The 51,665-nt window shown below is 62.4% G+C and carries 49 protein-coding genes and 1 pseudogene; 33 read left to right on the top strand and 17 right to left on the bottom strand.

The window, feature by feature from the left end:
• Positions 1 to 390: 390 nt before the first annotated feature.
• The gene (locus tag F6X42_RS31390) at positions 391 to 774 is read right to left on the bottom strand and encodes a hypothetical protein (RefSeq protein ID WP_187637916.1); all 384 of its coding nucleotides are present in this window, start codon (positions 772 to 774) and stop codon (positions 391 to 393) included.
• A gap of 351 nt (positions 775 to 1,125) precedes the next feature.
• Here F6X42_RS31390 and F6X42_RS31395 point away from each other — a divergent pair, with 351 nt between their 5' ends.
• Positions 1,126 to 1,404, top strand: coding sequence for an HU family DNA-binding protein (locus F6X42_RS31395; protein ID WP_013092091.1), 279 nt, complete (start codon positions 1,126 to 1,128; stop codon positions 1,402 to 1,404).
• Positions 1,405 to 1,566: 162 nt separating this feature from the next.
• On the opposite strand, the gene F6X42_RS31400 is transcribed toward F6X42_RS31395, so the two are convergent.
• From F6X42_RS31400 to F6X42_RS31410, 3 genes are all read right to left on the bottom strand, one after another.
• Positions 1,567 to 2,685 (bottom strand): 3-deoxy-7-phosphoheptulonate synthase, encoded by a 1,119-nt coding sequence (locus F6X42_RS31400; RefSeq protein WP_281394060.1) that lies wholly within the window; start codon positions 2,683 to 2,685, stop codon positions 1,567 to 1,569.
• Between the two features lie 246 nt (positions 2,686 to 2,931).
• Positions 2,932 to 3,855 carry a DUF72 domain-containing protein gene (locus F6X42_RS31405; RefSeq protein WP_187637917.1) on the bottom strand — a complete coding sequence of 308 codons (924 nt, stop codon included), beginning with the start codon at positions 3,853 to 3,855 and terminating at the stop codon, positions 2,932 to 2,934.
• Positions 3,856 to 3,894: 39 nt separating this feature from the next.
• Positions 3,895 to 4,677, bottom strand: coding sequence for a TetR/AcrR family transcriptional regulator (locus F6X42_RS31410; RefSeq protein ID WP_187637918.1), 783 nt, complete (start codon positions 4,675 to 4,677; stop codon positions 3,895 to 3,897).
• Between F6X42_RS31410 and F6X42_RS31415 the strand changes: the two genes are divergently transcribed.
• From F6X42_RS31415 to F6X42_RS31435, 5 genes are all read left to right on the top strand, one after another.
• Positions 4,678 to 4,851 (top strand): hypothetical protein, encoded by a 174-nt coding sequence (locus F6X42_RS31415; protein ID WP_187637919.1) that lies wholly within the window; start codon positions 4,678 to 4,680, stop codon positions 4,849 to 4,851.
• A 75-nt stretch (positions 4,852 to 4,926) separates the two neighbouring features.
• A complete protein-coding gene (locus F6X42_RS31420) occupies positions 4,927 to 6,108 on the top strand; it encodes an isovaleryl-CoA dehydrogenase (protein WP_187637920.1) in 1,182 nt (393 codons plus the stop codon).
• A gap of 28 nt (positions 6,109 to 6,136) precedes the next feature.
• On the top strand, positions 6,137 to 7,744 hold the full coding sequence (locus tag F6X42_RS31425; protein WP_187637921.1) for a carboxyl transferase domain-containing protein: 1,608 nt from the start codon (positions 6,137 to 6,139) through the stop codon (positions 7,742 to 7,744).
• Positions 7,745 to 7,793: 49 nt separating this feature from the next.
• Complete coding sequence (locus tag F6X42_RS31430; protein WP_187637922.1) at positions 7,794 to 8,579, top strand: enoyl-CoA hydratase/isomerase family protein; 786 nt, start codon at positions 7,794 to 7,796, stop codon at positions 8,577 to 8,579.
• A gap of 52 nt (positions 8,580 to 8,631) precedes the next feature.
• Positions 8,632 to 10,701 carry an acetyl/propionyl/methylcrotonyl-CoA carboxylase subunit alpha gene (locus F6X42_RS31435; protein WP_187637923.1) on the top strand — a complete coding sequence of 690 codons (2,070 nt, stop codon included), beginning with the start codon at positions 8,632 to 8,634 and terminating at the stop codon, positions 10,699 to 10,701.
• A gap of 13 nt (positions 10,702 to 10,714) precedes the next feature.
• On the opposite strand, the gene F6X42_RS31440 is transcribed toward F6X42_RS31435, so the two are convergent.
• From F6X42_RS31440 to F6X42_RS31490, 12 genes are all read right to left on the bottom strand, one after another.
• A complete protein-coding gene (locus F6X42_RS31440; RefSeq protein ID WP_187637924.1) occupies positions 10,715 to 11,506 on the bottom strand; it encodes a phosphate/phosphite/phosphonate ABC transporter substrate-binding protein in 792 nt (263 codons plus the stop codon).
• Positions 11,507 to 11,525: 19 nt separating this feature from the next.
• Positions 11,526 to 11,804 (bottom strand): DUF1488 family protein, encoded by a 279-nt coding sequence (locus F6X42_RS31445; protein WP_187637925.1) that lies wholly within the window; start codon positions 11,802 to 11,804, stop codon positions 11,526 to 11,528.
• A gap of 381 nt (positions 11,805 to 12,185) precedes the next feature.
• Positions 12,186 to 13,478 (bottom strand): cation:proton antiporter, encoded by a 1,293-nt coding sequence (locus F6X42_RS31450; protein WP_187637926.1) that lies wholly within the window; start codon positions 13,476 to 13,478, stop codon positions 12,186 to 12,188.
• 818 nt (positions 13,479 to 14,296) lie between these two features.
• Positions 14,297 to 14,722: a type VI secretion system baseplate subunit TssE gene (gene tssE / locus F6X42_RS31455; protein ID WP_187637927.1), complete on the bottom strand. Its 426-nt coding sequence runs from the start codon at positions 14,720 to 14,722 to the stop codon at positions 14,297 to 14,299.
• A 14-nt stretch (positions 14,723 to 14,736) separates the two neighbouring features.
• Positions 14,737 to 17,448 (bottom strand): type VI secretion system ATPase TssH, encoded by a 2,712-nt coding sequence (gene tssH / locus F6X42_RS31460; RefSeq protein WP_187637928.1) that lies wholly within the window; start codon positions 17,446 to 17,448, stop codon positions 14,737 to 14,739.
• Between the two features lie 146 nt (positions 17,449 to 17,594).
• Positions 17,595 to 17,882 carry a type VI secretion system tube protein TssD gene (gene tssD, locus F6X42_RS31465; RefSeq protein ID WP_281394061.1) on the bottom strand — a complete coding sequence of 96 codons (288 nt, stop codon included), beginning with the start codon at positions 17,880 to 17,882 and terminating at the stop codon, positions 17,595 to 17,597.
• Between the two features lie 520 nt (positions 17,883 to 18,402).
• On the bottom strand, positions 18,403 to 18,813 hold the full coding sequence (locus F6X42_RS43515; protein ID WP_222945789.1) for a restriction endonuclease: 411 nt from the start codon (positions 18,811 to 18,813) through the stop codon (positions 18,403 to 18,405).
• Between the two features lie 53 nt (positions 18,814 to 18,866).
• Positions 18,867 to 19,604 carry a hypothetical protein gene (locus F6X42_RS43520; RefSeq protein WP_222945790.1) on the bottom strand — a complete coding sequence of 246 codons (738 nt, stop codon included), beginning with the start codon at positions 19,602 to 19,604 and terminating at the stop codon, positions 18,867 to 18,869.
• A gap of 249 nt (positions 19,605 to 19,853) precedes the next feature.
• On the bottom strand, positions 19,854 to 22,100 hold the full coding sequence (locus F6X42_RS31475) for an AAA family ATPase (RefSeq protein ID WP_187637929.1): 2,247 nt from the start codon (positions 22,098 to 22,100) through the stop codon (positions 19,854 to 19,856).
• A 496-nt stretch (positions 22,101 to 22,596) separates the two neighbouring features.
• Positions 22,597 to 24,075, bottom strand: coding sequence for a tyrosine-type recombinase/integrase (locus F6X42_RS31480; protein ID WP_187637930.1), 1,479 nt, complete (start codon positions 24,073 to 24,075; stop codon positions 22,597 to 22,599).
• Positions 24,072 to 25,025 carry a DNA-binding protein gene (locus tag F6X42_RS31485; protein ID WP_187637931.1) on the bottom strand — a complete coding sequence of 318 codons (954 nt, stop codon included), beginning with the start codon at positions 25,023 to 25,025 and terminating at the stop codon, positions 24,072 to 24,074. Before F6X42_RS31485 ends, F6X42_RS31480 begins: the two co-directional genes overlap by 4 nt.
• A gap of 286 nt (positions 25,026 to 25,311) precedes the next feature.
• On the bottom strand, positions 25,312 to 25,695 hold the full coding sequence (locus F6X42_RS31490) for a helix-turn-helix transcriptional regulator (RefSeq protein ID WP_187637932.1): 384 nt from the start codon (positions 25,693 to 25,695) through the stop codon (positions 25,312 to 25,314).
• Positions 25,696 to 26,051: 356 nt separating this feature from the next.
• On the opposite strand from F6X42_RS31490, the gene F6X42_RS31495 reads away from it, so the two are divergent.
• From F6X42_RS31495 to F6X42_RS31615, 25 genes are all read left to right on the top strand, one after another.
• Positions 26,052 to 26,492, top strand: a complete 441-nt coding sequence (locus tag F6X42_RS31495; protein WP_187637933.1) for a hypothetical protein — start codon at positions 26,052 to 26,054, stop codon at positions 26,490 to 26,492.
• A gap of 4 nt (positions 26,493 to 26,496) precedes the next feature.
• Positions 26,497 to 27,282: a metallophosphoesterase gene (locus tag F6X42_RS31500; protein WP_187637934.1), complete on the top strand. Its 786-nt coding sequence runs from the start codon at positions 26,497 to 26,499 to the stop codon at positions 27,280 to 27,282.
• 241 nt (positions 27,283 to 27,523) lie between these two features.
• Positions 27,524 to 27,919, top strand: coding sequence for a hypothetical protein (locus F6X42_RS31505; protein WP_187637935.1), 396 nt, complete (start codon positions 27,524 to 27,526; stop codon positions 27,917 to 27,919).
• 160 nt (positions 27,920 to 28,079) lie between these two features.
• The gene (locus F6X42_RS31510) at positions 28,080 to 28,466 is read left to right on the top strand and encodes a hypothetical protein (protein ID WP_246530309.1); all 387 of its coding nucleotides are present in this window, start codon (positions 28,080 to 28,082) and stop codon (positions 28,464 to 28,466) included.
• A 3-nt stretch (positions 28,467 to 28,469) separates the two neighbouring features.
• Positions 28,470 to 29,018 (top strand): MbcA/ParS/Xre antitoxin family protein, encoded by a 549-nt coding sequence (locus F6X42_RS31515; protein ID WP_187637936.1) that lies wholly within the window; start codon positions 28,470 to 28,472, stop codon positions 29,016 to 29,018.
• Positions 29,019 to 29,669: 651 nt separating this feature from the next.
• Complete coding sequence (locus tag F6X42_RS31520) at positions 29,670 to 30,146, top strand: lecithin retinol acyltransferase family protein (protein WP_246530311.1); 477 nt, start codon at positions 29,670 to 29,672, stop codon at positions 30,144 to 30,146.
• Between the two features lie 351 nt (positions 30,147 to 30,497).
• On the top strand, positions 30,498 to 32,213 hold the full coding sequence (locus tag F6X42_RS31525) for a sigma-54-dependent Fis family transcriptional regulator (RefSeq protein ID WP_187637937.1): 1,716 nt from the start codon (positions 30,498 to 30,500) through the stop codon (positions 32,211 to 32,213).
• 418 nt (positions 32,214 to 32,631) lie between these two features.
• Positions 32,632 to 32,868 (top strand): phenol hydroxylase subunit, encoded by a 237-nt coding sequence (locus F6X42_RS31530; RefSeq protein ID WP_187637938.1) that lies wholly within the window; start codon positions 32,632 to 32,634, stop codon positions 32,866 to 32,868.
• A 53-nt stretch (positions 32,869 to 32,921) separates the two neighbouring features.
• Entirely contained in the window at positions 32,922 to 33,935 is a 1,014-nt protein-coding gene (locus F6X42_RS31535) for an aromatic/alkene monooxygenase hydroxylase subunit beta (RefSeq protein ID WP_187637939.1), read from the top strand.
• 7 nt (positions 33,936 to 33,942) lie between these two features.
• Entirely contained in the window at positions 33,943 to 34,212 is a 270-nt protein-coding gene (locus tag F6X42_RS31540) for an MmoB/DmpM family protein (RefSeq protein ID WP_187637940.1), read from the top strand.
• A 19-nt stretch (positions 34,213 to 34,231) separates the two neighbouring features.
• Complete coding sequence (locus F6X42_RS31545) at positions 34,232 to 35,755, top strand: aromatic/alkene/methane monooxygenase hydroxylase/oxygenase subunit alpha (protein ID WP_187637941.1); 1,524 nt, start codon at positions 34,232 to 34,234, stop codon at positions 35,753 to 35,755.
• Between the two features lie 41 nt (positions 35,756 to 35,796).
• Positions 35,797 to 36,156 carry a phenol hydroxylase subunit P4 gene (locus F6X42_RS31550; RefSeq protein WP_187637942.1) on the top strand — a complete coding sequence of 120 codons (360 nt, stop codon included), beginning with the start codon at positions 35,797 to 35,799 and terminating at the stop codon, positions 36,154 to 36,156.
• Between the two features lie 14 nt (positions 36,157 to 36,170).
• Positions 36,171 to 37,244 carry an NADH:ubiquinone reductase (Na(+)-transporting) subunit F gene (locus F6X42_RS31555; protein ID WP_187637943.1) on the top strand — a complete coding sequence of 358 codons (1,074 nt, stop codon included), beginning with the start codon at positions 36,171 to 36,173 and terminating at the stop codon, positions 37,242 to 37,244.
• Between the two features lie 33 nt (positions 37,245 to 37,277).
• Positions 37,278 to 37,649, top strand: coding sequence for a 2Fe-2S iron-sulfur cluster-binding protein (locus F6X42_RS31560; RefSeq protein ID WP_187637944.1), 372 nt, complete (start codon positions 37,278 to 37,280; stop codon positions 37,647 to 37,649).
• A 25-nt stretch (positions 37,650 to 37,674) separates the two neighbouring features.
• Positions 37,675 to 38,604 carry a catechol 2,3-dioxygenase gene (locus F6X42_RS31565; RefSeq protein WP_187637945.1) on the top strand — a complete coding sequence of 310 codons (930 nt, stop codon included), beginning with the start codon at positions 37,675 to 37,677 and terminating at the stop codon, positions 38,602 to 38,604.
• 38 nt (positions 38,605 to 38,642) lie between these two features.
• On the top strand, positions 38,643 to 40,097 hold the full coding sequence (locus tag F6X42_RS31570) for a 2-hydroxymuconic semialdehyde dehydrogenase (RefSeq protein ID WP_187637946.1): 1,455 nt from the start codon (positions 38,643 to 38,645) through the stop codon (positions 40,095 to 40,097).
• Between the two features lie 8 nt (positions 40,098 to 40,105).
• Positions 40,106 to 40,930, top strand: a complete 825-nt coding sequence (gene dmpE / locus F6X42_RS31575) for a 2-oxopent-4-enoate hydratase (protein ID WP_187637947.1) — start codon at positions 40,106 to 40,108, stop codon at positions 40,928 to 40,930.
• A complete protein-coding gene (gene dmpH / locus F6X42_RS31580; RefSeq protein WP_187637948.1) occupies positions 40,927 to 41,715 on the top strand; it encodes a 2-oxo-3-hexenedioate decarboxylase in 789 nt (262 codons plus the stop codon). The genes dmpE and dmpH overlap by 4 nt, the downstream gene beginning before the upstream one ends.
• A gap of 31 nt (positions 41,716 to 41,746) precedes the next feature.
• Positions 41,747 to 41,938, top strand: a complete 192-nt coding sequence (gene thmT, locus F6X42_RS31585; RefSeq protein WP_187637949.1) for a 2-hydroxymuconate tautomerase — start codon at positions 41,747 to 41,749, stop codon at positions 41,936 to 41,938.
• Between the two features lie 28 nt (positions 41,939 to 41,966).
• Positions 41,967 to 42,926 carry an acetaldehyde dehydrogenase (acetylating) gene (locus tag F6X42_RS31590; RefSeq protein ID WP_187637950.1) on the top strand — a complete coding sequence of 320 codons (960 nt, stop codon included), beginning with the start codon at positions 41,967 to 41,969 and terminating at the stop codon, positions 42,924 to 42,926.
• A gap of 20 nt (positions 42,927 to 42,946) precedes the next feature.
• Positions 42,947 to 43,954: a 4-hydroxy-2-oxovalerate aldolase gene (gene dmpG, locus F6X42_RS31595; protein WP_187637951.1), complete on the top strand. Its 1,008-nt coding sequence runs from the start codon at positions 42,947 to 42,949 to the stop codon at positions 43,952 to 43,954.
• Between the two features lie 71 nt (positions 43,955 to 44,025).
• The gene (locus F6X42_RS31600) at positions 44,026 to 44,928 is read left to right on the top strand and encodes a SphA family protein (protein WP_187637952.1); all 903 of its coding nucleotides are present in this window, start codon (positions 44,026 to 44,028) and stop codon (positions 44,926 to 44,928) included.
• A 48-nt stretch (positions 44,929 to 44,976) separates the two neighbouring features.
• The gene (locus F6X42_RS31605; protein WP_187637953.1) at positions 44,977 to 45,804 is read left to right on the top strand and encodes an alpha/beta fold hydrolase; all 828 of its coding nucleotides are present in this window, start codon (positions 44,977 to 44,979) and stop codon (positions 45,802 to 45,804) included.
• Between the two features lie 878 nt (positions 45,805 to 46,682).
• Complete coding sequence (locus F6X42_RS31610; RefSeq protein WP_187637954.1) at positions 46,683 to 47,369, top strand: hypothetical protein; 687 nt, start codon at positions 46,683 to 46,685, stop codon at positions 47,367 to 47,369.
• A 266-nt stretch (positions 47,370 to 47,635) separates the two neighbouring features.
• A complete protein-coding gene (locus F6X42_RS31615) occupies positions 47,636 to 48,058 on the top strand; it encodes a hypothetical protein (RefSeq protein WP_187637955.1) in 423 nt (140 codons plus the stop codon).
• Positions 48,059 to 48,082: 24 nt separating this feature from the next.
• Here F6X42_RS31615 and F6X42_RS44370 read toward each other — a convergent pair.
• A pseudogene (locus tag F6X42_RS44370) lies at positions 48,083 to 48,269 on the bottom strand (IS6 family transposase); the annotation flags it as partial.
• A gap of 79 nt (positions 48,270 to 48,348) precedes the next feature.
• On the opposite strand from F6X42_RS44370, the gene F6X42_RS31620 reads away from it, so the two are divergent.
• Together F6X42_RS31620 and leuA are read left to right on the top strand one after the other, a co-directional pair.
• Positions 48,349 to 49,500: an IS110 family RNA-guided transposase gene (locus F6X42_RS31620; protein ID WP_187637956.1), complete on the top strand. Its 1,152-nt coding sequence runs from the start codon at positions 48,349 to 48,351 to the stop codon at positions 49,498 to 49,500.
• A gap of 374 nt (positions 49,501 to 49,874) precedes the next feature.
• On the top strand, positions 49,875 to 51,596 hold the full coding sequence (leuA, locus tag F6X42_RS31625) for a 2-isopropylmalate synthase (protein ID WP_312892952.1): 1,722 nt from the start codon (positions 49,875 to 49,877) through the stop codon (positions 51,594 to 51,596).
• The last annotated feature ends 69 nt before the right edge of the window (positions 51,597 to 51,665 follow it).

The following is a 51,665-nucleotide window of genomic DNA, read 5'->3' on the forward strand; positions in this document are numbered from 1 at the left end:
CTGCAATTTCCGCTTCCGCGAAGCCAATCTGCCTCTTCATCATCGTGAGTCTGTTCCGTGAGCTGTCTTCTATAACGTCCTCAGCTACGCCGGCGATGACCGCCGAGCCGAATAAATCAGCGTTTCCCTAGCGAAACCATTGCCATCCCTTTAACGTTTGCGCGCTAAACGCAGCTATTTATAACGGCGTGATGCCGATTAACTTGAGCGCTCTGATGGGGCGAGGGAGCATCGAAGATAAAGGTTTGCGAATCGGTTTGCGAATCCGACCGCGCTGACCGATCAGAGGCGGTAAGTACTAGCTGGTGGCGTGCGTTCGAAGCGCCGGAACCCGGCGTGTGGTCGGATGCCGATGCGCAGACGCCGGCGAACAGCAGCGCTGGCACCCGCTCAAAGCACGGGGCACGACAGCACCCGCTGCGGCCGCATGACGGTGCCGGGCTGGCCGGCCGGCGCGGGCGTGCCCCGCGGCGCGGACGCGACGAGCCGCACCGCGTCGGCGCCCGCATTCGCGAGCACGTATTTTTCCGCGCTGTTGTCCGGCTGCCAGTACGCTCGAAACACGTCGCCGTCGGTGAACACGAGCAGCTTGCCGTGCACCGTTTTTTCGCCGCCGACGAAGTCGACCGGTTCGCCGTCGCGAAACGAAAAGCTCCGCGCGGCGCTGGAGTTCACCGCGCCGACGAGGGTCGCACATGCGTTGTCGTCGGCCGCGGCGGCCGCCGACGAGAGCGCGGCAAGCAGCGCGCATGTTGCAAAGTGGCGAATTCTCACTCTTTTATGTCTTGCCGAAAGTTAACTTGTGAGGTGCGATGCAAATACCGCGTCCATGCTTCGCGAAAAGGGCTATCGTCATTGGCAAGGCGGCGCGGGCTGGCGGCCCTGCGCGCTAAAGCACTGAAATTGCAACGGATTGTGATGCCCGGCGAACCCTCGCCAAGCGGCGCGCGCGCATAAGCCCGCGTTTCTTATGGCAGTTTGGGGCGGAAAAACGTCAGATCGGCGCCCCTGCCTTGATACAAGCCTTACACCGGGGGTTTGCGCGAAGGTGCGCCTATGCGTTAGTGTGTCGGTCCCGGCGCCACAGAGTGGCGCCGGTTCCATGATTACCATACGGGAAGTGCTATGAACAAACAGGAACTGATTGATGCAGTCGCCGCAGCGACGGGCGAAAGCAAAGCGGCAACCGGCCAGACCATCGACGCGATCGTCGAGGCAGTGACCAAGGCCGTGGTGAGCGGCGATACGGTGCAACTGGTCGGTTTCGGTTCGTTCTCGACCGGCGCGCGCGCCGCACGCGTGGGCCGCAATCCGTCGACGGGCGAAGAGATCCAGATCGCCGCGGCCAAGACGGTGAAGTTCACCGCGGGCAAGGCATTCAAGGAAGCCGTCAACGCGTCGTAAGCAACGCGCTTCACGCCGGAGCATTCGCGGTGCGCTCCGCAGCCCTGCTGTGAGGCGCGCGCGTGAGTGATGCGTCGGGCGTGAGGATCACGCGCTGCCCAACCCGGCCAGGCGGTTCGCCCGGCGGCTGGCGTGGCGCGTGTGCTTGGCTCTTTGGCGCTGTCAGCCCGCGCGACGCTTGCGGGTTGCCTCGGCGAGCGTGGCGAGCACCGGTTCGGTCTGCGCCCAGCTCACGCAGGCATCGGTGATCGACACGCCGTAACGCAACGGCACCCCGGCCTTCAGATCCTGACGGCCTTCCTCCAGGTGACTTTCCAGCATCACGCCGATGATGCGGCGCTCGCGCTCCGACAGTTGCCTCGCGATATCCTCCGCGACCTCGATTTGCCGCAAGTGCGACTTGTTCGAGTTCGCATGCGAGCAGTCGATCATCACCTGCTCGCGCAGACCCGCTGAACTCAGCGCTTCACAGGTCGCCTGCACCGACGCGCTGTCGTAGTTCGGCCCTTTCTTGCCGCCGCGCAGGATCACGTGCGCGTCGTCATTGCCGCGCGTCTCGAAGATTGCGGCCATACCCATCTTGGTCATGCCCATGAACGCGTGGCTCGCGCCCGCCGCGACGATCGCGTCGGCGGCGATCTGCACGCCGCCGTCGGTGCCGTTCTTGAAACCGATCGGGCAGCTCAGTCCGGACGCGAGCTGACGATGACTCTGGCTCTCGGTCGTGCGCGCGCCGATCGCACCCCACGCGATCAGATCGGCGATGTATTGCGGGCTCAGCAGGTCGAGAAACTCGGTCGCGGTGGGCAGGCCCAGACCGTTGATGTCGATCAGCAACTGCCGCGCGAGACGCAGCCCCTCGTTGATGCGGAAGCTGCCGTCCAGACGCGGATCGTTGATATAGCCTTTCCAGCCCACCGTCGTGCGCGGCTTCTCAAAGTACACGCGCATCACGATCAGCAGATCGTCCCGGTAGTGATCGGCGGCGGCCTTCAGCTTGCGCGCATATTCGATCGCCTGGTCGTGGTCGTGAATCGAACAGGGCCCGACGATCAGCACGAGCCGGTCGTCGCGGCCGTGCAGAATGTCGGCGATTTCGACGCGGGTCTTCTCGACCAGCGCCTGCACCGCGGGCGGCACCGGCAGTTGGTCCTGCAGCAGCGCGGGCGAAATCAGCGGACGGACCGCGCCGATGCGCACGTCGTCGATGCGCGTGGTGTCCTGGGTGGCGTCGGCCGAGCCGACTTCCTGATCGTGCAACGGGTTGTCGAGGGCGCTCAAGATGTTTCTCCGCAATCGGTGATGAGGCGGTCTTGCCGCCTGATTATGCGAGCGCCGCCGCGAAGTGGGCGTGCGGGCGCTGCGTGGGTTTGACGTGGACCGTGCGGTTTGGGTTGCTTCGGGCCTCGGGCGAGGCTTGACGCAAGGTCTTGCGTGGGTTCGATGCGAGGCCGACGCGACCGCGCACGGATGCGCTGGCGCGATTATGACACCGGCGCCGGCCTGCCGGCAGGCAGCGCGGGGTATTCAGAGCTTCTGGATCAACGCCATCGCGGCGGCCGGGTTGCGCTCCTTGAAGCCGCTGATTACATACAGATAGACGTCGCGCGTGGCGGCTTTCACGGGCGGCTCCGCGCAGGTCTCGAGATCGTCCGGCGTGATGCCCGCGGCGAGCTGGCGCGCGCGTTGCGCCCACGCGTCGAGCGCTTTCGTCGAGTAGCCCTTCGCTTGCCTGTCGCTCGTGCCCATGATGCGCGCGTAGACGAACGGCGCGGTGAGGTCGGCGATCTGCGGATACTCGCTGTCGGCCGCCAGCACGACGGCCACCTTGTACTTGCGCGCGAGCGCGATGAATTCCGCTGTCCTGAACGAGTCGTGACGAACCTCGACCGCATGCCGCAGCGTCTGTCCTTCGATGCTCGCGGGCAGCAGCTTCAGAAAGGCCTCGAAATCGTCGGCGTCGAATTTTTTGGTCGGCGCGAACTGCCAGTTGATGGGCCCGAGCTTCTGCTTGAGTAGCAGCACGCCGCTTGCGAAGAAGCGCTCAATCGTGTCGCCCGCTTCGGCTAGCACCTTGCGGTTGGTCGCGTAACGCGGCGCTTTCAGCGAGAACACGAAATCGTCGGGCGTTTCCTGATACCACTTCTGGTAACTGGCCGGCTTCTGCGAACCATAGAACGTGCCGTTGATTTCAATCGACGTCAGATGCCGGCTCGCATATTCGAGTTCGCGGCTTTGCGTGAGGTTGTCTGGATAAAACGGCCCGCGCCACGGCGCGTAGGTCCAGCCGCCGATACCGATGCGAATGCGTGCGGCGGACGTGGATTGAGACGGGGGCCTGGCTGAGGTCTTGGTCGGCGCTTTCTTCGCGGTTTCCGGTTTGTCGCCGAGTTCCTCGCCTGACTTCGCGGTTCGTTGGTCGCTTTGCTTCGCGCTTTTCGCTGCGGGCACTTGGGCTCTCCTTCGGGCTGCGGCGGGAAAGCTCGTAGATTAGCCGCTTTTGTCGCGGCGCGCGGTGCTTGCCGGGCCGGTGGCCTCGGCGTTGGCTTCGCTGGCCGCGGCGCTGGCCTCATCGTAACGACGGCTTGCCTCCGCGACTTCCACGCGAAAGCGCTGCAACGCGCCGAGCGCGATGCCGGCCGGCGTCAGCGCGGCCCATAGCACATCGATCAGCTGATCGGCGGTGGCTTCGATATCGATCTGCCGGTTCGCCAGCGTCGCGTCCCACAGCACGTGTTCCATCGGTCCGAACACCATCGAGCGCAACAGGCGCAGCGGCATGTCGGCGCGAATCGCGCCGCTTTGCTGGCCTTGCGCAAGCACGCGCATCAACGGTGCGGTGTAGCGGCGCTGCAGTTCGGTCAGCGCTTCACTCAGTTCGTGATGCCGCGCGCGGCCTTCGGACAGCACGAGCGCGCACAGGTCGGTGCCGTTCACGAGCATCAGCCGTAGATGCATGCGCACGATGAACGCGAACTGCTGGCGTACGTTGCCGTCGCGCGGCAGGCCCGCTTCGATCGCGTCGATGATCTCGTCGTACCAATCGCCGATGACACGAGCGCACAACTCGCGCTTGCCGCGAAAGTAGCTGAACACCGTCGCCTCGGAAACGCCCAGGCGCTGCGCGATTTCCGCGGTCGTCGCGCGTTCGTAGCCCTTTTCGGAGAACACGTCGCGGCCCGCCTGAAGGATCTCCTTCACGCGCTGCTGCGACTTGGGCCCGGCCGGCTGGCGACGCGAGACAGGTAATCCGGCCTTCTCGGCAGCCGTCATATGAGTCAGATTCAGATTTTGATGCGGATTGAGGTTAAGCCGGCGTTCGAACACGCCACCTGCGTGCCCGATAAACGCGATCGTAGCACCGAATCCGGCCGGCTGGCGCGCGCTCGCGAGATTTCTGAGTATAGCTCAAAAATATCTATTGACGCATACGTCAATCTGGCGTGAAATGCGCGTTGACATGTTTTCGCGCGCCGCTTCGCGTTCCATGAGCGGCCGCCCACGAACTCAGGAGACACCGCAATGCCCAATCTGCCCGGTTTGCAATTCCCGCTCGGCGAAGAGATCGAGATGCTGCGCGACACCATTGCGTCGTTCGCCGCCAAAGAAATCGCGCCGCGCGCGGGAGAAATCGATCGCACCGATCAGTTTCCGATGGACCTGTGGCGTAAGTTCGGCGATCTCGGCGTGCTCGGCATGACGGTCTCCGAGGAATACGGCGGCGCGGACATGGGCTATACCGCGCACATGGTCGCGATGGAGGAAATCTCGCGCGCGTCGGCATCGGTTGGCCTGTCGTATGGCGCGCATTCGAACCTGTGCGTGAACCAGATTCATCGCAACGGCACCGATGCGCAGAAGCGCAAATATCTGCCCACGCTGGTGTCGGGCGAGCACGTCGGCGCGCTGGCGATGAGCGAGCCGAACGCGGGCTCGGACGTGGTCAGCATGAAGCTGCGCGCCGTCAGAAAGGGCGATCGCTACGTGCTGAACGGCACCAAGATGTGGATCACCAACGGCCCCGATTGCGACACGCTGGTCGTCTATGCGAAGACCGATCCCGAAGCGAATTCGCGCGGCATTACCGCGTTCATCGTCGAGAAAGGCATGAAGGGATTCTCGGTCGCGCAGAAGCTCGACAAGCTCGGCATGCGCGGCTCGCACACCGGCGAACTCGTGTTCCAGGACGTCGAAGTGCCGGAGGAAAATATCCTTGGGGCATTGAACGGCGGCGTCAACGTGCTGATGAGCGGTCTCGACTACGAGCGCGCGGTGCTCGCGGGCGGCCCGACCGGCATCATGGTCGCGGTGATGGACGCGGTCGTGCCGTACATCCACGACCGCAAGCAGTTCGGCCAGTCGATCGGCGAATTCCAGCTGATTCAGGGCAAGGTCGCCGATCTGTACACGACGTTGCAGGCGTGCCGCGCGTATCTGTACGCGGTGGGCCGTCAGCTCGACACGCTCGGTAGCGACCACGTTCGCCAGGTCCGCAAGGACTGCGCGGGCGTGATTCTGTACACGGCCGAAAAGGCGACCTGGATGGCCGGCGAGGCGATCCAGATTCTCGGCGGCAATGGCTATATCAACGAGTATCCGGTCGGGCGCCTATGGCGCGATGCGAAGCTCTATGAAATCGGCGCGGGCACGAGCGAGATTCGTCGCATGCTGATCGGCCGGGAGCTGTTTGCCGAAACGCTGTGATCGCGAGCAAGGATGAGGAGACACAGCGATGCCGATCATCGAATCAAAACTGAACCCGCGCTCGGATGACTTTCGCGCGAACGCGGCGGCGCTCGAAGCGCTCGTCGCCGATCTGCGCGCGAAGATCGAGCAGCTCGCGCAGGGCGGCGGCCAGACCGCGCGCGACAAGCACACGAGCCGCGGCAAATTGCTGCCGCGCGAGCGCATCGCGCAACTGCTCGATCCGGGCACGCCGTTTCTCGAACTGTCGCAACTCGCCGCGTACGGCATGTATAACGACGACGCGCCGGGCGCCGGCGTGATTACGGGCATCGGCCGCATCGCGGGACAGGAGTGCGTGATCGTCTGCAACGACGCGACCGTGAAGGGTGGCACCTACTATCCGGTCACCGTGAAGAAGCACGTGCGCGCGCAGGAAATCGCCAGCGAAAACCGTTTGCCGTGTGTGTACCTCGTCGACTCGGGCGGCGCGAATCTGCCGAATCAGGACGACGTGTTTCCCGATCGCGATCACTTCGGCCGCATCTTCTACAACCAGGCGAATCTGTCGGCCGCGGACATTCCGCAGATCGCGGTCGTGATGGGGTCGTGCACCGCGGGCGGCGCGTATGTGCCGGCGATGAGCGACGAGTCGATCATCGTCAAGAACCAGGGGACGATTTTTCTCGGCGGCCCGCCCCTCGTCAAAGCCGCGACCGGTGAAGTGGTCAGCGCCGAAGATCTCGGCGGCGGCGACGTGCATACGCGTCTGTCGGGCGTCGTCGACCATCTCGCGCAGAACGATGCGCATGCGCTCGGGATCGCGCGCAGCATCGTCGGTCATCTGAATCGCGTGAAGCCCACGCCGCTCGTATTGCAGGAGCCGAAGCCGCCGCGCTACGACACCCAGAGCATCTACGGCGTGATTCCGGTCGACACGCGCAAGCCGTTCGATATCCGCGAGGTGATCGCGCGCATCGTCGACGATTCCGCGTTCGACGAATTCAAGGCGCGCTACGGCACCACGCTCGTGACCGGTTTCGCGCATATCTGGGGGCATCCGGTCGGCGTCGTCGCGAACAACGGCATTCTGTTTTCGGAGTCGGCGCTGAAGGGTACGCACTTCATCGAGCTGTGCTGCCAGCGCAAGATCCCGCTCGTGTTTCTGCAGAACATCACCGGCTTCATGGTCGGCCGCAAGTACGAGAATGAAGGCATCGCGAGGAACGGCGCGAAGATGGTCACCGCGGTCGCGACCGCGAAGGTGCCGAAGTTCACGGTGATCATCGGCGGCTCGTTCGGCGCGGGCAACTATGGCATGTGCGGCCGCGCGTATTCGCCGCGCTTCCTGTGGATGTGGCCGAACGCGCGCATCTCGGTGATGGGTGGCGAGCAGGCCGCGTCGGTGCTCGCCACCGTCAAGCGCGACGGCATCGAAGCGAAGGGCGGCAGTTGGAGCGTGGAGCAAGAAGAGGCGTTCAAACAGCCGATTCGCGAGCAATACGAGCATCAGGGCCATCCGTACTACGCGAGCGCGCGACTGTGGGACGACGGCGTGATCGACCCCGCGCAAACCCGCGACGTGCTCGGGCTCGGCCTGTCGGCGGCGATGAACGCGCCGATCGAAGACACGCGCTTCGGCGTGTTCAGAATGTGATGGCCCACGGCGCCGCGAGGCGACCGCGTATGGAAAGGGAGTGCTACGCATGCAATACGAAACGCTGAAGGTCGAGTTTGCCGGCCAGATCGCGACGGTCACGCTCAATCGTCCGGATGTGCGCAACGCGTTCAACGAAACGATGATTGCCGAACTGACCGCCGCGTTCACCGCGCTCGATACGCGCGACGACGTGCGCGCGGTCGTGCTTGCCGCGAACGGCAAGGTGTTCTGCGCGGGCGCCGACCTGAACTGGATGAAAAAAATGGCCGGCTACTCGGACGACGAGAACCGCGCCGATGCGATGCGGCTCGCTGGCATGCTGTCGGCGGTGTATCGCTGCAACAAGCCGGTGATCGCGCGCGTGAACGGCGACGCATACGCGGGCGGCATGGGCCTGATTGCGGCATGCGACATCGTCGTCGCGGTCGACAGCGCGCACTTCTGCCTGTCCGAAGCGCGGCTCGGGCTGATCCCCGCAACGATCGCGCCGTACGTGATTCGCGCGCTCGGCGAGCAGGCGTCGCGGCGCTACTTCGTCACCGCCGAGGCGTTCGACTGCGCGAGCGCGTCGCGGCTGGGACTGGTCAGCGAAGCGGTGAGCGCGGAGCAGCTCGATGCGACGGTCGCGCAGCTCGCGCAGACGCTGTGCGCGAACGGCCCGCAAGCGGTGCGCGCTTGCAAGCGGCTCGTGCAGGACATCGCGGGCCGCGAGTTGAGCGACGCGCTGATCGAGGACACGGCCGCACGCATTGCGAAAACGCGGGCCGGCGCCGAGGGCCGCGAAGGCGTCGCGTCGTTCCTCGAAAAACGCCCGCCGGGCTGGCGCAACTGAGATGCCCCGCTGACAACCATCGCCCCGCACCGCCTATTTCATCGAGACACTCATGTTCAACAAGATCCTGATCGCCAACCGGGGTGAGATTGCGTGCCGCGTCGCGGCGACCTGCAAGCGGCTCGGCATCGCGAGCGTGGCCGTCTATTCCGACGCCGACGCCAACGCGAAACACGTCTCCGCCTGCGACGAAGCGGTGCATATCGGCGGCTCGACGGCGGCGCAAAGCTATCTGCGCATCGAGCGCATCATCGAAGCCGCGCGCGCGGCCGGCGCGCAGGCCGTGCATCCGGGCTACGGCTTTCTTTCGGAAAACGAAGACTTCGCGCATGCGTGCGACGCAGCCGGCATCGTTTTTATCGGACCGCCGGTCGAAGCGATTGCCGCGATGGGTTCCAAGGCCGCCGCGAAAGCGCTGATGCACGCGGCCGCGGTGCCGCTCGTGCCCGGCTATCACGGCGACGACCAGGACCCGCCGCTGTTGCAGCGCGAAGCGGACGCGATCGGTTATCCGGTGCTGCTGAAGGCGAGCGCGGGCGGCGGCGGCAAGGGCATGCGGGTGGTCGAGCGCAGCTCGGACTTCGCGGCCGCGCTGCTGTCGTGCAAGCGCGAGGCGGCGAGCAGCTTCGGCAACGATCGCGTGCTGATCGAGAAGTATCTGACGCGGCCGCGTCACGTCGAAGTCCAGGTGTTCGCCGATCGGCACGGCGGCGCGGTCTATCTGTTCGATCGCGACTGCTCGGTGCAGCGGCGTCATCAGAAAGTGCTGGAGGAAGCGCCGGCGCCGGGGCTTTCGGCCGAGGTCAAGCGCGCGATGGGTGAAGCGGCCGTGGCGGCCGCGCGCGCCGTCAACTATGTCGGCGCGGGTACGGTCGAGTTCATCATGACGCCGGCCGGCGAGTTCTATTTCATGGAGATGAACACGCGGCTGCAGGTCGAGCATCCGGTCACCGAGATGGTGACGGGGCAGGACCTCGTCGAATGGCAACTGCGCGTTGCCGCGGGCGACGCGCTGCCGCTCACGCAGCAGCAGTTGAAGCTCGACGGCCATGCGATCGAGGCGCGCATCTACGCCGAGCATCCGGCGCGCGGCTTCCTGCCGTCCACCGGCACGCTCAAGCATCTGCGCATGCCGGAAGGCGTCGAGTTCGCGATTGACGCGGCCGGACTCGGCGAGCCGGGACGCAAGGCGCCGGTGCGTATCGACAGCGGCGTGCGCGAAGGCGACACGATCACGCCGTTCTACGATCCGATGATCGCCAAGCTGATCGTGCACGGCGCGACGCGCGACGAGGCGTTGGCGCGCCTCGCGCGTGCGCTGCATGCCTGCGAGGTCGTCGGGCCGCATACGAACGTCGAGTTTCTGCGGCGCATCGTCGCGAGCGAACCGTTCGCGAGCGGCGATCTCGACACGGGTTTGATCGAACGCCATCACGACGCGCTGTTCGCGCCGGCACGCAAGCCGTTCAAGGAAGCGCTCGCGCTCGCATGCGCCGCATTGCTGACGCGCGAGGGCGGCACCGCGCACGGCGCGTCGCCGTGGGACGCGCTGTCGCACTGGCGGCTCAATAGCGGTTACACGCAAACGCTCGGCTGGCGCGTGATCGACGACGGCGCGAACGACGATCGAGACGACGCGTTCACGGTCGTCTTCGCGCGAAACGGTGCCGCGCACGCGCTCGTTCAAACGCTTGAACACGACGGCGTGCGCGAGGACTTCACATGGTCGCTCGGCGCGGGCGCGCACGAATTCGGCGCGACGATCGGCGACGCGCGGGTGACGGGGCGAGTGTTCGTCGACGGCGACAGGTTCCACGTGTTCTGCCACGGCGAGACGCTTGCATTCGAATGGCAGAACCTGCTCGCGCATGCCGCGGATGCCGAGCATGGCGAAGGCCGTCTGACCGCGCCGATGCCGGGCAAGGTGGTCGCGGTGCTGGTCGAGCCGGGCGCGGTGGTCGACAAAGGCGCGCCGCTGATCGTGATGGAAGCGATGAAGATGGAGCATACGATCGGCGCGCCGGCGGCCGGCACGGTCGCCGAAGTGCTGTATGCGGTCGGCGATCAGGTCGCCGACGGCGCGCAGCTGCTGGTGCTGGACGTGCAGCAGGCGGGTGAATAAGCGCGGCAGCCGATCAGCCGAGCCGCGCGTAGCCGGCCGCGCGCGCTTCGCTTTCGAGTTCGCCGATGCGCGCGTAGTCGGTCAGCGGCAGCGTCGAAAAACCCGTCAAACGCAGGCGTTTCGCCCGTTCGGGGCGGACGGTCAGCGTCTCGTTCAGCGCGTCGCGCAACGCGGCGATCGTGGCTGGCGGCACATTGGCCGCGGCGATCAGCGGCAAGCCCGGTGAGGCGGCGGTCATGCCGATCGCGCGCACGCGCCGCGCCAGTTCCGGCAGCACGTCGCAAACGAAGGCGAAGGTCACGCAGTCGATCGCGGCGACGTCCGCGCGATTGTCGGCGACCGCGTGCAGCGAGCCCAGATGCGAGCCCGTGCGCAGCACCGTGGCGAAGAACATGCCGGCGCGCGCGAGCGGCGCGACCGCGTGGCGAAACGCGTTCATGCCGCTGTTCGAATCGTCCTGGTTGTAGGCGGCGCGCGCGCCGCGGCACGACGCGAGTGAGTCGAAGCGCGCGTCGGCGCGCGTGATCAGGATGCTCGAGTAATGCGCGCCGTCGCAGCCGGGCGCATCGAAGCAGGGAGTCGCGATCAATTGCACCTGTGCGTGCAGCCCGTGCATCAGCGGATAACCGCAGGTCTGCGAGATCAACAGGTTCGGGCGCCGCCAGAAGCCGTGCAGTTCCTCGTCCGGATCGACGATGCGGCACGCGGGCCTGATCCGGCGCAGCACGTCGTCGAGCCACTCGCGCCATTCGAGGTCGAGCGCGGGCGTCACGTTGTACATCGGCAGGGCGGCGATCCAACTCATGAAGGCGTTTCTCGCACGCCTAATGTCTGACCAATTTGAAGTCGTCGAGACCAAGCCGCACCGGCTCGCTCGGCGTGAACTGCCATCGCTGCGCCGCTACAGAGAGGATCTCGTCCAGCGCATCCTCGAACGCGACCAGCAGGTCCTGCTTGCGACGGCTCACAGCGCCGCAGAACTCGACCAGCGCGTCGGCGCTGACTTCAAAAATCTGCGCGCGATCGTCGCAGCACACGCGGAACGCGACCGTCCCGCATTCCGTCACACAGGGCCGGAACCCTTCATCGACATAGACCGACATGGCGAACTCCTTCGGACGCCTGAATCGACAGGATGACAAACCGCGCCTGCCAGGTATGTGGGAGAACCGGCATTGACGGCCAAATGCCCGGCGCCGCGGCAGTCGCGACGATCCGGAAACCGGCGGAAAGTAAGCCAGAAACTGGCGACGGACTCTCAGGCCCGAGCCAGGACCGCGGCGCGAACCGTGGCCGGCACTGCTCAGAAAACGCTTAAATCGGGCGCTCCAATCCGGCGTCGAAATCGACGCGCGAACTGCTCGCGCCCGTCTCGGACTATCTTTACGATTTTCCACCAACCTCGCGGCCGATGCATGGCCCCATGCTCGGTCAGTTTGCGTTCTCGATACAACTGCCGAGCGGCGCAGGTATCCACTTTACGATTAGCGCGCGTTTCTTGCAGACGATGAATCCGGCGACGCAGGCGGGGTTGCGTGAGCATTCGAGAAATTGAGCCGGCGGATCAGTGGACCCAAGGTCGTCGCCTGAATCAGCAGGCTGAACACGACGACCAGATACGTGACGCCGATGAACGTGTCACGTCCGTGAAACTCCGGTAGCGACAGCGCGAGCGCGATCGAAATGCCGCCGCGCAGCCCGCCCCATGTCAGCACGACGGCCGAATGCGGATTGAGACGCCGGAACTTCTGCAGCGTGAGCAATGGAATCGCGACGCTGACGCCGCGCGCGAGCAGCACGACCGGAATCGCGGCGAGCCCGAGCCACACGATCTCGACCCGCAGCGACAGCGCAATGATCTCGAGCCCGATCAGCCCGAACAGCACCAGATTGAGCAACTCGTCGAGCAGGTCCCAGAAGTTGAACAGATGCTCACGCGTCTTCTCCGACATCGACGTCGACGCGCCGTGGTTGCCGATAACGAGCCCCATGATCACGACCGCGAGAGGCGCCGACACGTGCAGCGCTTCGGCGAGACTATAGCCGCCGGTCGCGAGCGCGAGTGTGATCAGAATCTCGACCGGATAGCTGTCGATGCCTCGCAGCAGCAGCGACGCGCCGAAGCCGAGCGCCGCGCCGAGCACGAGCGCGCCGGCGACTTCGCGCAGCAGATCGAATGCGATCGCGCCCGCGGAAAACTCGTGCGCGCCCGTCGCGAGCCCGATTAGCGCGACGAACGCGACGACGGCCGTGCCGTCGTTGAACAGCGACTCGCCGGTGATCTTGGTTTCGAGGCTTTCGGGCGCCGCCGCGCGCTTGAGCACGCTCAGCACCGCGATCGGATCGGTCGGCGAGATCAGCGCGCCGAACACGAGACACCACAGCAGGCTGACCGGCTGGCCGAGCCAGAGTGCCGCGTAGTAAAACCCGAAGCCGACCACCGCGATGGAAATCAACACGCCGATCGTCGCGAGCATCAGCACTGCGCGCCGCTGCGTGCGCATCTTCGACAGATCGACATGCAGCGCGCCGGCGAACAGCAGCAGGCTTAGCAGGCCGTGAAACACGATGTCGGCAAAATCGATCTGCACGACGATCTTGCGCGCGGCGATCGCCATCGCCGGGTAGTAGAAGCCGAGCGCCGAAATACCGACACTGACGACGAGTCCGACCGCGGTGATGCCGAGCGTGTCGGGCAATCTGATGAACCGATAATTGATGATGCCGAATAGCGCGACGATGGCGAACAGCGCGCCGGCAATCTGGAAGACGCTCATCGTGCACGCTCCCCCGCTTCGGGGCCGCGCGAACGCGTCATCACGGTAGCACCGGGGTAACTCGCGCGACAAGGCATAAAACAGGCAGGCAGAGAAAGCCGCCGCGATTGCGACATTGAACCAGCGAGATATTTCACCAGCAATTCCTTATTCAAGCTCTTTCAATCTGACAAGCGATCTGCATTCTGTAAAGACACGATCGTTGCCACTGGCGATAGAGCGACGTACCGGTACGGACGCTTCATTCAAACGCGACAGACGATGCGATCAGACGCAGCGCACTTTTTATCGGACCATGAGCGGATGACAGCGAACCAGGTGGGACTCGGCTCGCCAGACGTTCGCCACGATGGGCAATGGCAGTGCTCGGACTAATGAAGCACCCGACGAGTTCCGGTCTTTATTTCGAGACATAGGTTTTTTTATTTCAAGATATGAGTTGCTCGATTTAATCCGAATTAGCGCTTATGAATTCGTCATCCGTCTTGCATTGCGATGACTGTGCATCGCATAAAGCCTGACGCGTAATTGTCCTCAAATTGCTTCTTTGCGCATGACGCTGGGGATTGATGTACAAAAGCGTGACCTGGGCCCTGACCTGGGCCCATCTTTTTTTAGATTTGACCGCCGGCTAACGGGGCAGCAAAGAAAGAAGCCTCGAACGCGGGGCGCGATCGAGGCTGCTGAAGGACAGACTCAATGTCTGTCTGGGAAGGTCGATCGGACCCGTAATCGACCGTCTCCACTATAGCGAGTTATCCACCGAGCAAGTGTGAACAAATGTCGCATCATATTGACGCGCACGCGCGTTGCGCTGATTACCCGCGCCCCTGCATCCGGCGTCTTAGATGCAGTCGCCCCGGCGGCTCGAAATACGTGCCGAAGCGCACGAGCCCGGCCTTCTTCAAATGACACGTCATTTCGAAGCTGACCAGCACGCCGGGGTCGTCGTCCTCGAAGATGTCGATGTCGATCGCGCGAATCCGGGGTTCATATTTCAGCAGCGTCGCCTCCATCTGCTGCTTCAGCGCGTGCGCCGACGAAGGCAATGCCTTGTAGATGTTCGTCATGTCCGGCAGGCCATAGTCGGGCAGGTGCTTCAATGCGCCCGCGCGCGCGTTCAGAATGCGCTGCACGTTCCGCTGCACGCTCAGGCATTCGAGCGTGCGGTCGTCATAGGCGTCGAGCGGCTCACCGCCAATCTGGCCGAGCAGCATGTCGTAGAGGGACGGTCCTGCCGGCATCGTGTGGCGCTCCGTCAGGCGATCGCCGCGTGTTCAGCGACGGCTGCTTCGCGATCGATGAAATCGATCGTCAGATTGCCTTCTGGCGAACTGCTCAGCAGGATTTTTGCGGGCGCGATTCCGCTCGCCATGCGCGCGAGCAGTTCGCGCGACACCGTCGGCAGAATGCGCTGATTGAGAAACGCATCGACGTTGCGCGCGCCCGATTCGCGCGCGAGACATAACTCGGCCATCGCAGCGATCAGCGATTCATCGCAGCTCAGTTCGACGCGATGCTGGCGGTGCAGACGCTGCGCGACTTTGGCGAGCTTCAGGCGCACGATCGAACCCAGCGCGCTTGCATCGAGCGGGCGGTACACGAGCGTCTGAAAGCGCGCGAGCAGCGCCGGTTGAAAGTGGCCGACGAGCTGCGGACGAATCGCCTCGAACAGTTCGTTCTGCGAGACGCCCGGATTTTCCGCGGTCGTTTCGTCGATCTGCGCGCTGCCGAGATTGGACGTCATCAGGATCACGCAGTTGCGAAAGTCGATCTCGCGCCCCTCGCCGTCGCGCATCATGCCGCGATCGAACACCTGATAGAACATGTCCAGCACGTCGCGATGCGCCTTTTCGACTTCGTCGAGCAGCACGACGCTGTACGGACGCTGCCGCACCGCTTCGGTCAGAATGCCGCCGCGTCCATAGCCGATGTAGCCGGGCGGCGAGCCCTTCAACTGCGAGACCGTGTGCGATTCCTGGTACTCGGACATATTGATCGTCGTGAGCGCGGCCTCGCCGCCGAACAGCAGGTCGGCGAGCGCGAGCGCCGTTTCGGTTTTGCCGACACCCGACGGACCGGCGAGCAGAAACACGCCAAGCGGCGCATCTTCATTCTTCAGCCCCGCCTTTGCGGTGCGCAGGCTCTCGGACAAGGCGGCGAGCGCGTCATCCTGAGCGACGACGCGCGCCGCGAGCTGCGTTTCCAGTGTCAGCAGGCTCTGCAGTTCGTTTTCGACGAGGCTGCCGACCGGCACGCCGGTCCACTCGGCAACGACGCGTGCGATCGCCTGGGCGTCGACGTCGGCGAAGATCAGCGGGGCCTTGCCCTGTGCAATCGCGAGCGCGTCACGTGCGTGAGCGAATGCGCTGGCGTCGCGCGAGGCGGTGTCGCTGTCGCGTCGGCGGTGCAGCGTTTGGACGAGCTCGAGTTCCTGTTCGTAACGTGTTTGCAACTGCGCGAGTTCGGTCGTCGCGTTCGCGAGCGCCGCGTCCAGCGCGTCGCCGCGTGCTTCGCTATTGTCGATGCCGGCGCGTTGGTCGTCTGCGAGCGTTGCGTGTTCGAGCGCGAGCGCGGCGAGCGCGGCACGCGCGCGTTGGAGTTCGGCCGGCGGTGCTTCGAGGCCCATGCGCACCCGCGCGGCGGCCGTGTCGATCAGATCGACCGCCTTGTCCGGCAACTGCCGCGCCGGGATATAGCGACGCGACAGCCTGACCGCGGCGACCAGCGCTTCGTCGCGAATGTGCACCCGATGGTATCCGGCGTAGCGGCTCTTCAGCCCACGCAGCATCAAACAGGCCGTGTCGTCGTCGGGTTCGTCGACCTTGATCATCTGGAAGCGGCGTTCCAGTGCGGCGTCACGCTCGAAGAATTCCTTGTACTCGGACCACGTGGTCGCCGCGATCGTGCGCAATTCGCCGCGCGCGAGCGCGGGCTTCAGCAGGTTCGCGGCGTCGGCGCCGCCCGCCGCGTTGCCGGCGCCGATCAGCGTGTGCGCTTCGTCGATGAAGAGCAGGATCGGCACGGGCGAAGCCTGCACATCGTCGATCACGTTCTTCAGGCGTTGCTCGAATTCGCCTTTGACGCCCGCGCCGGCTTGCAGCAGGCCGAGATCGAGCGTGAGGATGCGCACGTCGCGGATCACGTTCGGCACGCTGCCTTCGGCGACGCGCAGCGCGAGCCCTTCGACGAGCGCGGTCTTGCCGACCCCCGGTTCGCCGACGAGGATCGGATTGTTCTTGCGGCGGCGCGCGAGCACGTCGACCATCTGCTGGATCTCGCGATCGCGCCCGAACACCGGATCGATGTCGCCGCGGCGCGCCTTGTCGGTCAGGTCGATCGCGAAGCGGGCGAGGGCGTCGGCGCTGGCAGGCATGATCTCTTTTGCGCGAGAAACGCCGTTCGCGCCGATTGCGCTTATGGAACGTTGCGGCGCTTCGGATTCTGGTTCCTCGGTTTCGCTTTCGATTTCACTTTCGCACGACCGATGCGCAATTCGCGGCAGCAGACGCTCGATCTGTGCGCTGCTGACGGCAAGCAGCGGCCACGCGTTCTGCGCGCGCAGCACATGCGGCGCATCGACGATGGCCTGCAGCAGATTGCCGGAGCGGATTCGCGCATCGTCGCGCTCCGACGACACGTGAAGCCAGGCATCGCCAAGCATCGCCGCCAACTGCGGCGACAGCGCGGGCTTGCCCCGCAGGTTGCGCGGCAGGTGATCGATTGCGTGGAGCAGCGCATCCCATACCGCGTCGATATCGATCGTGTAATGCCGCAGGATTGCGGGGATGTCGCCGCCGCCTGCTTCGATCAGCTTCAGTAACCAGTGCTCGACCGTGATCTCGTCGGCCAGCCGCGTCTGGCAAAGACTCGCGGCCGCTTCGAGCGCCTGCGCGGAGTGCGGGTTGAGTCGGCGCAGCAGATGAGTGGTGTCCCACAGGGCGTTCCTTCGGTCGTCGCGCAAAGTCATGTCGGCAGTTCGGTCACGGAGGGAAGCGGCAAGCGCGCTGTGCACTCGCCGATGAAAAAGGACCAGCCCGCCACGCAGACTGGTAAAGACGCGTCAACGCACGTCACGAGACCGGCGCTGCGCCGGTCCCACTTATCACATGCCGATCAGGAACGCTCGTTCCAGGTGTCCTTGTGGATGATGTTGCCGTCCTTGTACGACCACGTGATCGTCTCGTAGCGCAGTTCGACGTCTTCCATGTGGTTGTGCTTCTCGTAGTCGGGGTTCTTGATGTCGAACATTTTCGGCTTGACCGCGACGATCTTCACGTTGTCCAGCTTCGTGTTGAAGTACTCCTTTTCCTTGCCGGCGTCGTCGATCTTGTACCACTTGATCTCGACCGACCCTTGATTGCCTAAAGTTACGGATTTTTTTGTCCGCTGAGAGGCGCGCAGCGCAAGGGGAGTGATTTAGATGACAAAAAAATATCAGTAATGGATATTTTTGACTAAAATTTCGTGTCGTTTTTCACTGAATCATTGCTGGCAGCCTTCGTGTGATGTTCGCGCGCGATGTTTGGCGCTCAGCGGGAAGGCCAATGTCGAACGATCTTAGATCTGAACAGGTCAGGGTTCGCAGCTTACGGTCCATAGCGTGGTGTCAAGGTCGCGGACGAGACGTCGAAAGCACAATCAGGCGGGTTGTCGGCCATTGCTGTCATTGAGGCGGCTTGGGTGCTACGTCAGCAATGTGGCTGACTGCTGACGATGGCGGCATCAAGCAACCGGACGGCAGCTTCCTTCATGTGCGGAACTCACACCCTCGACCCAATGCAGCCGTTCGGCCGACCACTCCCAAGTGACCGCTCCGCAGGCAAGGGTTACTGCCGTCTACGGCAGTAACTATACCGAAGACATTTCAGCCGCTCAGGTCTGCAACGTTCAAACGTAGTTACCCGCCAGCGACAGATCCAGATCAGCTCGCGGATGAGGCGCTTTCCTTAGTTGGCGCATCTACCCCATCGGAGGCGCGAAAGCGCTCAATAATTTGTTGGTTGTAGTCATCAAGATAGGCTTGCAACTCCCGCCGACTAACTAGACGCACTCCCGCAGTATTGGCTAATTCAAGCGCAGACCTCGTGAAATACGAATTTGTAACGACCATAGCCTCATCACAGCTATAGAAACTTTTTGCGGCAATCGCTTCCTGCACCGCAGCATTACCAACGTTTCCGGAATAATTTTTTGCCTGAATGACGATCTTTTTACCAAGCCGCGTCACGAAAAGATCCGCACCCTGGTCACCGCTCAATTTGGTGCCCTCGACTTCGAACCCAGCAGTCTGGAACAGCTCGGCAAGAAATTTTTCAAAGCCATAGCCATCCATAGCGTCGACGTGATACATCGTGACAAAGAGGTTAGGATCAAAATGCTCCAGCTTTACTGCAAGTCTCTCGACCAAAATGTCGAAGTGTATTTGCTCGCAAGTATGCAGCCAAGCTTGAATCGTATCCCATGACAGCAGCGGAGTTCCAAAGCTTGTCGAAGCCTGCTGAGTGAACGGAACTTGCGGGATCTGAATGTGCGGTCCCACATAAAATAAAAAAATAGAGTTAAATCATCTCTGAAACTTGTACCAGCTTCATGGATCCATGATTTGAGAATATCAAATACTGAACCATCGATATGTCTAGTAATTTCCGTTGAGAAGCCTAAATAGGCCGCATTAAAGCCCGTTGTCAGTAAAAGCTTGTCTAATAGATGAGGCATCTCTTCAAGTTCTGCAAATCCTTTTCGAATCAAAACCTCTCGAAATAGTTCTCTATTCGAGTACGATCCGTTAACGCGAGCGCCGGGGGTTTCGGCATCTTGTGTTTGAGCTTCCCCAGCTCTGACTGTATAAATGTAATTGGCAAAATATGGTTGTTTTAACGCGGCATATTTGTTCAATACATTGCGAAGCAAATCGTTGAGTTGTGCCTGTTCCTTCTTTTTACCAAGAAAGTCTTTTATAAAGCCTTTAGATTGATATTGAAAATCAGGGTAAAACGAAGGATCAAGAGGCACCTGCAACCCCGTCGGCTGAACTTGTCCTACGCCTTGCGTTGAGACCCTCGCGCACCATGGGCACTGCGTTTCAAATGAAGTCTTCCTGCAAACGCTGCAACGATAAATCACTTATTTTCTCCAAGTTTCATTTTTTGGAACACTCTGCAAACCGCTGCATCTCACAAGTTTCTGCGTCGGCGAACGGTTATATCGGTGTCGACACACCGCTGAGTTGTGCGCCCAGCTCGTCCATCGAGTTCTGATACAGACCGGTCGTTCAACATGACCTTTTCTGACCCTTGTAGGCTCGCGCGTGAGCGGCGTGCTTCGCGACAGCTCGAGAGGCCGCTCTTAGATCAAGCGCGTGCCAACCATCGATCACGTGAGGGAGGCCTTCAAGGCATCGTAGTGCAATGGATCCTTTTCGAGCAACTCGAAAAGATCAGCGACGACATGCTCGATGTCACAAATCAGGTCTGTGTTCTTCGACAAGCGCTCGATGTCGTTGAGATGGCTGAAATAATGCAAAACTTTGAGAATTCGTTTCGACTTCTCCTTTCCAAACAAGGTGTCGACGCGCTGATCGACGGTTCCGTCGACGAAATGCGGGATGCGAGCGTAGCTATAAAGCTCCACAAATCGCCGCACTGCGTTCGGCACAGAGAGCAATGTTTCCAACTCGCCTTTGTCCTTGCTATTATGGAAGCTGTGAACCACGCTAAAAAGATAGTGATATTCCGAAGAATATTTGAGGATCGAGGCTGGAAGATTCGTGAACGTTGAAACAGTCGGCGACAGTTTCTTCGTTTGGAAGTAGCGTCTTTTGCTCTTCGCTGGCAATTCGCGAAGAAGCGAGAAAAATTCAAAATTGTGCGTGGAAATGAAAAGCTGCGCGCAGGCGATTTTCCATTCTCCTTTGGGCTCGTTTTGCTTAAAGAAGGTTTCTCGAATGATCGAATTGACTTGGAAAATGTGATTACTGTCCAGGCTGGAAATAGGGTCGTCTATGTAGACCAACGATTTTGAGAAGTCTTCTAGCTCGTCTAGCTTCGTCAAGAAAAACGCGAAGGCGATGGCTGTTTTTTCGCCTTCGCTAAGGTTTTTAGCGATCGCGTCTCGGCGAGCGAGCCGGAACCGGTCCGACTCCCCTTCCTTGACCACCTCGATGTGGAGCTCGTCGCTCCCGAGTAGATTCGAAATTCGGGCGTTTATCTTCTCTCGGCCTTTTTGCGCGAAGCTGATTTGAGCTTCCAGCTCCAGATTTTCGGCTTTTAACGCTTTTCCGATTTTTTCCATCTTTTCGCGATGCGAGACATGCAGAGCGAGACGCTTCGCCACGCCCGAGTCGCGTTCTGCGGCGAAAAACTCGGCGGCGAAATGCAGCTTCGCTTTTTTTACTGCGTTGGCTTTCTGCTTGCCAAAGTTCTCGCCGATCGCGTTGTTCGCCGCCACGATTTCATTGAACGCTGCCGCTCGTCGGGCCACGTTTCTCTCAGGTTCGTCCGACAACTCCGGAAGCTCCATTCCCTCGAAACTCGACGCCAGCTTGCGAGCCATTGATGCGGCGAGTTTGAGAACTTGGTCGTTGAAGGCGCCGACCGCGCCCAGCAACTTTTGATGTGCTGCGCCTGCTTGCTCGCGAAAGTCTGGATAGAAACTCGATTTCTGCAGAGGGGCTAGCTCCAACTGCAGTGAGTCGACGGACTTTTTGGCGACGCTCAGTTCGCTCTTGAAATTGAGAAGATCTTTGGAGAAGTGAGCCCGAAGCGCGCCCATGCGCTCGCTGGTCAGTTCCCCGCCGCAAAATTCGCAAGCTTTCGCGTCGGTGTGCAGCGTCAGCCCGTGCTCGACCCAATTGGCGACGGCGGGGTTCTCCCTAAGGTATTCAATTGTGCTCGACAATTGCGGTACTCTTTGAAGCAGCGGCGTGCATTTCGCGATCGCCCCAGAAAGCGTCGGTTGAAGACGCACAAAAGTCATCGGTTCAAGCTTGTCTTTGTCCGAAGCGAGGGCTTGTTTCAGGCACGCCGCCAAGTCCTCTTCGCTGAGTCGCGCCGCGGCCGCTTTTCCTACATCCAGGCTGGCTAGCAGGCCGTTGAGGTGCGAAGCGGTGAACGCTTCGACCAGCGAAAGGCGAATCTTGATCTGTTTGGCTCCAGCGGTCCGATCTTGGCTCATCCGCTGTTCTGTTTCATCGGTCAACCTTCGGTGTTTCGCATATGCCATCCGGCACCGTTCAATGAGCTTCACATTCGCCGCGATTTTGTTTTGCGCCTCAATAGTGTCTTCGCCCAACAACAAGATGGGGTGAAACGTCGCTCCGTTCCAACTCAAATTTTTCTCGACAAAATCCGAGTTGAACACCCGGGCGACGCCGCCGTAAGCGCCTACGTTGGATTGATTGATCGATGAGCCGTCGTCGTCAACCAACGCGAATTGCGCTCCGGGATAATCCCGGTGAGTCGCCTTAGTTTCTAGGCACTGGAAGAGCCTCGACAGCGTCGTCTTGCCCGAATAATTCCATCCGTAGATGATGTTGACCGCGCCAAATTCGTTTAGGCTTGCTGGTTTCGCGTAGTCGTCGAAAACACCAAATTTTTTGATTCGCGACAAACTGTCGATCATGATATTCCACTCTCAGTGTATTTCTTTATTGAACGAGGAAGTGAAAATCTCGTCGCCTTCTTTTCTTCGATCCTAGCAAAATCGTCGACAGTCTTGGTGATTTTATCGAAGACGTGGCAGGCGAGGCGGCGACAAGGACCAAATTGATCGTAATTACACGCGTTGGACGAGGAGCGGTCGCTCAAGGTGAGTGACTGCCGACGGTCAAAACATCAAAATGGTCTTAGCTTGCGCTGTGATCTTTACTTTGAACCCATTGAGATCGCCATAGTCATCGACGCTTCAACTGCATCGGTGCACTCCGCGGTTTCCTCCCTTCAGGTTTATTCAGCGCCTGCCCGCACATGCCGGCACCAGCCCCACGAGCCCACGGACATGGGCAGACGTCGAACAAAGCTCAAGAAGAACGGTCACGAGCGGAAGTAGGGAAGTCGATCAGCGATGAGTCTTGGTCGAGCTGGCAATCAAGATGTATTTCCGTTATTTCCGCGACGGGTTAATCGTTGTCTGGAAAACTCCCCTCGACAAACCCCCTGAGTTGGGTCAGATCGGTCCTCGCATAGGCCGCGGTCGTCTGCACCGAGGCGTGCCCTAGCAGCGCCTGGGCCACCGGCAGCGGCACGCGGTGATCGACCACCAGCGTGCGCGCATAACCGTGCCGCAGCCAGTGCGTGGAAGCCCTTTCGAGCGCCGCGCGCATGGCGCTTTCCTGGGGCGGCAGCCGCGCCGCCGCCAGTGCAAACACCGCTCGCACCTCGTCGTAGAGGCCGCTCGCACCGAGCGTGCGGCCGCGTTCGCTGTGGATGAGCGGTAACTGTTCGCCGTTCGGGGGATCGTCGGGCAGTCCGCGCACCCGCCGGTAGGCACGCAGCGACGGCAGGCAGGACGAGGGCAGGGGAACCGCACGCAACTTGTTCCCCTTGCCGGTGACGTGCAGGGTCCACTGCCTGCCTTCATCGACCTCGATACGCGGCAGCGCCCGTTCCTCGTACCACACCAGTTCTGCGAGACGCACGCCGGCGAAGCGGTACAGCGTCCAGATCGCCCGGCGTCGGGCCCAGACCGTGGACGGTACGTCCGTCGGCGCGTCGCCGGCGGCGACCGCGTCGCAGTGGGCGAGCGCGGTGGCGGGCAGGAACCGCACCGGGGTCCAGGTCATGCGTGCGCGGCGTCCGGCGGCCAGTCCTTCGGCTGGATTGACGGTGAGGTAGCCCGTGCGGTGCCACCAGGCGAACATGCTCGAGACCGCGGCGAGCGCCCGGGACACGCTCGCCGGCGACGCGCGCCGGACCTTGCCTGCGTCGTCGGTACCCGGCGCCTGCAGCGCGTCGCGGTACGCGATCAGGTCGCGGCGCGTCAGATCAGAAAACGGTCCCAGGCGTTCGCGTGTGCACCAGGCCGCGAGCCGCCGCAACTCCGTCACGTAGGCACGCAGCGTATGAGGCGAGTGCGAAGCCCGCTCGCGCAGAAAAAGCCGCACCGCCTGCGTATCATCGGCGACCCCGAGGGTGTTGGTTAGCGCCACCGGATTGGCAAAGCGGCCCGCGCGGGCGACCCACGTCGCCCCGACGCCGGCAGGCAGCAGCGCCGCGTCCGGCGTGATGACGGTGGAACCCCGCGCGCTGTCTGCCGCCGCGTCAGTCGCGGCCTGACGGAAGCGCCGCCGGTGCTGCCGCAGGACGCGTTCGAGCACGGTAGTCGCGGAGGGCGCCGCGGCTTCAGGAACGACGCGCAGGCGCCCGCGCTCCCAGTACTCGATCGCGGTGTCGTGCTCGAGCAGCAGCGCGAACACGGCGGGGTGCTCGCGCTTCGCGTCGGCCAGCGACGGGCAGCCCCGCTTGAGTGCGGTGAGGGTCCAGCGGAGGTATAGCAGGTGGCCGAGTGCGTGCGCGAGGTACTCGAGCGCGGCCTCGACGGAACCGGGCAGACGCTGTGGGGGACGGCAGCCCGTATCGTGCCAGTCGGAGGGATTCATCGCGCTCTCCTTGACGACGTGCTGGCGGCCGCCGGTGTCGTTCGGGTCGCGCCGCGCGCTGGCCGCCGGCCGCCGGCAGCTTGCTTCTTTGCCGTCGCCGTGCCGACGAGCGCCAGCGTCTGCCGCTGCTGCTCCACCACGGTGGCGAGTGCGGCCGCCTCCGCCGCGGCGTGCTGCCGCGAATTTCGCTCCTCCGCCAGTTCGTTGAGCAGCCGGTCGCGCAGCGACTCGAAGGCCGCGAGGCGCTCCGCCGCGCGAGCGAGTTCCGTTTCGAGGCGCACGCGTTCGGTCTGGAAGGTTTCGCGCTGGTGCGCCGTTTCCCGCAGCAACTGCTTCGAGAGGCCGTCATAGCGTGCCCGTTCGGCCGCCAGTCCGCTGGCATGCCGACGGGCGGACTCGGCCGTCGCTGTCTCAGCGTTCTTCAGCTGCGTCTGCAGCTGTCCCAGGGTGTTCTCGACAACAGCGGCACGTTTCTCGGCCGCCTCGAACGCGGCGCGGGCGACGGCCAGTTCCGCGTCGCGCGCACTGAGCTGGCTGCGCACGTCAGTGAGTTCGACCCGCAGCAGTTCGACCTTCAGCCCGGCGTTGCGCTGCGCCTCGGTGGCGGTTTCCACCATCGCTTCGGTCTCGCGGCGCAGCTGGACAATGCCCTCGAGTTGCGTCGCGACTGCGGCTTCCCACAGGGCACGCATCTGCGCAGCGATCGCCGGCGGCACGTCCGGCACGGCGAAGCCGGCGAGGCCTGCGTGGACGAGTTCGGCCTCGATGGCGTTCAGGTGCCGCGAAAGCGTGGCGGGGTCACCGGCGCCCAGGCGCGCGCGCAGCTTGCGGACCGACACGATCCGGCGGAAGCGGGCGTCGGACGCGGGGGCGGTGTCGCCCGCCTCGGCGAGCATCGCGAGCACGGTGGTACGGATCGCATCGGGGGTGACGGCGGCGTGGCGGGACATGGGATCTCCGCAGCGGAGTCCAGCGCGAGGCGGGAAGGTCGGAAAAAGCCGGCCGCGCGAAGCGCAGGGCGGGATTTCCACATTAGATTACGCACAGGTCTGACGCAAGAAAACCCCTTTTCTCGCGGTTAAAAAAGCCGTTGCCATGATAAACGCCCTTATCGCGGGAAAACGATGCAAGGCGCCAGCGGACTTTCATGTGCGGCTCTGGCGTGACAGGTGCTGCCCAGCGGCACCAGAACGCTGAGGAAAGCCGCGACCTCCCTCGGCGAGTGGTCGTTGGGGTTCAACCGCGTGCTTTGCTGCGGCGCGTTGCCCGCGCCGGTGTGCGGGCGAGTCGCCCGCATAACTGCTTGAGCCAGCGCCTGACCCAGACGCGATCGGTAGGGCTGAGCGACGCCAGCATTTCCGCAATGTCGCCGGCCACCTGCCTGGACTTGCTGGACGGGGAAATGAAGAGACTGTTCACTTCGACCCCGTAAAGCGAGGACAGTGCAACAAGTCGCGCTGGCGATGGCCAGGACTTGCCAGTTTCAATCCGGCTGATCGTCTGTTTGTCGAGATCGAGAAGTTCCGCGACTTCTTCCTGCGTCCTGCCAGCTTCAAGACGCGCATTGGCCAGCGCCTGTCCTACCTGAACCGCAAATTCTTCTTCTGCGCGCGAAGCCACCGGGTGAACACCTTTGGTTGTTGATCGACGTGGAATCGTCGCTGCGTTCGCCTAATCTGGTAACATCACAAAACGCCTACCATGTAGGCAAAATATGCATATATCGAATTGGCGTTTCGAACCGCGGCCAGTGTGCGCGCGCCGAAGCTGCCTAACGATGCCTTGGCCAGCCCATGTATGGCAACGCTGGCAGCCTGCGCATGCACGGTCGACGCGCTACACGTCGTGGCCGGACGGCATCCCATTTCATGTGTTCCAACGCATCGCATGTCGCGCTGGTTTTGCAGTCCCGTTGTTGAAAGAGTGATCGTATGTTTTTGATTTCTGAGCAGAACCTTCTGCCGGCATGGCCCGGAGTGACGCTGTCGGCCGTTGCCGAGATGGCGGGTTGTGGGGACGTGCTCATCCTGCAATTTGCCGCTGGAAAACGTGACCTGCCGCGGGTTGCCATGGTGGAATTCGCGTCGGGTGCCGCGAAGACGCTGCTGCAACTGACGGCAGACGGCCAGATCGTGCGGGGCGCGGCAGTGCTGAGCGCGAAGCCGCACAAGGACTCGGCACAATGGAGTCTGCAGCCGCTGAGCGAAATTCACATCGGCGCAACCGCAGCCTATGACGAGGACCATCCGCTGGTCTCGTTTGCGCGATTCACGACAGCAGCGGGTGAGGAATTCTCGATGCCTGTCGGTATCGCGGAGAAACACTCCCCCGGAAAGCGCATTTACCCGTCCACGCCGGCGCGTTCGTCGAAGGCTGGCCGCCGGAAAACGACGGTTGATGTCGCAGGTATGAGCTGACGGCATGCGTATCCAGATCGCCTCGGATCTGCATCTGGAGATCGTGCACCAGAGTTTTCCGGGTCACAACCCCGTCAGGCTGACGAATGCGGACGTGCTGGTGCTCGCGGGTGACATCGCGAAAGGGACCGATGCGGTTGAGCCGTTTGCGCGCTGGCCGGTGCCCGTCATCTACGTGCATGGCAACCATGAAGCGTATGGCACGGAGTACGACACGCTTGCCAACTCCATCCGTATGCGCGCGGCCGGTACTGCGGTTCATTACCTTGAGCGCGACACGTTTGTCATGGGTGATGTGCGGTTTCTCGGTTGTTGCCTCTGGACAGACTATGCGCTCAGTGGCGTGCGCGACCGGAGTATGGCGCTGGCCGGGCGGATGCTGCATGACCATCGTGTGATCCGCGTCGGCGACGGCACACGTTTTCGGCCGGAGCACGCGCTGGCCGAGCACGAAAAAGCACTGGCGTGGCTGCGGACCGAGCTGGCAAAGCCGTTCGACGGGCGCACGGTCGTCGTGACCCATCACGGCGTTGCTCCGCCGTCGGTGCATCCGCGCTATGCGAACGACCCGGTCAACGCTGCATTCGTGAGTGACCTGCGACCTGTGCTCGAGCTGGCCGACGTGTGGATTCACGGTCACGTGCATGACTCGTTCGATTATCGCGTTGGCCAGTCGCGGGTGATTGCCAACCCGCGCGGCTATGCGACGAACCGTCTGATGGCGGGGGCGCCGACCGACCTGAAATGGGAAAACCCGGCGTTTGATCCGGCGCTGGTGATAGAGGTGTGAGCAGCTGTGCCGTGGCGCGCTGAGGCGGCGCAAACGTTCTGGCGATGCGCATGGGCGCTGCCGCGAGGAGATCGCCTGAAAAAAATGGTTGACCCCCGGAGCATCCCGACATGGAGCGCGCTTGACCAGGGCGAACCGGCGAAAAAGACGGCGACAGTCATTGCCGCCTGACGGGAGCAGCGCACAGTTACGGGCGCGCCTGAAGGCCTTTGCGCTCGCCACGCGTAAAACAGGAACAGCGATGCCTACAGCCCTGCACAGTCTTCAGGTTCAGCGAGAAGACACGATCCTGAAAATACTGGCCGAGGGCGAGTGGATCGGGGCAGACACCGTTCCCGCGGACGTAGCCGGATGGCAGCAACGCGGCTGGATCTTTGGCGTGGAAGCTGAAGGTCAGCGGTACTTTGCCCGATACCAGTTCGATGATCGTGATCAGCCGCTGCCGGTCATCCGGGAGATTCTGGCGGAGCTCGGACCCGCCACGGACCCGTGGACAATTGCCGCCTGGTTTCACTTTCCCAACGGCTGGATTGTGGAGGAGGGTGGTACCGCCCCGATCGCGCCCAAGGATGCGCTTGATCACCACGTTGCGGTCGTTGATGCCGCACGCCGGTTCCGCGGAACATTCGGAGCATAACCATGGACGAATTTCCCGACCTGACAGGTCCTTTTCGACCGGAAACTGTCCGGTTCGGGCATTCCCGATCAAGGTTGCGCTTACGCGCAAGACTGGTTCGACTTTCTCAACGGTCATCGCTGATGCCAGGATGCAAGTGTCAGCTCGATCTGATGGGCACATGTCCGAACGCGCGACCGCCGCGTGGCAGAAAAAGGCTTATGTCATTGACGACGCGGATTGCGTCCAGTATCTGAAGCGACTGCCCGTGACACGTGGCGCGTCGGCTAAACGCTCGCAAAAGGAACAGCGATTTATGAGCAGCAAGGACCACATCCGGTGTCAGGCGAAAGAGGGCGGTCAGCCCGGCTGGGAACTTTACGCCGAGATTTTTGAGCCAGAGGACGTCGTGTATCTGGAACTTGACGGTGTAGCCGCTGAAGTCACGATGCTCGGGAACCTGGAGCGCGGGCCGGGCACGGTGCTGTTGCGCCTGCCGGTCGCCACCGCGAAGCAGCTCGGTCTCGTGCCTCCTGGCTGGAAAAAGTCGGGCTGGGAAAGGGAGTAGGTCATGCGCGAATACCGTGACAGGATGGTGCAGGAGATCGCCGCCTGCACATGCGACCGCTGCAGCCAGCGCATGTCGCCCGATGATGACCAGGGGGAGTGGTATGAAAAAGTGTCGCTCGACTGGCGCGGCGGCTTTGGCTCGGTTTTTGGCGACGGTGCCCATCTGAGCATTGACCTTTGTCAGCAGTGTCTCCGCGATACGCTCGGGTCATGGCTGCGGGTCGATCCGCCGTCCGCAACGGATAACGTGATTGAAGCATTGAAGGGCGTCGTTTCCCGACCCGACGTGCGGGTAACTGTGGACCAGATGAATCCACTGCTGTTCGGCGAGCAAGACGAGTCCCGTGGCACGTTACTCCTTGCGACACGTCTCGCGAAAATAGTCGCACAGGCGATAGCCGTCTTCCGGGAGCAGGATAAGGCGATCCGGTGGCTGGTCATGCCGCACAAGCAGTTTGCGGGCCGAACTGCGCTCGAAATGGCGAAGACCGAGGATGACGCACGGCTGGTCGAGGAAGCGCTGGTGCGGATTGACGAATTGTACGGATAGCAAAAGGCCGGACTTTGGGGGCGCGACTGAAGAACTTGTTGCCCGATTGCGCATCCGCACGTCGCCTAAAGCCGACGATCATCCGATGCGATAACTTGTATGTTGTCGCTGGACATCCCCTTGGAGCAAGCCTTTTCGCCGCGCAGTTTCGGACGCAACCGGAAAAACGGTCTTTAGCCCCGACATCCGGCTGACCGGTGCGCTCGGGTTGCGCTCACTGAGCTATCAAGCCACGAAGCGGCCGGTGGCATCGTGCGAGCCCGCGAATGGCTGATCAAGGTTCCGTTGCTGAACGCGTACAGTCGGCCAATTTCTGCCGCTCGCCCCGACACAAGTGCGGTCATGGCAGCACATCGACAGAGGCCGGATTTACCCTGATGCAGGATTGATCAAATGGTCAAGCGGGCGGTTTGCAGTATCGGTTTTGGTGAAGTGCTGTTTGCGTCACCAGCGGCGATTTGCGCCGTTTCATTTAAAGGCTGCGCGTGCGCCGTTATCAATTGGTGAAGCGCGGCCGCAGCATTCGCAGGCTGACCCGGTTTGCATTTACCGTCGGCACGTCCGCCGGGCGCGGCGCGGCACCGCTCGCCTGGAGTCTCGGCACGTCCTATGCCTAGGTCACCGCAGGACCAGCAGAACGCGGTGATCGACATGTCGAAATCAGCAAACGAAATAGGCCAGCATGGAAATGCCTCCTTGGTCATAGGGGGGCATCTGGTCACGCGCCGCGTCGGCTACACGCATCACGGCATCTACGTCGGCGATGGCAAGGTGTTGCATTACGCCGGATGGTGCTGTTCGCTGCGTCGCGCCCCGGTGCAGGAGACTTCCTTGAGTGAGTTTGCCGACGGCCACGAGATCCGCGTCGAGCGCACGCCCGGCAGAAGATACTCGCGTGAGGAAGTGGTCCGGCGTGCGTACTCGCGTCTCGGCGAAGACTGCTACCGGGTGACCACGAACAACTGCGAGCATTTCTGCGCGTGGTGTCTGTGCGGTGAAAGCCGAAGCGATCAGATCGATGCCCTGGTCGCCTTGCCGCACCGCTGCCTGCACGCGCTGGTCAACATGCTCTCGCAATTCGTGCGCGCGAAACCAATTCATGTTTCCACAGATAGGCTCGCGTGCTGACGAAGCCATCCACTGTGCGTTTACACCAAATGAACAAGCACGCGTATGGGAGGCGATTTCGCCGGCGCAGTTGCGAGCGCTAGCGGGTATATGAAAGAAGCTTCACCAAATGGACAGTCCATTCCGGGTCGTTTTGATGATTTGATCAATCGGTCCCTGGGGTAAGTACCGACCTCGTCATGACGATTGGCCCGCGCAGGCGGTGGCGCCCAGACAGCCAACCCCGAAAGCCGATGGCAGATCAGCCCCTCATAATCGCGGCCCTGGGCCATGACGATCAGCCGACCTCTCCGGCATGGACTTTGCCTAGAATAGAGACGGAGATACCTCATACACATAAAAGGAGGCGCTGTGACAGACAGCACCGCGCGGTTTTCGGCGAGCATGCGGGAGGGGATCGAGAACCTTTCGCGCCGCCTGAAATTTGTCAGGCAGGAGGGACACATCTGGCTCGGCGAGAATCGCATGATTCTCCTTCACACAGCCACAGTGGGCGCGTTGCGCAAGGAACTCGTCGATACGCTTGGCCTTGAGCGTACGCGGGGCCTGTTCACGCGAATGGGCTTTCAATCCGGCACGCGCGACGCAGAACTCGCCCGCACTTTACGCCCCACCGCGAGCGATTTCGGCCTGCTCGAACTCGGGCCGTGCCTGCACGTGCTCGAAGGCAACGTGCGAGTGACGCCGATCGAAGTGGACATCGATATCGCCAACGGCAAGTACTACGGCGACCACCTGTGGGAAGACTCGTTCGAAGCCGAAGTGCACCAGAAAATCTTCGGCCTCAGCAACGATCCGGTCTGCTGGATGCAGGTCGGCTACGCGAGTGGCTATACGTCCGCGTTGATGGGCCGCACCATCCTCTACAAGGAGACGCTGTGTTCGGGCTGTGGCGATCCGCATTGCCGCATCGTGGGCAAGCGTGTCGAAGAGTGGCCCGACGGCGACGAGATGCTGAAGCTCTACACGCCCGATCCGGTCATCGAAACGCTGTTGCAATTGCAAAGTGAAGTGCAAAACCTGCGCTCGCTACAGCAGGAAGTGGCGCAGCCGGAAGAACTGGTCGGCGCGTCCACGGGTTTTCTCGCAGCGTGGGGGCTCGCGCAGCGCGCGGCGTCGAGCGACGTGACCGTGCTGTTGCTCGGCGAAACGGGTGTCGGCAAGGAGCGCTTCGCGCGCGCGTTGCACGGCGTGAGCCGGAGGCGCGACATGCCCTTTGTCGCCATCAACTGTGCCGCCATGCCGGAGGAGTTGCTCGAGGCCGAGCTTTTCGGCGTTGAGCGAGGGGCGTTCACCGGCGCGCATCAGACGCGGATCGGCCGTTTCGAGCGGGCGGATACTGGTACGCTCTTCCTCGACGAAGTGGGCGAGCTCTCGGCGTCGGCGCAGGCCAAGCTGCTGCGCGTGCTCCAGGAAGGCGAGTTCGAGCGCGTCGGCGACGACCGCGTGCGCAAGGTCGATGTGCGGGTTGTCGCCGCGACCAACGTCGAGTTGACGGAAGCGGTGCGGCGCGGCGCGTTTCGCAAGGATCTGCTGTACCGTCTCAATGTCTATCCGGTCACGATCCCGCCGCTGCGCGAGCGGGCCGACGATATCCCCCGCCTCGTCGAGCGATTCATCGCGAAGTACAGCGTGCGGCACAGCAAGCGCGTGCTGGGCCTTACCGATCGTGCAATAGCGACACTGCGCGCCTACGCGTGGCCCGGCAATGTGCGTGAACTCGAAAACGCGGTGGAACGCGGCGTGATCCTCGCGCGCGCAGGCGGTCAGATCACGGAGCGCGATCTGTTCACGGCCCTGCCGGAGTCCGCAGACGACAGCGCGGCGTCGCTCGACGAGCGCGGCCATCCGCTGCGGGAAAACGCGGACGTCGCCGACGCGTTGTTTGATCACATGATGCGCGAAGGCATACCGCTCGACCGCGTGGAGAACATGCTTATCGAGGCGGCCGTTGAACGTGCGGACGGCAATCTGAGTCAGGCGGCGAGAATGCTCGGTATCACGCGCCCGCAGCTTGCTTATCGCTGGCGCAATCGCGACAGGGCCGCCCAGACCGCAGACAAATAATCACGCTGTTATGGCCGAACACACGGGCTGCCCATCGGGCGGCCCGTTTCTTTTTGGCGGGCGGTGCGCGGATCCCGACGCTTGATCATTTGATGAACGTCACGGCAGAGCATCGGCACCGCCGGTGCCCCGCGTGACGCACGCACCGCCTTGCCGCTCGCGGTTCGTCAACGCCAGACAACGCGCAGCCGACCGGCCGCAGCAACCTCGCACGCAAACAACGGCCTTCGCTGACGGCGTGTCTGCGCGCGCTTCATCAAATGGTCAAGCAGCCCGCCATCGCTTGATGCTTTGATCATCGCGGCGCGCCGCGATTGCGGCTTATTGGCTGATTTTCTTCGGGCAAACCCTCGCATTTTTCACCGAAAGAGCACATGGCACAGGTCGTGCAATAAGGAAGAAAAGCTAGGAGGCAACGATGCAAGATCCGAGACCGCTGTTCGATCGAACTGAACGATTCGTTCGGATAACTGCGCAACGCAAAGACGGCTATGTCGAATTCGACTTCTCGGTGGGAGACGCCGATCTCGCCGTCGAACTGATCATGAGCCGGACCATGTTCGACCGCTTCTGCCAGGTCAACGCGGTGCGCACGCTCACGCAAACCGATGAACAGATCGACCTCACGCGAGAACGCTGGCGATTCGATGGCTAGCGCAAGCGACGCGGTATTTCAGAAGAGTAGTGGACAAACACGGAGACAGTCTCATGCAAATCGAAATCAAGACGCTCAAGGCCCAGCCGCTGCGTCAAACCTATGGGCACGTCGCGCGCCGTTTCGGCGACAAGCCGGCCTCGCGATATCAGGAGGCGACCTACGATATTCAGCCCACCATCAACTTTCACTATCGGCCGACGTGGGCGCCGGAATTCGAGTTGTTCGACGCTAGCCGCACCCAAATCCACATGAAGGACTGGTACGCGCTGAAGGATCCGCGCCAGTACTACTACGGCGCCTATGTGACGGCACGTGCGCGGCAACAGGAGGCGGCCGAAGGCGCGTTCGATCTGGTGGAGCGTCGCGGACTGCTGGCCGGTCTGTCGCACGAATGGCAGGCGCGACTGATCGCGGGGCTGCTGCCGCTGCGCCATGTCGAATGGGGCGCCAATATGAATAACACGCTGTGCGCCGACTATGGCTACGGTACCGCGATCACGCAGGCCTGCACGTTCTGCGCGATGGATCGACTCGGCATCGCCCAGTATCTGTCACGTATCGGTCTCGCGCTCGACGGCAACACCGGCGTCGCGCTGGAACGCGCGAAGACGGCGTGGCTGGAAGCAGAGGCATGGCAACCCATGCGGCGTCTCGTCGAAGACATTTTCGTGGTCGAAGACTGGTTCGAGACTTTCGTCGCGCAGAACCTCGTGCTCGACGGCCTGCTGTATCCGCTCGTGTATCAGCACTTCGACGCGTTCGCGGCGCAGCACCTGGGCGCGAGTCTCGCGATGCTCACCGAGTTCACGCAGCAATGGCAGTCCGATCACGCGAAGTGGGTCGACGCGGTGATCCGAGCGGTGAGCGCTGAATCGACCGAGAATCAGCAACGAATTGCCGGCTGGGTCGAGCACTACCGCGCCCGCACGCTCGACGCGCTTCTCCCCGTTGCCGGCACGCTGCTCGACGGCGCGGGCGCCGCCGCACTCGACGAAACCGGCGCGCAATTCGCCGCGCGTCTGACGAAGCTCGGCGCATTGCCGGTCGCAACAGTCCAACCCTGAGGCCGTCATGCAGAACGTCTACATCGCATTGCAGAACACCGACGAAACGCGAGCGATCGTCGCCGCGATTACCGCTGTGAATCCCGAGGCTACGGTCAACGAGTATCCGGCGATGGTGAAGATCGACGCCCCCGGCAAGCTCGTGATTTCGCGCACCCTCGTATCGGAAGAGCTGGGCCGCGACTGGAACATCCAGGAGCTGCAACTGAACCTGGTGTCGCTGTCGGGAAACATCGATGAAACCGACGATGCCTTCACGCTGCAATGGCACGCCTGACCTAACCCGGAGACGAATGATGGACGCACGCAAGAAGCTGAACCTGAAAGACAGGTACGCGCTGATGACGCGCGATCTCGGCTGGGAAACCAGTTATCAGCCGATGGACAAGGTGTTCCCGTTCGATCAGTACGAGGGCATCAAGATTCACGACTGGGACAAGTGGGAAGACCCGTTCCGCATGACGATGGACGCGTACTGGAAGTATCAGGCGGAGAAGGAACGCAAGCTCTACGCGATCATCGATTCGTTCGCGCAGAACAACGGGCACATGAATGTCTCCGACGCACGCTATATCAACACGCTCAAGCTGTTCCTGACCGGCGTGACGCCGCTCGAATACGCGGCGCATCGCGGTTATGCGCATCTGGGTCGCCATTTTCGCGGGGTTGGTGCGCGCGTCGCTTGCCAGATGCAGTCGATCGACGAATTGCGTCACTGTCAGACGCAGGTTCACACGCTGTCGCTCTACAACAAGTATTTCAACGGCTTTGCGGAATGGCCGCATATGTACGATCGCGTCTGGTATCTGTCGGTGCCGAAGTCGTACTTCGACGATGCGATGAGTGCTGGTCCGTTCGAATTCATCACGGCCATTTCGTTTTCGTTCGAATACGTGCTGACGAATCTGCTGTTCATGCCGTTCATGTCGGGCGCTGCATACAACGGCGATATGGCGACCGTCACCTTCGGTTTCTCCGCGCAGTCCGACGAGTCGCGTCACATGACGCTTGGTCTTGAAGTCGTGAAGTTCCTCTGCGAGCAGGACCCCGGCAATGTGCCGATCGTGCAGAAGTGGCTCGACAAATGGTTCTGGCGCGGTTTCCGGCTGCTGACGCTGGTCGGCATGATGATGGACTACATGCTGCCCAAGCGCGTGATGTCGTGGTCCGAGGCGTGGAAGATCTATTTCGAAGACGCGGGCGGCGCGCTCTTCAAAGACCTCGAACGCTATGGCCTGCGGATGCCGAGGTATCACGAGATCGCGACGCAGACCAAGGATCGCGTCACGCACGAAGCATGGGCCACGTTCTACAACTATGGCGCCGCCGCTGACTTCCACACCTGGGTGCCCTCCGACGAAGAACTCGACTGGCTTTCCGCCAAGTACCCGGAGACCTTCGACAGCGTCTACCGGCCGCGTTTCGAATACTGGCGCGAACAGCAGCAGGCGGGCAAGCGCTTCTACAACACTAGTCTGCCGATGCTCTGCCAGACCTGCCAGGTGCCGATGTTCTTCAGCGAGCCGGACGACCCGACCAAAATCGCCTACCGCGAATCGACGTATCACGGCATGAAGTTCCACTTCTGCTCGGACGGCTGCAAGGACATCTTCGAAGGCGAGCCCGAGAAGTATGTGCAGGCGTGGCTGCCAGTGCACCAGATCTATCAGGGCAACTGTGGCGGCGCGTCGCTCGACGACGTTCTCAAGTACTACAACCTCAAGCACGGTCACGACAACCTCGACTTCGCGGGCTCGCCCGACGAACGCAACTGGAATGCGTGGAAAGACGCATCCGGCGCCCACGCTTCAGGCGAATGAGCGCGACGCGACACGAGAACAGATAGACGAAGGAGACAGGCATGAGCATCACCGCGATCAAACCCTACGCGTTCGAACCGGCCGACCGCGAGTCGCAGTTTCATGGCAACCGGCTTCTCTACATCGGCTGGGAGGACCACTTGATGTTCGCCGCGCCGATCTGCGTGCCGGTGCCGGCTGACATGACGTTTGGCGCGTTAGTGTCGGACGTGCTACCGGGTCTGTATGACGCGCATCCTGATTTTGCCGCGATCGACTGGCACACGGCGCAGTGGTTCAGATCCGGCGAGCCGTGGCGGCCGGACAGCGAGCGCTCGCTCGCCGACAACGGTCTCGTTCACAAGGACGTGATCCGTCTGCGGACGCCGGGCCTGACTGGCATCGGCGGTTCGTGCAGCTAACGCGGGAGACAGTGATGGACTACACCGTACGTATTGAACCGCTCGGCCAGACCATCGGCATCGAAGCGGGGCAGACGCTGCTCGATGCCTGTTTGCGCCAGGGCGTGTGGCTTCCGCATGCTTGCTGTCACGGGCTGTGTGCGACCTGCAAGGTGCAGGTCGTCGACGGCGAGATCGTTCAGGGCGACGCGTCGGACTTCGCGCTGATGGACTTCGAGCGCGAAGAGGGCAAGTGCCTGGCGTGCTGCGCGACGCCGATGTCCGATCTCGTGATCGAAGCCGACATCGACGAAGACCCCGACGCGCAAAATCTGCCGCTGCAGGATTACACGGGCACGGTCGTCGCGATCGAAGACGCCACGCCGACTATCCGCGTGATCCGGCTCGCGGTGGAGGGCGCCGGGCGTGTCGCGTTTCAGGCAGGCCAGTACCTGAATCTGCATGTACCGGGCTGCGGCCAGCCGCGCGCATTCTCGCTTGCCAATGCGCCGCATGACGGCGAGATCGAGATGCACATTCGCCGTGTGCCGGACGGGGTCGCGACCGGCTGGCTGCACGACGAACTGCGACCGGGCGCGCAACTGGCGTTCGCCGCGCCGTTCGGCCGCTTCTTCGTGCGCAAACAGGCGCAGGCGCCGACGATCTTCCTCGCCGGCGGCTCGGGCCTGTCGAGCCCGAAGTCGATGATCCTCGATCTGCTGAACGAGGGCTCGACGTTGCCGATCACGCTGATCCACGGCGCCCGCACACGTGATGAACTCTATTTCGAAGCCTTCTTCAAAGACTTGGCCGAGCGCCACCCGAATTTCCGCTACTTGCCCGCACTGTCGAGCGAGCCGGACGACAGCGGCTGGCCGGGCCCGCGCGGTTTCGTCCACGAGGTCCTGAAAGCGCAGTTCACCGACGCTGCGGGCATTACCGATTATCGCGGCCACAAGGCGTATCTGTGCGGGCCGCCGCCGATGGTCGAGGCGTGCATCAAGACTTTGATGCAGGGCCGGCTGTTCGAACGCGACATCTACACGGAGCAGTTCCTGTCGGCGGCGGATGCGAGCGCGGCGGCCAAAAGCCCGCTGTTCCGCATCTGACGCGCTCCGTCGGCTCACTCAAGGAGAGAGGTGATGACCTGGCGGATCGAAGTTGAAAACACCGGCGACACGTTCGGCTGCCCAGAAAACGCCACCGTGCTTCATGCGATGGCGGCGACAGGCGGGCGAGGCATTCCGCTCGGCTGTCGCGGCGGCGGCTGCGGTGTGTGCAAGGTGCAGGTGCTGAGCGGCCGCTATCACGCCTGCAAGATGAGCCGCGCGTGTGTGAGCGCCGACGAGGAAGCGCGCGGCACGGTGCTCGCATGCCGCGTCAGTCCGCTCACAGATCTGTCGGTGCGCGTAATCGGCAGGATGGCGCGCTGCATCGACAAGGCGCGCGCCAGAACGGTGGCGGACGAACACCACGAATCCATCCAGCAGCAACAGGCGCCGGGCGGCGTCTGAACCAGAACGAACAAGGAGACACATCATGGCATTGCAAGGCGTACTGCGACCCGGCCATATTGCGCTGCGGGTCCTCGAAATCGGTCCGGCGTCGAAGCACTACATCGACGTGCTCGGCCTGCATGAAACCGGCCGCGACGCGCAAGGGCGCGTGTATCTGAAGGCATGGGACGAACACGATCACCACAGCGTCGTGCTGCGCGAAGCGGACGAGCCGGGCATGGATTACCTCGGCTTTCGCGTCGACAGCGAAGCGACGCTCGACCGGCTCGCGAACGCGCTGAAGGAATCAGGCTACGCGAAAGACTTCATCTGGATGGAAGCCGGCGAGCACCTGCACACGGGGCGGCGTTTCCGCTTCACCGTGCCGACGGGCCATTCGATCGAACTGTTCGCGACGAAGGACAAGGTCGGCAGCGCGACCGGCGACGTGAACCCCGATCCCTGGCCCGACGGTCTGCGCGGCATGTCGCCGAGCCGCTTCGATCATTGCCTGCTCTATGGTGACGAACTCGACGATACCGTGAAGCTTTTTCGCGACGTGCTCGGTTTTTCGCTGGCCGAGCAGGTCGTCACGCCAGAGGGCATGCAGATCGCCGCTTTCCTGACGTGCTCGAACAAGGCGCATGACATCGCGTTTATCCGCCACGCCGAGAAGAACAAGTTTCACCACGCGTCATTCCAGCTCGATAGCTGGGGCGATGTGCTCAAGGCCGCGGATCTGATCTCCAAGCACGACGTTGCACTCGACATCGGACCGACGCGTCACGGCATCACGCGCGGCGCGACGATCTATTTCTTCGATCCGTCCGGCAACCGCAACGAGGTCTTCGCTGGCGGCTACATCCACTACCCGGACAAGCCGACTATCACGTGGCACGACAAGGATCTGGGGCGCGCGATTTTCTATCACGACCGCAAGCTCAACGAGGCCTTCCTGAGCGTGTTGACCTGAGCCGCACGACTGGCGCAACGAAACGATCGAGACTATCCATGACTGAATTCAAGAATTTCATTGGCGGCGAGTGGGTCGGCACGGATCGCACGTTCGAAGACCGCAACCCGGTCGACAACAGTGTGATCGGGCTCGTGCACGAGGCCGGCCGCGCCGAGGTCGACGCCGCGGTGCAGGCCGCGCGCGCGGCCCTGCACGGACCCTGGGCGCGCATGACGCTGCCGCAGCGCGTCGAACTGCTGTACGCGGTGGCCGACGGCATCACCCGGCGCTTCGACGACTTTCTCGCCGCCGAAATTGCCGACACCGGCAAGCCACATGCGCTGGCGAGTCACATCGACATTCCGCGCGGCGCGGCGAACTTCAAGGTGTTCGCTGACATGATTCGCAACGTCCCCACCGAAAGCTTCGCCATGGCGACGCCGGACGGCGGCGAAGCCCTCAACTACGGCGTGCGTACGCCGCGCGGTGTGATCGCGGTCGTGTGTCCGTGGAACCTGCCGCTGTTGCTGATGACGTGGAAGGTCGCGCCGGCGCTCGCATGCGGCAACACGGTGTTGGTGAAGCCGTCCGAGGAAACGCCGGCTACCGCAACGCTGCTTGGCGAAGTGATGAACGAAGTGGGCGTGCCAAAGGGCGTCTACAACGTCGTGCACGGTTTCGGTCCCGACTCCGCGGGTGCGTTCCTGACTGAGCATCCCGGCGTGAACGCGATCACTTTTACCGGCGAAACGCGCACTGGCGAAGCCATCATGAAGGCTGCGGCGAACGGCGTGCGGCCGGTGTCGTTCGAACTCGGCGGCAAGAACGCGGGCATCGTCTTTGCCGACTGCGATTTCGATGCGGCCGTGGTAGGTATCGCGCGTTCCGCTTTTGAAAACACGGGGCAGGTGTGTCTCGGTACGGAGCGCGTCTACGTGCAACGGCCGATTTACGAGCGCTTTGTCGATGCGCTTGCGGCACGAGCGAAGGCGTTGCGTCCGGGGCGCCCCGGCGCCGAAGGCACCACCTTCGGTCCGTTGATCTCGCAGACGCATCGCAGCAAGGTGCTGTCGTACTACGAGCAGGCGCGCGCCGACGGTGCGGTGGTCGTAACTGGCGGAGGCGTACCCGATATGGCGGCCGGGTTGAAGGACGGCGCGTGGATCGAGCCGACGATCTGGACTGGCCTGCCGGACGGCTCGCGCGTGATCCGCGAGGAAATCTTCGGCCCGTGCTGTCACGTCGCGCCGTTTGACGACGAAGCTGAAGTGATCGCGAAAGCCAACGACACGCCCTACGGTCTCGCTGCCACCGTGTGGACGCGCGATGCCGGCACCGCGCATCGCATGGCGCGCGCGCTCGACGTGGGCATCTGCTGGATCAATTCGTGGTTTCTGCGCGATCTGCGCACCGCGTTCGGTGGCGCGAAACAGTCGGGGATCGGCCGCGAAGGCGGTATCCATTCGCTCGAGTTCTATACCGAGCTGCGCAACGTATGCGTCAAGCTGTGAGGGCTGAGATGAATCCCTTGAAAACAGAAGGGCTCACGCCCGAAGCGATCGAGCGCTACGGCGACGAACTCTTTCGCGCGTTGCGTCATGCCGAGCCGGTTGCGCCGCTGAGCGCACGCGAACCCGGCATCACGATCGACGACGCCTACCGCATCCAGTTGCGGATGATTGAACGCCGCATCGCGCTCGACGGCGAACGAGTGATCGGCAAGAAGATCGGCGTGACGAGCGAAGCGGTGATGAACATGCTCGACGTGCGCCAGCCGGACTTCGGGCATCTCACCTCGGCGATGGTGTTCGCGGACGGCGCCGCTATCGACATGTCGCAATTGATCGCGCCGAAAGCCGAGGGCGAAATCGCGTTCGTGCTGAAACACGACCTTGCAGGCCCAGGCGTGACGAATGCGGACGTATTGCGCGCCACCGAGGCTGTGCTGCCGTGCTTCGAGATCGTCGATTCGCGCATTCGCGACTGGAAGATCCGCATCCAGGACACGGTGGCCGACAACGCATCCTCGGGCGTATTCGTGCTCGGCGATCAGGCGGTCGACCCGCGCCAACTCGATCTCGCGCTGGTCGGCATGACGCTCGAAAAGAACGGCGAGATCGCGGCAACCGGCGCGGGCGCGGCGGCGCTCGGGCATCCGGCCAACGCGGTGGCGTGGCTCGCGAACACCCTCGGCCGGCTCGGCATGACGCTCCACGCGGGCGAGGTGATCCTGTCCGGCTCGCTTGCGGCGATGGTGCCGGTAACGGTGGGCGACTCGCTGCGGATCAGTCTCGGCGGCATCGGCAGCGCGTCGGTGCGTTTCATTCAGGGAGAAAGACCATGACGCTCGATCAAACGACGATCGACGCCCTCGCGCAGCGGCTGGACGAGGCCGAACTGCAGCGCGAGGCGATCACGAAGATCACCGACGCGTATCCGCAGATCGACTGGGCCGACGCATATGCGATCCAGGACGCGCTGCGTGCGCGCAAGGAAGCGCGCGGCATGAAGGTCGCGGGCCTGAAGATGGGTCTCACGTCGCACGCGAAGATGCGCCAGATGAACGTGACGGACCCGGTCTACGGTTTCCTGACCGACTACGGCTCGTGCATGGACGGCGCGGCGATCGACACCTCGTCGCTGATCCATCCCAAGGTGGAAGCAGAAATCGCGTTCGTGACGAAGCAGCCGCTTTCCGGTCCCGGCTGCCACATCGGCACGGTACTGGCCGCAGCCGACTTCGTGCTGCCCGCGGTGGAAGTGATCGACTCGCGCTACGAAAACTTCCGCTTCGACCTGAAGAGCGTGATTGCCGACAACACGTCGTCAGCGCGCTTCGTGACGGGCGGCCGGCATCGCAGCGCCGAAGGGCTCGACCTGAAGAATCTCGGCGTTGTGCTGGAGAAGAACGGCGAAATCGTCGCGACGGCGTCAGGGGCGGCTGTGCTGGGTCATCCGGCGGCGAGCGTCGCGATGCTCGCCAACATGCTCGGCGCGCGCGGCAAGGCCATACCCGCAGGCACGTTGATCCTGACCGGCGGCGTGACCGAGGCGATTGCGGTCGCTGCGGGTGATTCGGTCACGGCGCGCTTCCAGCATCTAGGCAGCGTGTCGATGCGCTTCGTCTGAACGACGCGTGCCGGAATAAACGGAGACATTCATGCCCATCATCCACGTTCATCTGATGGAAGGCCGCACCGACGAACAGAAGGCGCGCCTGATCGGCGCACTGACTGACGCCGCCATCGAATCCATCGGCGCGCCGCGCGAATCGGTGCGCGTGCTGCTGATCGAAATCCCGAAGACGCAGTTCGGGATCGGCGGCAAGACCGCATTCGAACTCGGGCGCTAGCGCGCCACGCATCAAAGGGAACCTGACCATGACAAACGTACATGGCGCATCGGCGCCGCAAAAAGTCGCCATCATCGGCTCCGGCAACATCGGTACCGACCTGATGATCAAGATCCTGCGTCACGGCAAACATGTCGCGATGGGCGTGCTCGTCGGTATCGATCCGCAGTCGGACGGCCTCGCGCGCGCGCAACGTCTCGGCGTGCCGACGACCGCAGGCGGCATCGACGGCCTGCTCGCCATGCCGGACTTCGGCGACATCCGCATCGCGTTCGACGCCACTTCGGCCGGCGCCCACAAGCATCACAACGCGCTGCTGCAGGCGCACGGTGTCAAGGTCATCGACCTGACGCCCGCGGCAATCGGCCCGTATGTGATTCCGTCGATCAATCTCGACGACGAACTCGACGCGCCCAACATCAACATGGTGACGTGCGGCGGCCAGGCGACGATTCCGATGGTCAACGCAGTGTCGCGTGTGGCGAAGGTCCACTACGCGGAGATCGTTGCCTCGATTTCCAGCCGCTCCGCCGGTCCAGGCACGCGCGCCAACATCGACGAATTCACCGAGACCACCTCGAAGGCAATCGAGGTGCTCGGCGGCGCGACGCGCGGCAAGGCCATCATCGTCCTGAACCCGGCCGAGCCGCCGCTCATTATGCGCGACACCATCTTCACGCTGTCCGATCCCGGTGACCGCGACGCCATTGAAGCGAGCGTCGCCGCGATGGCCGAGCGTGTGCAGCGTTACGTGCCGGGTTATCGGCTCAAGCAGCGCTTGCAGTTCGAACTGTTCGACGCAAGCCAGCCGCTGAACGTGCCGGGCTTCGGCCCGATCACGGGACTGAAGACCTCGATCTTTCTCGAAGTGGAGGGCGCCGCGCACTATCTGCCGGCCTATGCGGGCAACCTCGACATCATGACCTCGGCCGCGCTCGCGTGCGCCGAACGTATCGCCGAAACGCGGCTCGCGCCGCTCGCGGCCTGATCGCGCAACGGAGCGACACCATGCATAACCGCAAACTCTATATTTCCGACGTGACGCTGCGCGACGGCAGCCACGCGATCCGTCATCAGTACAGCATCGCGAACATGAAGGCGATTGCGCGCGCACTCGACGATGCGCGCGTCGATTCGATCGAGGTCGCACACGGCGACGGTCTCTGCGGATCGAGCTTCAACTACGGCTTCGGCGCGCACAGCGACGTCGAATGGATTGCGGCCGTCGCTGAAACGGTCAGCCACGCGAAGGTCGCGACGCTGCTGCTGCCGGGCGTCGGCACCGTCCACGATCTGCGCAACGCCTACGATGCGGGCGCGCGCGTCGTGCGCGTCGCGACGCACTGCACCGAGGCGGATGTGTCGAAGCAGCATATCGAGCACGCGCGCGAACTCGGCATGGACACCGTCGGCTTTCTGATGATGAGCCACATGACAACGCCCGCCGCATTGGCGCAGCAGGCAAGGCTGATGGAAAGCTATGGCGCGACCTGCGTCTATGTCGTGGACTCGGGCGGCGCACTGTCGATGGACGGCGTGCGCGAGCGCTTCCGCGCCTTCAAGGACGTCTTGAAGCCCGACACCCAGACCGGCATGCACGCGCACCACAACATGTCGCTCGGCGTGGCGAATTCGATCGTCGCGGTCGAGGAGGGCTGCGACCGGATCGACGCATCGCTGGCGGGCATGGGTGCGGGGGCGGGCAACGCGCCGCTCGAAGCGTTTATCGCGGCGGCGGACCGGCTTGGGTGGAATCACGGCTGCGATGTGTACGGTCTGCTCGACGCAGCCGATGACATCGTGCGTCCGTTGCAGGATCGGCCGGTGCGTGTCGACCGCGAAACGCTGGCGCTTGGCTATGCGGGCGTCTATTCGAGCTTCCTGCGGCACGCCGAGGCGGCCGCCGGGAAATACGGTCTGAAGACGATCGATATTCTTGTGGAGCTGGGGCGGCGGCGCATGGTCGGCGGGCAGGAAGACATGATCGTCGATGTCGCGCTCGATCTGAAGAAGTAATCCCGTTGCGGGCGGCCGCCAGGCCGTCCACCCACAACGGCTCACGAAAACAATATCGAGGAGACAGCAAGATGGAAGTTCGAATCGCGTTCAGGCGAGGGATGCTGCTGGCCGGCATTTGCGCCGCACTCAGCACCAACGTGCACGCCACCGAAGGCGGCAGCGACACGATAGGCGAGGGCGCCGAGGCCTTTTTCGCCGGAGCGTTGCCGCCCGCGGGTCTGTATGGGCTGCTGTACTACACGCATTACTTCGCTTCGCGCTTCAACGACTCGCATGGCAACAGTTCCGTGCCGGGGTTCAAGTTGAATGCTGACGTGCTGATTCCGAGGCTCGTGTACATGTCGAATCTGTCGCTGCTCGGCGGGCGCTTCGGCGCGTATGCGGTGCTGCCCATGGAGCATCTGTCGCTCGACGCGGGTGGGGCCGCGTTCGATCGCACGAATCTCGGCGATCTGATTGTGAGTCCCGCGATGATCGCGTGGGGCGATGGTTCGCTGCGCACCGTGGCCGCAGTCGAATTCGTGTTGCCGACCGGACAGTATGACAAGAACGCGGCGTTAAATACCGGCAAGCATTACTACACGGTGAGACCGGTGTTCGGCATCAGCTGGTTTCCTGCCGCCGGATTCGAAATGTCGGCCAAGGTTACCTACAGCGTCAACTCGATCAACACCGCGACCGACTACCACTCGGGCCAACTGTTCCACGTCGACTATGGCACGAGCTACGCGGTGACGACCAAGGCGCGAGTCGGCATTGCGGGCTATTTCGTCAAGCAGACCACGGACGACACACAGTACGGCGCGTCGGTGAACGGCGACGGCTTTCGCGGTCAGGTCTTCGCAATCGGCCCAGGGTTTCGCTACGAGTTTGCGAAGGGGAGCGTGGACGTGCGTGTGGTGAAGGAGCTTTTCGTGAGAAACAGACCGGCGGGCGAGGCGGTGTGGGCGCGCGCGGTCATCCCGTTCTGACAATCAATCAATGCCGCCGCCAGGAAGGCGACGGCCAGGGAGTTCATCATGACACAGCAACACGATCCTGAAATCGGCCTGCGGATTCGCGCGGCGGGCCTCGACACGAATTATCACGACGTCGGCGTCGGCGAACCGGTGCTGCTGATTCACGGCTCGGGGCCCGGGGTCACCGCGTGGGCAAATTGGCGTCTTACGATGCCGGCGCTCGCGCGTACGCGCCGCGTGATCGCACCCGACATGGCGGGTTTCGGCTACACGGAGCGTCGCGCGGACACACACTACGACATGGATCTGTGGGTGAACCACCTGGTCGGTCTCCTGGATGCGCTTGACATCGAGCGCACCGACCTGGTCGGCAACTCGTTCGGCGGTGCCCTCGCGCTGGCAATGGCCGTGCGTCATCCGCAGCGCGTGCGCAAGCTCGTGCTGATGGGTGCAGCGGGTGTGCGCTTCGATCTGACGTCGGGGCTCGATGCGGTGTGGGGCTACGAGCCGACGGTCGCGAACATGCAAAGCATCATGAACGTGTTCGCGTTCGATCGTTCACGTCTCACGCCGGAGTTGGCGGAGTCGCGCTATCGGGCCAGCATCCGGCCCGGCTATCAGGAGTCGTTTTCCGCGATGTTTCCGGCGCCGCGGCAACGCTGGGTCGATGCGCTCGCGTGTCACGAACATGAACTGGGCGACATCCGGCAATCGACGTTGATCGTGCATGGCCGCGACGATCAGGTGATTCCGCTCGCCAACTCGCTGCGGCTGCTCGAACTCATCGGCCCGTCACAATTGCACGTCTTCGGTCAATGCGGGCACTGGACGCAGATCGAACATGCCGATGCGTTCAATCAGTTGGTCGACAATTTTCTGGTGGACTAGAAAATCTGGCGAGGCGGTCGATCCTCAGCGCGGCAAGGCGAGCGCCGCCGGAAAGCTTCGGCGTAGTCGCGCATGTGGTGTGTCACGCCGTTCAGCCCATGGGGTTTGCCCTGCCGACAGGCTAGCGTTTGGCTATCTATCGCAGACGCACTGTCTTGCCATGCAGCCTGGCTGCGGTCGCGACCGCCGGAAGCCGCAGGCCGGGCAGCACCGCACCCGGAGCCGGACGTGTCCGGCAGCCGGTCAAGGCGCCATCACGCGCTCTGCGCTGATAGCGACGGAAGTCGCTTGTATGCGCCTTCACTGACACGGGGGCGCCAGCCGGGAGTCCCGTGTGAAGCGCCGTTTGTGCTGGACGTGCGATTGTCGAGGCAGCCGCAACGGGCACGCGCCGGTCGTCCTCAGATTTCCTTGCAGCGCATCCCGGCCTCGCCGCGGGTTTCGCGAGATTGGCGTATGGGCAAAACGCTGATGCGGAGCACGCTTCAGGTAATCACCGCGAAGGCTCGCATGGATCGCCCTGATCCCAGGTCAGAGTTCCTTTCGACCGCAATACACGGGAGCCGTCGCGAACCGCGCACAGATGACGGTCTGTGAGGCGCCGGGAAGCGGCTCGTTCATTGAGCCTGCGAAGGCCCGAAGATGGTTCCGGTTTGCCCCGCAGACGCTCGCATGTCGAGCCGTCGGCGCCTGCAAGGGTATTGACGCCGTGATGGTCACCGCGCAATGGCACCCGATCGGAACGGGCCAGGTCACCAGTGAGCGCACGGCCAGACAGAGACCTGAACACGCAGGAACTTGTGTTGGGCGGGGTCCGATGAAACTCCGCCGCATTTTCTCCCGACGGTAAAATGCGGGTTGAACTGATGAGTCGAACAATGGAGAAAGTGGACATGGCATCGGGATGGTTTCCGCTGGTGCAGCAGTTCGACTGGTGGGGTACGTTCAAGGTTGCTCTGGCTTCGGGTGTCGTCAGCTCAATCGTGACCATCGGCTGGAACTCACACAGGGACCGACGTGATCATCGGCGCGAACGGCGCGACGCTGCGCTCGAAGTCGCGCTCTCTCTTGAGAAATTCGCGCGCACCTGCCGCGCCATGATGCACAGGGCCGGTTGGGCATCAGCAGAAGCGATTCGCACCGGTAGCGGTCAACCGACGGTCGGCGTGCATGTCCCTGAATTCTCGTTTCCCACCGTCGAATGGAAGTGGCTCAAACACAAGATCACGTCAGTGCTGCGGGACTTTCCGGCGACAGTCCACTATGCCCGGGAGTATGTCAGTTCGACTTGGGAATACGCCCTTCCTCCGGATGTTTGCGGCGACGTGGAGTTCGAGTGCGCCAGGCTGGCGAAACAGGCGCTCGACCTGGCGCGCCTGACGCGGCAGAGGCATGGCGTCGCACGATGGAGGCCTGCCAACGCAGACGCCGATCTCGAGCGACAACTGGACGAAAGCATCGCCGTGGGAGAAGCGCGCCGGAAAATGATGCTGGAGGCAGGGGCTGTGGCTCTGTCCAGCGAGTTGACCCCGCTGGCCGGTGACGCACACCGCAGCAGCGTGTGACCGGAACACCATCGCTGCGCTGGAAGTCGGCCGTCGAGACACGCCTTGGGGCGAAAGGCGTCATCCGGGGAGTCGGGTAGGTGAGCAATCGGAAGGTCCATTCTCACTGACGTCTGACAGGGCGACCATGAAACAGATTGCTTCGCATCCCTGATAATGTGTGCCGCTTTCGCGCGCTCGGGCACCCGCGTGCTGGGTGGAGTGCGCGGTATCGGTGCGGTTACGCAACGGAATCTCGCTGTAAATAGAAGGAAAACGCATTTATAGTGTACGCTACTTGTTATTCGGTCAACAAGAAATGCAATCAGGCTGAGGCAGGATCGTACGATCGCTCTATTTTTGACCGGGCACAGATTTGGAAGACCGTGCACGCAGCCCAGAAAACCGGCATCGAGTCTGTGAAAGGGGTCAACGAAACCTGTTTCATACCGATCACGATTGCTGCATCAATTGAAAGTCATGGAGAAGGCGACAATGAAATGAAATCGAACACTGTGTTTGCTGCCGTACGAGCCGGCGAACACGAAATATTGGCGGACTTTCAGACGTCCTCGGGTCGCTTGATCGTTGCCGCGGCGGCCGAAATCGCCGTCGACGGATCTTGGGCGAATTCGGCGAATTCGCGCCATGTAACGAACTGGGCTCCAAGTTTTTGCGAAGTAGTGAAGCGCGCAACAGATGCCGCTTGAGCGCGAAATGTTGCCGGATCAGCCCGAAGCTTTTACACGGTGGGCAACGCCCTTACCAAACTTGTCGCAGCAGCATCGGACAGTCTCGTATGTCGCGATCACGCTGCGCTCGAAGAGCAGTACGTCAAAGTCACGCAAGCTCAACCGAAAGCGGAAATGCCAGCGCACAGCGCAACCTATGACCTCGATGGAAACGATGACCGTGATAGATGCTATGGGAGGGCTGCGGAAGTGGGCTCGGCGGAGTAAAAACGGGATTCGCAGACCCGTTTTCTCAAGGAGCACGCAAAATGGATGCGCCTGACACAGCCCTCCGAGGGCAGAATACGACGGTAGCTGCCCGGCTATACGTGGCTTTTGAACTGGGCGATAAGAGCTGGAAGCTCTCACTGGGTGATGGCCGCCGCGCGCCGAGCCGGTGTACGGTCGTCGCAGGTGATACCTCGGCTGTCCTCACCGCCATCGCGAACGCCAGAGTGCGTTGCCATCTCAGCGCCGAAGCACCCGTCTACAGCTGTTACGAGGCTGGCCGCGATGGCTTCTGGCTGCACCGCTGGCTGGCTCAGCAGGGTATCGTCAATCTCGTGGTGGATTCGGCCAGTATTGAGGTGAACCGGCGCTCCCGTCGCGCGAAGACGGACCGCCTTGATAGCGACAAGTTGCTCTCGATGCTTATGCGTTATTACGCGGGCGAGCACCGGCTATGGGCCGTCGCGCGCATCCCGACGCCTGAGCAGGAAGACGACCGGCGCCTGCACCGTGAACTGGAGCGTCTGCGGCAGGAGCGTACCGCACACACCAACCGGATCCGCTCCTTGCTCGTGCTGCACAACCTTCGGGTCAGATATGTCGGTGGCCGGATCTGGACTCACTGGTGGGCCCAGCAGCGCGAGCAACTGGCGCCCGGCCTGCGCGCCGAGATTGAACGCGAATGTGAGCGGCTCGCGGTTGTGCGCAAACAGGTAAGCCTGCTCGAAGCACTGCAGGACCAGCAGGTGCGCAGCGGCTCGCACCCCGGCATGGCGTTGCTGGCACAGCTTGCGGGAATCGGCACAGGCAGCGCCTGGACCCTGATGAGGGAACTGTTTGGCTGGCGGCAGTTTCACAACCGTCGGGAAGTGGCCGGCTGCCTGGGCCTGACGCCCACGCCATATGCCAGTGGCACCAGTCAGGTCGAACTGGGTATCAGCAAGGCGGGCAACAAGCGATGCCGGTGGTTGATGGTCGAGCTTGCATGGAGCTGGTTACGCTTCCAGCCCAGCAGCCAGCTTAGCCGCTGGTTCAACCAGCGGTTTGCCGACACCGGCAAGCGACTGCGGCGCATCGGTATCGTGGCGCTCGCACGCCGTCTGGCGATTGCCCTGTGGCGCTATCTGGAACACGGTGAAATTCCCGACGGGGCGATACTGAAGCCACGTGATGTCAACATGGCGAACGCCTGAACGGCGTCGGATGGCAGGCGGTGTTCAACGGTCAACGCGCCCGTAAATCGCTCGGGCTACCCATGCGGGTAGCCGTTTGGATTAGATGGGGCGCGTCGGTAACAGAGTGATCCAGCGCTGAGTGATCCAGCGCTTGACGCGATCCCAATAATGTGGTCCTATTGCACGCTATGTATCGCGCCCAGACCATCCTATCGCTACTACTAGCCCGCTCTACCGGGCTAGGTCTGCTGCTGCGCGCTTCCATCTGATACACCGAAGCACCGCTTGATTCTCCAGTAACTGATCCAGCCCCGGTTTCCGACCGGCGGCTATGCTTTTGCCTTTTCGTCGTCCGGTCGACTACCCGCTTGTCGAACCTACGGATGATGAAAATGTTGAAGAACCCTGCTACCAAATACCGATCGTTCAAACCTGTCAATTTGACGGAGCGCCAGTGGCCGTCGCGTACCATTACGCGCGCGCCGATCTGGATGAGCACCGATTTGCGGGACGGCAACCAGTCGCTGTTCGAACCAATGAACGCTGAGCGCAAGATGCGCATGTTCAAGACCCTGGTGCAGATCGGGTTCAAGGAAATCGAAGTCGGGTTTCCGTCCGCTTCGCAGACCGATTTCAATTTCGTGCGTGAGTTGATCGAAGGCCGCCATATCCCGGACGACGTCACAATCGAAGTCTTGACGCAAGCCCGCGACGATCTGATCGAACGCACGTTCGAATCGCTGCGTGGTGTGCCGCGCGCCATCGTTCACCTCTACAACGCGACTGCACCGGAATTTCGCCGCATTGTGTTCGGCCTGGAGAAAAGCAGCGTGAAGGAACTCGCGCAAAGCGCCGCACGCACCATGCAACGTCTCGTCGATGCCACGCCCGAAACGCACTTCACACTGCAATACAGCCCGGAAGCGTTCAGCGGCACCGAACTCGAATTCGCCAAGGAAGTCTGCGACGCCGTCTTCGACATCTGGCAACCGACGCCCGAGCACAAGGCCATCGTCAATCTGCCCGCCACCGTCGAAATGTCGACGCCGAACGTCTACGCTGACCAGGTCGAATGGATGCACCGCAATCTCGCGCGCCGCGATTCGTTGATCGTGTCCGTGCATCCGCATAACGACCGGGGCACTGCGGTGGCGGCCGCCGAACTCGCGGTGATGGCCGGGGCCGATCGTATCGAGGGTTGCCTGTTCGGCAATGGCGAACGCACCGGCAATGTAGATCTCGTCACGCTTGCGTTGAATCTCTACACGCAAGGCGTCGATCCTGGGCTCGATTTTTCGAACATCAACGAAGTCGCACGGACCGCTGAGGAATGCACACAGTTGCCGGTGCATCCGCGTCATCCGTACGTCGGCGATCTGGTGTTCACCGCGTTTTCCGGTTCGCATCAGGATGCGATCAAGAAAGGCCTTGCCGTGCAAAAGCCAGATGCTATCTGGGAAGTGCCGTATATGCCGATCGATCCGAGTGATCTCGGCCGTACTTATGATTCAGTCATTCGTGTGAATAGCCAGTCCGGCAAGGGCGGCATTGCGTACCTGCTCGAGCAGGGTTATGGCGTTGTGTTGCCACGGCGATTGCAGGTGGATTTCAGCTCTGCTGTGCAGCGATATACCGATGATAGTGGGCAGGAAGTCACGTCCTCGCAGATCTGGGAGTTGTTCCAGCAGGAATATGTGCTCAGCGTGGCCCCTGTGCGTTATATCGGTCACCATTTGTCCGAGCAGGGGGACGGCGCGAGGATCAAACTCACTGTCGAGATTAATGGCTCGCGGCGCGTTTTGAGCGGCGCAGGCAATGGGCCGCTTGATGCGTTGATGGATGCGATGGGAGTGCCAGTGCGGATTCAGCACTATGAAGAGCGTGCTTTGACGCAGGGGGCCGATGCGAAGGCTGTGGCTGTTGCTGAGATGGCAGGGGCTGATGTGGCTGGTAGCGCGTTTGGAGTTGGTATCGATGCCAACTTGGTTACGGCTTCTATTCGGGCTGTTATTAGTGGCGTCAATCGCGTGTACCGGCTCCGGTTGTTTGGACACGCCTCTTGCAACTCAGGCGGCCAGCTTCATCAGCCGTTCCTGACGGGCTTCGAGGGGTGATTTGAAGCCCAGCTTTTCAAGGCGCCAGTTGCGATTGTATCGATCCCTGAACGCGATGGCGGCAGCGCG

The organism is Paraburkholderia podalyriae (assembly GCF_014397785.1).
Classification (GTDB): Bacteria; Pseudomonadota; Gammaproteobacteria; order Burkholderiales; family Burkholderiaceae; genus Paraburkholderia; species Paraburkholderia podalyriae.

Coding starts and splice junctions, on each gene's coding strand:
- F6X42_RS31395 (WP_013092091.1), top strand. CDS start 1,126: ATGAACAAACAGGAACTGATTGATGCAGTCGCCGCAGCGACGGGCGAA.
- F6X42_RS31410 (WP_187637918.1), bottom strand. CDS start 4,677: ATGACGGCTGCCGAGAAGGCCGGATTACCTGTCTCGCGTCGCCAGCCG.
- F6X42_RS31415 (WP_187637919.1), top strand. CDS start 4,678: ATGAGTCAGATTCAGATTTTGATGCGGATTGAGGTTAAGCCGGCGTTC.
- F6X42_RS31420 (WP_187637920.1), top strand. CDS start 4,927: ATGCCCAATCTGCCCGGTTTGCAATTCCCGCTCGGCGAAGAGATCGAG.
- F6X42_RS31425 (WP_187637921.1), top strand. CDS start 6,137: ATGCCGATCATCGAATCAAAACTGAACCCGCGCTCGGATGACTTTCGC.
- F6X42_RS31430 (WP_187637922.1), top strand. CDS start 7,794: ATGCAATACGAAACGCTGAAGGTCGAGTTTGCCGGCCAGATCGCGACG.
- F6X42_RS31435 (WP_187637923.1), top strand. CDS start 8,632: ATGTTCAACAAGATCCTGATCGCCAACCGGGGTGAGATTGCGTGCCGC.
- F6X42_RS31440 (WP_187637924.1), bottom strand. CDS start 11,506: ATGAGTTGGATCGCCGCCCTGCCGATGTACAACGTGACGCCCGCGCTC.
- F6X42_RS31445 (WP_187637925.1), bottom strand. CDS start 11,804: ATGTCGGTCTATGTCGATGAAGGGTTCCGGCCCTGTGTGACGGAATGC.
- F6X42_RS31450 (WP_187637926.1), bottom strand. CDS start 13,478: ATGAGCGTCTTCCAGATTGCCGGCGCGCTGTTCGCCATCGTCGCGCTA.
- tssE (WP_187637927.1), bottom strand. CDS start 14,722: ATGCCGGCAGGACCGTCCCTCTACGACATGCTGCTCGGCCAGATTGGC.
- tssH (WP_187637928.1), bottom strand. CDS start 17,448: ATGACTTTGCGCGACGACCGAAGGAACGCCCTGTGGGACACCACTCAT.
- F6X42_RS43515 (WP_222945789.1), bottom strand. CDS start 18,813: ATGGATGGCTATGGCTTTGAAAAATTTCTTGCCGAGCTGTTCCAGACT.
- F6X42_RS31475 (WP_187637929.1), bottom strand. CDS start 22,100: ATGATCGACAGTTTGTCGCGAATCAAAAAATTTGGTGTTTTCGACGAC.
- F6X42_RS31480 (WP_187637930.1), bottom strand. CDS start 24,075: ATGAATCCCTCCGACTGGCACGATACGGGCTGCCGTCCCCCACAGCGT.
- F6X42_RS31485 (WP_187637931.1), bottom strand. CDS start 25,025: ATGTCCCGCCACGCCGCCGTCACCCCCGATGCGATCCGTACCACCGTG.
- F6X42_RS31500 (WP_187637934.1), top strand. CDS start 26,497: ATGCGTATCCAGATCGCCTCGGATCTGCATCTGGAGATCGTGCACCAG.
- F6X42_RS31505 (WP_187637935.1), top strand. CDS start 27,524: ATGCCTACAGCCCTGCACAGTCTTCAGGTTCAGCGAGAAGACACGATC.
- F6X42_RS31510 (WP_246530309.1), top strand. CDS start 28,080: ATGTCCGAACGCGCGACCGCCGCGTGGCAGAAAAAGGCTTATGTCATT.
- F6X42_RS31515 (WP_187637936.1), top strand. CDS start 28,470: ATGCGCGAATACCGTGACAGGATGGTGCAGGAGATCGCCGCCTGCACA.
- F6X42_RS31520 (WP_246530311.1), top strand. CDS start 29,670: ATGTCGAAATCAGCAAACGAAATAGGCCAGCATGGAAATGCCTCCTTG.
- F6X42_RS31530 (WP_187637938.1), top strand. CDS start 32,632: ATGCAAGATCCGAGACCGCTGTTCGATCGAACTGAACGATTCGTTCGG.
- F6X42_RS31535 (WP_187637939.1), top strand. CDS start 32,922: ATGCAAATCGAAATCAAGACGCTCAAGGCCCAGCCGCTGCGTCAAACC.
- F6X42_RS31540 (WP_187637940.1), top strand. CDS start 33,943: ATGCAGAACGTCTACATCGCATTGCAGAACACCGACGAAACGCGAGCG.
- F6X42_RS31545 (WP_187637941.1), top strand. CDS start 34,232: ATGGACGCACGCAAGAAGCTGAACCTGAAAGACAGGTACGCGCTGATG.
- F6X42_RS31550 (WP_187637942.1), top strand. CDS start 35,797: ATGAGCATCACCGCGATCAAACCCTACGCGTTCGAACCGGCCGACCGC.
- F6X42_RS31555 (WP_187637943.1), top strand. CDS start 36,171: ATGGACTACACCGTACGTATTGAACCGCTCGGCCAGACCATCGGCATC.
- F6X42_RS31560 (WP_187637944.1), top strand. CDS start 37,278: ATGACCTGGCGGATCGAAGTTGAAAACACCGGCGACACGTTCGGCTGC.
- F6X42_RS31565 (WP_187637945.1), top strand. CDS start 37,675: ATGGCATTGCAAGGCGTACTGCGACCCGGCCATATTGCGCTGCGGGTC.
- F6X42_RS31570 (WP_187637946.1), top strand. CDS start 38,643: ATGACTGAATTCAAGAATTTCATTGGCGGCGAGTGGGTCGGCACGGAT.
- dmpE (WP_187637947.1), top strand. CDS start 40,106: ATGAATCCCTTGAAAACAGAAGGGCTCACGCCCGAAGCGATCGAGCGC.
- dmpH (WP_187637948.1), top strand. CDS start 40,927: ATGACGCTCGATCAAACGACGATCGACGCCCTCGCGCAGCGGCTGGAC.
- thmT (WP_187637949.1), top strand. CDS start 41,747: ATGCCCATCATCCACGTTCATCTGATGGAAGGCCGCACCGACGAACAG.
- F6X42_RS31590 (WP_187637950.1), top strand. CDS start 41,967: ATGACAAACGTACATGGCGCATCGGCGCCGCAAAAAGTCGCCATCATC.
- dmpG (WP_187637951.1), top strand. CDS start 42,947: ATGCATAACCGCAAACTCTATATTTCCGACGTGACGCTGCGCGACGGC.
- F6X42_RS31600 (WP_187637952.1), top strand. CDS start 44,026: ATGGAAGTTCGAATCGCGTTCAGGCGAGGGATGCTGCTGGCCGGCATT.
- F6X42_RS31605 (WP_187637953.1), top strand. CDS start 44,977: ATGACACAGCAACACGATCCTGAAATCGGCCTGCGGATTCGCGCGGCG.
- F6X42_RS31610 (WP_187637954.1), top strand. CDS start 46,683: ATGGAGAAAGTGGACATGGCATCGGGATGGTTTCCGCTGGTGCAGCAG.
- F6X42_RS31620 (WP_187637956.1), top strand. CDS start 48,349: ATGGATGCGCCTGACACAGCCCTCCGAGGGCAGAATACGACGGTAGCT.
- leuA (WP_312892952.1), top strand. CDS start 49,875: ATGTTGAAGAACCCTGCTACCAAATACCGATCGTTCAAACCTGTCAAT.